Genomic DNA, 42,981 nt, shown 5'->3' with positions numbered 1-42,981 from the left:
TTTCAAGCGCCTAAAGCAAAATTTTCAACTACATAACTTTCTTGGTGATAACCAGAATGCAATTAAGATCCAGATCTGGTGCACACTTATCGCTGACCTGCTCATAAAGTTGGTAAAAGACAAAGCAGATAAAAATAGAAAGTCCAAGTGGTCTTTTTCAAATGTTGCAGGCCTGATTAGACAACACCTAGGCACATATATAGATCTTGTAATATTTCTAACAAATCCTGAAAAAGCTCTGATTGGATACAAAGAATACAGGCCACAATACCAAATGACCTTGTTTAAAACATAGAACAGGGGGGGCTTACTTTTATCTAACAGGAAAAAATATGCCTTGAAAACTCTAGGACGAACTTTCTTAACTAATTCAGAATTTTACCGGACAACACTGAATGTTGAGTTATGAAACTCAACGGTATGTTGTAATCCGTAGAGGCGCTGCGCTTAACTCTACGGACAGGGCAGGTCATTTGGTATTGTGGTCTGTATTCTTTGTATCCAAAAAGAGCTTTTTCAATCCTGTCCGTCGAGTTCCGCAGGAGTTCTACGGATTGTTTAATGGAGGAGAGTCTTGGACTCGGTTTAAGTAATGTTGAGTTATGAAACTCAACGGTATGTTGTAATCCGTAGAGGCGCTGCGCTTAACTCTACGGACAGGGCAGGTCATTGTGTTGAGTTCTGAAACTCAACGGTATGTTGTAATCCGTAGAGGCGCTGCGCTTAACTCTACGGACAGAGCAGGTAGAATGGTATTTCTGAGATAGCAGATCAACTTTGTAACGCGGAATTAAAGAAAGTAACTGTCCAAGGATAGGCTGTCCGGTAAAAAATGTATCTTTGCGCATGGTTTATTTTTAAAGCTTGAGAACTTCAAATCTAGACTATGTAGGGGCTTTGGCCCCTATTTTTTTTCCTTTTTTTCCAGTTTACCGGACAACGCTGATTTCAAACCAATAAGATGGTGTTCCTTTGTAATCAAATTTAGCCAGGCGTTTAAAGCCACTTTTTTCGAGAACGTGAATAGAAGCTTGATTATTCACATCCGCCATTGCATATAATGAAGGCTGGCCGAGTTGACTAAACCCATAATCAATACTGGCCTTCGCAGTTTCTGAAGCATAACCTTTACCCCAAAACTTCTTGATAAAGCGATAGCCCACATCATAATAGTTAACATGATTATAAATGGGTTCGGTAATTAACTTTAAACCTCCCCATCCTATAAATTCGTTTGTTGATTTTTCTATCACCGCCCATCGGCCTATGCCATTTTTCTCATATTGCTTGCGGATGAATTCGATATCATCCTGGCTCTGTTCAATAGATTTTACCGGGTTTCCTCCTAAATATTGATGAACTTCCGGATCTGAATCTAGCGCAAACATACCTGCGGCATCTGTAGGTACCAGCTCTCTTAAAATCAGACGATCGGTTTCGACAAAAATTTTCATAGCATTAAAAAGACAGTCTATGCTGACTTTGCCAAGTTAGTTACTTTCCTCGTATGTAGGCCCATATAATCCTGGAACTTTGTTTCCTGTAGTCCGTAAATAGATAATCATTTCTCCTCTATGATGATACACATGATTCATTAAAAAGCCACGCAGAACCTGGATCCGTGGCATTTCTGGAATATAAGTTTGACCATTACCCACCATAGTCCAGGTTTCAGCTAAACTTTCATCTGTAGCGGATGCTAAACTATTCTTCGCTTTCTCGAAGGCCCTTTCAAATTTTCGCACAATATTTTCCGCCTTGCTCAGATCAACGTTATCGTACTCATATTTACTGATGTCGAAAACATTATCCTGAAAAGTTCCCGTGTACCAATTGTAAATTTCGGCAATGTGCGAAGCAAGTTCAGCGGTGGTCCAGGAGGTAGGAGAGGGCTTAAAGCTTAAGGCACTATCCGGAATGGCTTTTAAAAGTTTGCGGGTATTTTCTGCTTCATGTAGAAATTCGCCCAAAAGAGATTGAACTAGCATGATGTTTCCATTTAAGTTTTAGATCAGTTGCAAGTTTTGCTTCTAATTAAATGCGATTCTGGTACTTATTGTTTTAGAAAACTTTAGTCTGTGTTAAGCCATTTGCGTTTTAAGGGTGTCATTAGATTTTCTCTTTAAAATAACTGCACTGATTAAAGAAACGATTAATCCAATAGGAATAATTTCCATATAAGTAAGCAATACAATCCAAATTGGATTTTTGTACATGTCTTTATACTTATTCATTTCTTCCGCCTTTGAAGCTAGTTCTGTAGCGCTTGCACCACTTTTCCTGGCTTCTAAAAGTGTATGCGCAGTATATTTATCCATAAAATCGGGGATAAATAGGTAGTAATCTATAAGCCAGACGAAAACATACATTGTTGAGGCCACCAGGCAGATTAGAAAGCCAACTTTAAAGGCCTTTCCAAAGGTGATTATCCCCCCATTATATTTATCGCGGTAGTTTTTTACCCCAACAAAGATGAATGAAAAAGCTAAAAGCATGGAGGCATAGCCTAAAACCATACTGCTTTCAAAATTTGGATTACTATAGCATCTGGCCATAGAAATTACCATAATTGCAGTTACAATGATGCCTGCAATTAATCCAAATACGATTACTGTTCTTTTCATGATTTAAATATTTTGATTCAAAATTCTGCTAAATAAATCTTTTCAAGCTCATACTTTCGGGTGATTTTACTTATTGAAAGCATCTTTAGTACTTAAGTATGATCCTATTGCGGGATGAGCTGTAAGCTTTTGGCCAGTTCTACAGCCTGCATCCTCCGTTTAACCGCTAACTTTTCGAAAATATTTGAGGTGTGGGTTTTTATGGTATTTAAAGATACAAATAAACGTTGTGCTATTTCCTGATTGCTCAGGCCTTCCGCTAGTAAGGTTAATACTTCAAGTTCCCTGTTGCTTAAACCTAATCTTTCCACTTCTTTTTTGTTTAGTACGAAAGCATCCTCTTTTTGAATAAAGACAGGCTTTTCAACAACGATTGTGCTGGTTTTGGGTTTAGTCAGTTTAAGGGCGAGCCAGATGCCGAGGGCTGTAAATATAATGGCAATTGCTCCGGCATAGATTTCAAAACTGTGATTGATTACCACATAGCGAAGCTCTAGCCACTTCATTAGAAATAAAAGAAGGGCCAAAATCAGCCCATAAAGTATGCTGTTTTTATTTCTGATGAAGAAGTTTGTTTTATTGGCCATGGTATCCTGAGCAAATCAAAAATATAAAAATTTGAATAGGCGAACAAAATGATTGATAATACAAAAATCCATTTTTGCTTCAATAATATATTTCTAATTTTAGGCCGTTAATTCAAAAGAAAACAATTTACTCAAATAACGCCATACAACCTTATGAAAAATTATCTCTTTGCAGTTTTATTAGCCCTAACCTTTACTTCCTGTAAGCAAGCTGCTTTAGAAAAAATAATAACCCCAAGAAATTTAACTGTTAATGAAGATTTTAATGGTATTCCAAAATCGAAAAGTGAGGTGCTCGCCATTATAGATCCAGATTCGAGTGGAAAAGAGGCTGGAAAACGTGTTGCCATTCAGTTTAGAGATACTACAATCGCCATTGAAAAAGGTAAAAAGCCTAAATTAGATAAGTTTGCTGATGCCAGATTTATCAATAGTCAGAAAACTGCTGTGCTCGTACAAACGACTATCGAACCATTATATTACGTAATTAGTATCGCAAATGGAAAGGTAGAGGTTGTTGATCTTAATCGCGCCTCAGGTAGCAACGGCGAGCGCCAGTTTTTACCAGGTTTGGAAGAGCTAACCAGAACCAGTTTTGTTATCAACAACGATTATTTCATTACAGCTGTGAATGGAAAAGTTTATCCCATTAAAAGACAAAATCCGGACGATCGAATTCCAGGACAATTTGTGGCTTATTCGAGGGATAAGAACACGCTCGTTTTCTTAACGGATAAGGCCCTGTATCAGGTAAGCTATAAAACAGATGAAACCTTTACGCAGCCAATTGCCCGTAAACTGGATAATGTATACAATGAGATTCAACAAAATTACACCTGGTTTACCAACGACCGCGGAACTTCATTTTTGAAGAAAAATGCGGATGATAATCGTATTGTGGATATATCGGAATTTAAGCACTAAATGAGTGGTGTGTTTGAGACTTGGGTAAAAAAAGGTATTTGCCACGGAACCACGGAATACACGGAGAATAGTAAATCAATAGTTAACCGCAACACTTTTACTCATCTTTTGAGCCTTTGTGGTAAAACATATATTTTCTACAGAGATATGGAATAAGCAGCTTGGAAAATCCTAATTATTACTGAGTTACCTAAGCATTCTAAGGTGGTTAATGAATTAGTGCACTCAGGGCTAGTTCTCACACCTCCATTGTTCTGAAAGTTAGATTAATACGTGGCCTTGTTATTTTTTTTGTGGGGGGTAAACGGTGGAGCCAATTGGTTTGCGTTTCATCTTTCATAATCAATAAACTGCCATGTTCTAAAAAGGTAGTAATGGTTTCTTTAGTTTCTTTGTGTTTAAAAAGAAATTTTCTTTCGGCACCAAAGCTCAACGAAGCTATGGCCCCATTTTTTTGAAGTGCTTTTTCATCATCACTGTGGTAGGCCATGCCTTCATCGCCATTATGGTACAGATTTAAAAGGCAGGAATTGAATTTTACGCCTGTTTTATCTTCTGTAAGTTCTTTCAGTTCTAAAAGTGTATCCGTCCAGGGGAGAGCCAGTTTAGAAGCCTTAGAGTAAGTATAAGAATAAGCTTCGTCTCCATACCAGGCTACTTTACGTTTGGTAATGATGTGCTTGCCCATGATGTACGCTTCATCGTTTTTCCATTCAATGGTATCCTTCAGGATTTGATAGTACTGATCTGCTTTATCACCTGTAAAAAGTTTACCATAATAATTTACCGTTCCTCCGTAAGGCAGGAGGTTATGTTGTGTATCTATTTCGAAATTGAATAAATCCATTTTTTGTATTTTTTATTTTGACAATGACCGCATGGTCGGAAACCACTTTGTAAAGCCTCTTCTTCTGTATTAAAGAAAACCCTGTTCTCTCTTTTCATTCGCTTTCCCGATCGGCAATTTAATTGGCCATATATTTTTAACCTGATATTTCCGGCATAACAAATTTCGTTGTTTTTAATTTTTCTTTTTACATCAAAATTTGATAATAAAAGATGTTTAATCATCCTGAGGGTTTGTTTTAGCTGCTTCCCAGGCAATCATGGCTGATTTTCGATTTAAGCCCCAATGATATCCCCCTAAAGCACCAGTGGCCTGTATTACCCGATGGCAAGGAATAAGAAATGCCACTGGATTAGTGCCAATTGCGGTTCCTACGGCACGGGATGCATTATGATTTTGCAGTTGTTGCGCAATAATTCCATATGAGGATAACTGACCCATCGGGATTTTTAAGAGCATTTCCCATACTTTAAGTTGAAAATCAGTGCCCTTTAAGTGGAGCTTGATTTGGTTTAATTTGCTCCAGTCATGATTAAAAATAAACAGTGCATTTTGTTGAGCCAAATCAGTTACTTGACTAAACTTTGCCTTCGGAAACTGAATTTGGAGCTTTTGTAAAGCAATGTTTTCCTCCTCGTAAAAGGCCAGATGGCAAATACCTACAGGGGTAGAAGCTACCAGTATGTTTCCAAAAGGGCTTGCTGCGAAACTATAGTTGATATGAAGGTTTTCTCCACCATTTTTATACTCGCCCGGAGTCATTCCTTCAATATTGACAAAAAGATCGTGCAATCTGCTCGTTCCAGATAAACCGGTTTCGAGTGCAGTAGTAAAGAGTGTAGACTGATCTTGTTTTAACAGTTTTTTAGCATAGCCGATACTTACGTATTGGAGAAATCTTTTAGGACTTGTACCTGCCCATTCACTAAACAATCGCTGAAAATGGAAAGGGCTTAAATTTACATGGGAAGCAATATCTTCTAAACTCGGTTGGCGTTTAAAGTGCTCCTGAATAAATTGTATAGCCTTTGCAATTCTATCAAAGTTGATCTGGTCTTGAGTTTTCATATCCTATTGATTATATCAACAAAGTTAATGGGGAATGGGAAAGGGAGAAACCCGAAACTTGCGCTATTGGTTAACGACGGATGGCTATTTCAAGTAAGACAAAGTCCCATAAAAAATGGCTGAATATCAATATTTTTAAATTTTTGAATTTCCAATAGTGGACAGCAAATATTAAACTGATAAATATAGGGCCAAGTATATTGATTACTGTGCCATAAGTACAATGTAGTAGCCCGAAAAGAATGGAAGATACTACGATAGCTATGTAAGGATTTTTAAAGTACATTTCTAAGCGCGGTTGGATATATCCCCTGAAAAGAACTTCTTCTGTAATGCCTGCAGTAACAGCTGTGAATAATAATAGAGCGTAGTTGTTTTTGAAGATTTTAATCATTCTTTTAATAGCCACACTTTCAGTTTCCAGATGAAATATTTTAACGATGAGCCCTAAAATAGCCGCACTGAAAGCAATTAAAAAGAACATTCCAATAATAGAGAGCGGATAAAACCAAAAATTATAGTCTTTTTCTTTCCAAAGAATAAGCTTTTGCCCCTCTAGTTTTGTTGCATACGCCCAGGTTGCCAATAGTAATAACCAAAATATTAAGCGAGAAATAAAAATTGTTTGGCCACCAACAGGTAGATGCAATAGTTGGAATAATTTTGACATGAAAATAATTGCGCCAAATAATAAGGCAATTACTATGGTAACTCCTATTATTGGAGATTTTGTAGAAATAAATTCTTGCTTGTTCATTGAAGTAGAAAGCCCTTAATTAAAAGTTTTTAGGAGAATAGAAAAGATACAAATAATCCCTGTAATGAAAATAATCAGGTATAAAAATCTGTCAATATCTTTTACTGATCGGTGGTCCTTTAGAATGAGCCTGGCAAATCTCTTTGAAAATAAGGTTAGAATACTGGTGAAGCATACTAAAGCCATAGCCATAAATACACCAAAGCCAAATGTATGAGGGGAGTTGCTCTTCTGATTCCATACCAAATCGGATAGGAAAAGTAAGTTCCATAAAACAACAATTCCAATAACTACAGGTATTTTGATTGGAAAGCCTCCAGATTGTTGCCTGGCCGAAACTTCAGTGCTCTTATCTAAAGATTGATTAGCCGGATCTAAAAAACCAGTCGCTTTAATCTGTGAAATGAGGGTTGATGGATTTTCAAAAGTTAAAAAAATAACCTGTGCATTATAATCCTGAACCCGATGGTTGATTTTTATTGCATTTCCAATCAAGGCCATTGAATTGTTAATCTCTATAGAAATAATGTCTGCAGGAGAAAAGACCAGGTTTCCTATAATAAAGGCATTGATTTCTAATCGGTTCTGACTAACTTTGAGTATGGCAAAGGGCCAGGAAGCCCGTGCAAAACCTATTCTGGCTCCTCCAGTAACCCTTAGTTGATTAATATACATTTGAACGTTAATTAAAATGATAAAATTAACGTTTTTAGTGTTATCAAAGCATGAAAACTCTTTTTAAGATAACCACATGTCTTCTTCTCGCTTAACCAATAGAAACTCTTCGCTGGTTAATATTAAATAACCATATTCATAACAAAATGTATAGGCACTACCATTTTGGCTACTAAAAGTATAAGTATGATAATCGAAATTAAACCCTGCTGCGGCTAGCTTTTTTCTACTGATTTTTACCTTCCCCACTGGATTGAAATGCGCTAAAATAGAGCGGTTTTTTTTAAGGATGGTGTTGATCTTTTTCAGTACAGCGTTATCGTCACTCTTTACTTTATTGTTGTGGTTATTTCGACACGCGTCATTGCAAAATTTCTTATCCGATCTACCCTTTACAAGGTGACCGCAATCTAAACATATACGTTCCATAATTAATATTTTGTTGATACTTCATTATGGGATGATGTGCCTAAAAATAGTAAATAAATTATCGATTCCTATAATTTAATCCTTCCTTTTTCATTTTGGAGAATTTATCCGTGTATAAACGTTTATTACCGACTATTAATAATGTGGTTGATTAGCTTTGATTCAAAGAATACGATTTTTAAGTCTGTGATTATCAGTTCGAAAAATTGATTCAATATAGAATGTAACCAGGATATACTATTATGAGGCTTATCAATTTGTTTTCAGCTTTTTTGTTTTACATTCCTTCTATTTTCGTAGGAGCTTACTGTAAGCCGGATCAATCATTATCAACTAAAAACCCCAATATAATATTCATTTTATTAGATGATGTAGGTTATGGCGATTGTGCTATAAATGGACATCCAGAGTTGAAGACACCCAATATAGATCAATTCGCTAAAAATGGAGTGCAATTTAGCAACTTTCGGGTTAGCCCCTCTTGTTCACCAACCAGGGCAGCATTAATGTCTGGAAAGCATGAGTTTATGAGTGGCGTAACGCATACGCTTGCCCCGCGCAGACTGATGAGTTTAAAAACGACTACGATTGCTCAGTTTCTGAAATCGCAACATTACACTACAGGTTTATTCGGGAAGTGGCATTTGGGAGAACGGGGTAAATACCGGCCGGAGTATAGAGGTTTCGATGTTTCAGTTACTTCTCGGGGTCACAGTCAGGATGAGCATTTCGACCCGATCCTGGAATTCAATGGAAAGGAAAAGTTATGCAAAGGATTTCGGGAAGATATTCTCTTTGATGAAGCTATGAAATTCATAGATACCAATAAGGACCGCCCTTTTTTTTGCTACATTCCTACCTTTTCGGCTCATGAGCCTTGCCAATGCCCGCCAGAGTACCTCAAGAGATATAATGGAAATGCATTTTATGGAATGATTAGCAATATAGATGATAACGTAGGGAGGCTGATGGCTAAACTAAAATCCTCTGGTCTTGATCGCAATACATTGGTTGTTATCATGAATGATAATGGAGGAACAGTTGGAATTGATGCCCATAATGCAGGGATGAGAGGAACGAAATTAACACCATGGCTTGGAGGCAACCGGGCTTTTTCTTTTTGGAGTTTTCCTGGCAAATTTAAATCAGGAACAATAGATGCACTAACGGCACATATTGATTTCTTTCCTACGATTGCGGCAATTTCAGGAACTCAATTGCCAGATAGCCTTACTGCTCAGTTGGAAGGTGTTAATCTCTTACCGCTGCTGGAAGGGCGTAAAAAAAAAATGCGGGATAGAATGATTTTTAGTCATGTTGGACGATGGCCAAATGGTACAGCGTTGCGACATAAATACGCACTTTGTTCTGTAAGTTGGGGTAACTATACATTAGTTCACAGCCAACCTTGTGCTGAACCAACTTGCGGGGATGCCTGTGCCCGGGCCAGGAAAATGATGCGTACCAATAAAGATATATACAGCAAGAATGCTGCTTTTCATGGATTCATTACTCCCGGAGCGAATTGGGCATTATTTGATGTCAGCAAGGATTTGGCGCAGGAACATGATATTGCAAAAAGCAACTCCAAAATAGTGGCTAAAATGGCCAGGGCTTATGATCAATGGTGGGAGAAATCAGTACTACATCTGGAAAATGAACAGGCTATCGGTACCAAAATGGTACTCGATTAACGATGAACGTGTTTTGAAAAGGATCATATAGACCATTAAAGTAATAAAACAATCAGCTTATATCACTCCAAACTTCAAAATCAAATTTCAATGAAAATCAAATTAACCATGTTGATACCACTATTAGGGATTTTCTGTTCCGTGGCCCTAGCTCAACAACCCACAAGTATTGCATTGTCCAAGGGGAAATATAATATCCTGCATATTCATGCAGATGATTTTAAGAGCAACGCAATACATGCATTGGGAAATAAGGATGTAATCTCCCCTAATCTGGATAAGCTGATCACAAATGGATTTCATTTTTCTAATGCTTACACAATGGGATCTATGATTGGAGCAGTTTGTCTTCCTAGCAGAACCATGATGTTAACCGGGCAATCCTGGCAGAGAATTCCTGGCGCTAAGGCTGCAGTGAATAAAACTGCAAATGCCGATCAATGCCTTCCAAAGGTTATGGAGCATGCCGGGTATCAAACCTGGCATTTTGGTAAGGGTGGCAATGAATTTACAGCTGGAATTGAAGCCTTTCAAACGTCGACAGTAGACGAGGGGAGAGGTGACCAAAGGCCTGGGAGTAGCCGCCGTATGGCAGATCAAACCATTAGTTTTATTAAAAGCCGAAATACATCAAAAGCGGCTAAACCATTTTATATTTACCTTGCTCCGCCAGTACCTCATGATCCAAGGATAGCTGAAGCGCAATTCCATAAGCAATATAAGGCCGAGGAAATTAAACTCCCCCCATCCTTTATGCCATTACATCCTTTTGATAATGGCGATATGACGGTTAGAGATGAAACCACAGCACCCTGGCCGAGAACCGAAAGTGATACTAAAAACCAACTCGCAGCATATTACGCTTGCATTACCAATCTGGATAACCAGGTGGGGCGTATTTTTGATGCGCTAAAGGAATCGGGAGAATGGGAGAATACCATTATAATTTTTAGTGGAGATAATGGCTTATCGATGGGAGATCATGGTCTTTTTGGTAAACAAAATTTATACGAATTTGGTGGGATGCATGTGCCATTAGTCTTTTTTGGACCTGGAATTCCGAAAGGTAGCTCCGAATCATTTGTCTATTTAATGGATGTATTTCCCACTATTGCAGGTATTGGAGGAGCTAAATTGCCAGAAAATATCGAAGGTAAGCCGCTTATGTCAGTTATAACCGGAAAGTCTGAAAAGCTTAGAGAGGTTTTATATACCGGGTATAAAAATTGTATGCGTTCAATCCGAATGGGAAACTGGAAATTGATCAGATATCCTTTAATTAATTATACCCAGCTGTTTGATCTTGCAAATGATCCAAATGAGCTTAATGATTTATCTGGCCAGTTAAGTGAAAAGGGAATAATAAAAGGGATGATGAAAAGATTGTCGAAAGAAATGAAAACCTATGCAGACGATACTCCGCTAACCGTCAATAAAGATTGGCATCCAACGAATAAATAATTTAAGTAAATAATTTTAATACATTAAACCCAACGGTTCTAAAAATAATATAGATTTATCCGTGTATAAACGTTTAAAAACCGACTAGTAGATTCGATAATTTGCAATTTCATTTTCGTCGGTAGTGTGGTGCTACTGTTCGTTAACCATCAGAAACATTAAATTTTAAGATTATGGAAAGTGCAATTAACAAAGTAGTATTAAGCGGATTTGCAGGAGCAGATGTAGAATTGAAAAACTTATCAGGGAATCAAAAACTAGCTAAAGTAAGTTTAGCAGTACATGAGTATTACAAAACGGCGGCGGGTGAAGAAGCAAACAAAACCCAGTGGTTTAACCTTGTTTTTTGGAATGCAAAGGCCGAATTGGCAGCAGAGCAGATCAAAAAGGGTACTAAATTCAGCATCGAGGGGAAATTATTAACTGGGAGCTATGAAGCTAAAGACGGTACCAAACGCTATACAACAGATATTGTTGTAAGAGAAATTGTACTTCTGGAAACCGAAGTGAAAAATTAATCACTTCAAATTAAGCCATCCTAAAGGAAATAAGATTTTCTTATTCCACTTAGGATGGCTTTTTACATTGTTCCCTTTATAATTTGGCCGTAATTCCAGCATAAAAATTTCTTCCGGCAGCGGGGTTAAAGTAACGCCCATTCGCAGCATTTAAGTCGTTACCCAAACTATATTTTTGATCGAATAGGTTATTCACCCCAATAAATACACCAAGTTTAGCTGTTTTAACCCTTATCTTTCTTGTTCCTGCTTTGAGTTCAACTAAATGATATTGGTTTGCGAAAACAGTGTTTGCATCGTTTAAAGGGATGGTAGAAGTGTAGTTATGTTGAGCAAAAAGGAAAAGTTCATGAGAAAATTGGAACTCCAAACTGTTTAGCCAAACCTTTTCAGGAACTCCTGTTAATTTATTTCCCGAATAATTGCTATTCCCATTAATGAAGTCGTTAAATCTAAAATGACTATATGTAAAATTACTCCTCCATTGTAAACCTTTAAGCCATGAGGTGTTATTTTGTAGTATCCATATTGCAGCTTCTAATTCTATACCAGTTTGTTTAGTGCCTCCGGCATTGATGAAATATTCGGTATCATTTTGATTTAAGCGTCTAACGATTGCATCTTCAAGGTTATAGCTAAATAGATTACCGTTTAGGTAAAGCCTGTTATTCGTTGAATGATAACGAAGTCCCAACTCATAATTCCAGCCATATTCTGCCTGTAGGTTATTATTGATATTATTATCGGAAGATCGGACTTCTGCAATGGTTGGTGCAGAATATCCTTTCCCTACCGATGCTCTAAGGGATAATTCAGAGCTCAACAGGTAGGAGGCGGCCAGTTTAGGCATAAATTGGGCCTTGAAGTTTCTTTTCTGAGCAGCAATGCTAATCGGAAAGAAGCTTTCATATTGATAATTGAAAAAATTTACACTCGAAGACAATTCTATAAGGAGCTTTTGATTAAGATCTAAGTTCAATTTTAGAAAGGCAAAATTTTGATTTGCTTTTAGCTCATCTGAGGCTTGCATGGCCCCAGCTTCTCCGGCATTGTTATCGAAATTTCTGATCTCACTATTGGTAGATGCGCTTTCTAAACCCAATTGAACATCAAGTTTACTATTATTTATGGGCTGTGTGTAAGCTAAAAATGTTCTCAATCCGAAAGTCGTTTCATACCGCTTTTCGTAATTGGTTATAAATGGATTTTTAAAATCAGTATAAGTAGAGAAAAGAGAGATAACGTGTTTAAAATGAGAATTGAGTTGATAGGTGTTAGATAATCCTGCAAAAATAGTTTTATTGTATATAGCTGCCTTTTGGGTAATAGCCCCCGGTAAAGTTGCCGTTTGTGGTCTGGCTAGTTTGGGATCTTGTTCCAATTGACTTGCGGTTAATCCTCCGGGTGTTTGATAGTTGAGATCACTATAAAAAATAAATGCTTTCAATTTTCCTTTCGCGCTATAATCCAATTTATGAAAGGTTTGAAAATAATTCCTTTTTAAAGCACTGTTCTGCCTGTACCCATCGCTTGTGATGGTTCCCTCATTAAAACTAAAACTATAATTTTTGAAACGATGTCTAATTTCTGCAGATTGATGAAATAGGCCATATGATCCGGCAGTGACAGCGGCACTAATGGAGTTTTGATCCAAATTGGGCCGGTTAATGAGTAAGGCTCCGCCAGTACTTGCTCCAAAAATACTAGCCTCTGGCCCTTTATATACCTCCATAGATCCTATGGCTGAAATATCCATGGCATTAAGGTAAGTGTTACCCCCTGCGTCTGTAAGTGGAAAATCATCGATGTAGATTTTAATATTTCTGATGCCAAAAGGTGAACGCAATAAACTTCCCCGAAGTGATAAACGATAACTTCCCGGAGAACGCTCTTCCATTCTAACTCCAGGTATGGTGTTTAGCGTATTCACCAATGAACTATTTTGCTGATTTTGTATTAGATTAGTATCAATTAGATTTACCGCTGATACTGATCTTAAAAGTGGCTGCGGACTGTAATATCCTTTGATTACAATCTCCTTTAATTTCAGCGTAGAATCTTTTTTGATATCCTGGCTTTTTGCAACAGCTATAATTAATATGAGGGGAAGGCAAAATAATATGCGTTTCAATATGATGTGTTGATTAATTTGAGCGTAATTTACTCAAACTATGCTTTATTCAATCATACTAGGCCAATCAAATGGTTAATTGGCCTAGTAATATATTTAGTACCTATTTTGCCGCGACTCTCCAAATTATACCACTTACATCATCGGCCACGAGTAAGGCCCCGTCAGGAGTAAGCGTTACCCCAACAGGCCGGCCATAAACTTCGGCCTTATCTGCATTGGCAATAAAACCGGTAAGGAAATCCTCTGGTTTTCCGGTAGGTTTGCCATCTTTAAACGGAACAAAAGCTACTTTGTAGCCAGAAAGTTCGGAACGGTTCCATGATCCATGTTGGCCAATAAATGCCCCACCCTGGTACTTTTGCGGAAATTTTGTTGCTTTATAAAAAGCAAGGCCTAGCGATGCTGTGTGTGAGCCTACTGGAACATCGGGAACTATTGCTTTTTTTACCAGCTCTGGATTTTGGCCTTTTAACCTCGGATCTTCATTCTGCCCAAAATAAGAGTATGGCCAGCCATAAAAAGCGCCCTCTTTAACGCTGGTAATGTAGTCTGGCACCAGGTTATCGCCTAACCCGTCTCTTTCATTTACAGCAGTCCAAAGCATGTTTGTTACCGGTGCCCAATCTACTCCAACTGGGTTTCTTAAGCCACTGGCGTATATTTTTTCTCCTGTGCCATCAGGGTTGATCTCTAAAATGTTTGCTCTTCTTACTTCATGTTCCATCCCATTTTCGCCAACATTGCTTCCAGAACCTACGGTAATGTAAATTTTGCTCTTATCTGCATTGGTAATCAAATTTCGGGTCCAATGGTTATTGTATCCTCCAGCCGGTAGCCTCAGTATTTTTTTACCTGCCCCGGTTATTTTGGTATCACCATTTTTATAAGGATACTGCCATAAACCATCGGTATTGGCCACATAGAAACTATTTCCAATGATTGTCATTCCGTAAGGTTGATTTAAACCTGTTAAAAAAGTATAGGTTTGATCTGGTTTACCATCCTTATTGATGTCGCGATATAAAAGAATAGTATTGGCACTTTTGCCTGGAACTTCTGATTTAGCCTTCCCCGTTACGGCATTCGCTACTTTTTCTACAGCAGTTCTTTCCGAATTGGTGAGCACAACCAATACATCGCCGTTGGGGGTAATGAACATATTTCTTGGACTTTTAATTCCTGAGGCAAAACGGGTTACGGTAAATCCTTCAGGAGCTTTAGGACTCAAGTCAGCGGGCCAACCAATTACTTTGCTAAATTTATTTTTAGACGCTTTTTCATCTGGAGCTGGTAATTTTACCTCTTGATTAGCGGTTTGCACTGTATCGGTTTGTTCAGTTTGCTGGCTACTGGAGTTGCTGTTGCAAGCCAATAATGACACCGAAAATCCAAAGATCACTGGTAGATAAGTTATTTTCATCATGCTGTTTAAGTGAATGTTTTTCCATAAGATAACATCAAAAAACACGCATGGTTTGGTTATATCTTAAAACCAATTGTTCTAGCCTAATGGTTTTACAGGTTACCTAAGAAATGACAAATTTAATGGGCTTTTTAACAGTGATTCCCGAAAGTTGAAAAAAAACATTTTTTATCAGTAAGCGTTTAAGAAACAAGCGAGGAATCTTTTTGTATGTACATTGCCTTTATCGAATAAGTACAAATAGGAGAGAGATGATTTTGAGCATTTAGATTTTTAGAAATGATACTTAGGGCTTGATTTGATAAACAAGTTTACAGAATCTACCAGTTTTATTTTGCGAGGATATTGTTCGGCAATTAGTTTGGCTTATTTCTTTAGAAGCTCAGGGTTTACCTCACCAGATTTTCAATGAGCTTTTGCTCAATTTGTTTAGCATCTAATAACAACGCGGCAAAGTGGGAATCGGATTTTAGCAATAAAAATTTACCATTGGGTAGGATAATGGCAGAAGTGCCGCATCTGGTCTTTGTTTTAAATAGGAGTTGTTTCAATATTCCGGGATCAGTTTCGATCTCCAGTCCCTTAGATCTAACGGGACTGAAATTATTCCCCACTTCGCGATATTGGTATATAGCTACATGAGGCCGTTTATCTGCTTTTTCCTGAATGCCTTTTTGGTAAGCCCAGCGGGTGTTATTGATAAATTCAGGATTTTGTCCATTTAAATCAGACCAGCAATCATCATTGTTAAAATCATACTTGATTAAAATAGTGTCTTTTAGCTTAACCGTGGAATTAGTTTTCAGAAAGCTGCGTATCGAATCCAATGTACCGGCCCCCAATGTTCCGGCTTCATAAGGATTATCGGTATACAATCTTGGAGAGCAGGCCGCGAGTATTGCCACGCAAAATATAGCGAGAACTGAAAATTTAAATAATGGCTTCATTCGGTTAGTATGCTTTGTACCGATTATTGTACCTGAGCAAGTGTGCAATTAGTACAATAATCTGATATATAAAGCTAAAACTAAATTTTTAAGAGATGAAGAGATTTAGCTAAAAAAGTAATTTATAACAGGAAAATCACAATTAGCCCTAAATAGCTATCCATTTAAAATTTTGGATTTTTCGGCATCAAACTCAATTTGAGAAAGTATTCCAGCATCAAGTAATTCTTTAAGGTCTAATAAAGCTTTTTTCTTGCTACTTAGGTCATTTGGAGAGGCTTCTGTAATGTCTGGGTTTTTAGCTAAACCAGATGCCGTTGTACCTGGTTGGCCAAACTGAAGTAAATAGGTAGTTATCTCATTGAATCCCTTGATATTTGCGTAGTCAATAGCTTTCTGTTCTTTAACATTAGTGATCTCCGTGTCTGATCCATTTTCTAGAAGATACTTAACAATATCTTTTTTACCATTAGCCGTAGCATAATGCAAGGCAGTGTTGCCACTTTCATCCTGAAGATTTACATTAGCCCCCCGTTCTAAAAGTAATTTAACCAGGCTTAAATTTCCATTTTTAGCAGCTACATGAAGTAAGCTTTCTCCTCCGTAGCCATCAGCAGAATTAAATGAAAAATTGCTTGAAACAGCAAGATTGTTAGCCGTTTCCACCCAATCGAGATAGCCATACATGGCCGCTTCGTTCTCTGTGAATGGTTTTGCGAAATTTGGATCTACTCCATTTTCAATAAATAAATCTACTATTTCTTTTTGGTTGTGGCCCGCAGCGTACCATATTGGCGATTTGCCATCCTTCGCTGCTACAAAAATATCTGCACCACGTTCTACCAAAGTTTTAATTAACATTCTATTTCCATCGTAGCAAGCAATCAGCAAGGCCGATTCTCCCTGGTGGTTTACCTGGTTTATATTTGCTCCTGCATCTAACAAAATATTGGTAATAGCAATATCCTTAGCTTTGGCAGCAATGAGTATTGGCGAATCTCCCAGTTTATTGGTTGTATTCACATCAGCACCATTGTCTATTAGTTTTTTAACAACTTCCTTATTTCTGAATCCAGAGGCAAGCAGTAGAGGCGTTTCCGCTTGATTATTCTCTGTATTAACGTCCATACCATGGGCAATGAGCTTTTCCAGAACTTCTATCTGGCCGGTTTTAGCCGTCAGATGTAATAAACTATTCCCCTCAAAATCCTTTATGTTGATGTTTGCTCCCTTTTCTAATAAGTAGATTGCAGTTTGTTTCTGCTTTTGTAAGCAGGCAAAATAAAAGGGAGTTTCTCCAGCATGGTCTTCATAATCTAAATCGGCCCCCTCATCTATCAACAACTGAACAAGGTCTAAATATCCCCTGTGAGCTGCATAATGTAGAGCTGTTCTACCTTTTTCGTCCGTATATTTTACATCTACTTCTTTGTTTTTAAGTAGAATTTCAGCAATTTTTCGTTTTCCACCTTCACAGGCGATAATAAATGACATTGACATATACCTTTGGAATTAAGCAAGTTTCATTAATAATTCTACTGTCTTGGCTTTTAAGTTATCATCAGAAGCAAGCATCAGCGGAGTTTGGTCATTATCATTAGTAATTGACGGGTCTGCACCTTGATCTAGCAATAATTTAACTTTACGATAAGTTTCTTTGGCCTTATCCTGTTCATAATTCACATTGTATGCGCATACCAAATGAAGTAAGGTATTACCCTGATCATCCTGACGATTGATATCGATAGCCCCTGTTTCTAAAACTCCCGCTAATGCGTCGGCAGATTTTTCGGCAATCATACTTAGTGGACTAACTGATTTACTGTAATAGGAAGAGGGCTGATAAGGATCGGCACCATCTTCAATTAGTTTTTTTAAGAAAATAATATCCCGTTCAGAGTTCCCATTCAACATTCTGGTATATTCGAACAAAATGCTAACCCCTGCCTTATTAAGCTGATTAAAGTCTGCTGAGGCAAATTCGGCAAGCTGATCGTAAATACTATTATCTCTCAGGGTCACTATCGCATAATAAAAGGCAGAATTCCCATCTTTATCGATTAGATTTGGATCGGCACCCAGTTCTAATAAATGCTTTAAATAGGCTTTTTTGTTAAACTCAATCGCATAAATCAAAGGTGTTTTATTTACAATATCCTGCTCATTGATGTCTACGCCCTGTTCTACGAGGATATCCACATAGCCCAAAACAAGTTGTGTTAGCTGCTCATCATTAAGATTGAATTTCCTTAAGTACAGTTTTACCACCCGATGAATATAATTCTGCTCTGCATTGTTTTTAAAATGTGGATCACAACCAGCTTCAATCAGTGCATTTATAACATCAAGGCTTGATCCTTGCTCTAAGAAATATCCCAGGAGCGTTTGTCCATTAACCTCATCGTTTAAGTTATCGAACTCAACCATTATTGACTTCAGAAATGAGATCGACTCATCATCTTCAGGTAGATATCTCACGATACTTTGGAAAATACTTTTATCAAAATTATCGAGCTCGTAAATATCTGTCTCAACTGTTTTGTCTTTAATCAGGTATTCGATAATCTCAAATTGTTTCTTTTGGAGTAGTTTATCCAGAAGTTGTGATTTTTGATGGTCTTGAATTTCTTTAGGTAACTTTTCTCCATTATCAAGCAAGAGTTTTGCTTCCTGGAAGTTTTCGGTTTTGAGATGTTGTTCTAAGATAGATGTATTCATGCTAATTTGATTTTGCTAAAAACGAAAAATGTACGGCAATTACTTTGTTTTACAATTATGTTAAAAGCTTAAACGTAAAAGTGGTGTAGAAGTTTTGTCAAGATGTAAATTATGGTTTCGAATGAAGTCCAAAATCGTCAATATATCGGTACATCAGGTTGATAATTAATGCCAGAATGTTGCCTTAATTCATCTGTTTATTTTATCTTTAGGCGATTTTAAAAAATGGCGTTATAAAGTTAATACACCATTACGTTTCACATCAAAAAGAAAAATCAGTATAACATGTCAAACACATCAAAAATTATCTACACCAAAACCGATGAGGCGCCAATGTTGGCTACTTACTCCCTTTTACCTATAGTACAAGCTTTTACTGCTTCAGCAGGAATTGATGTAGAAACCAGAGATATTTCTTTAGCAGGAAGAATTTTAGCTAATTTTCCTGAGTATTTAAAAGACGACCAAAAAATTGGAGATGCTTTAACAGAGCTGGGCAATTTAGCTACAACTCCAGAAGCTAACATCATAAAATTACCAAACATTTCCGCATCTATACCTCAATTAAAGGGTACAATTGCAGAATTACAATCTCAGGGATTTGCTATTCCGAACTATCCTGAAGATGCACAAAGCGACGAGGAAAAATCAATCAAAGCAAAATATGCGAAAGTTTTAGGATCGGCCGTAAATCCGGTTTTACGTGAAGGAAACTCTGATCGTAGAGCACCTAAAGCTGTAAAGAATTATGCAAAACAAAATCCACATGCTATGGGGAAATGGTCTGCTGATTCCAAAACTAAAGTGGTAAGCATGACTGAAGGTGACTTCTACGGTTCTGAAAAATCAGTAACTGTTGCAGAAGCTTCACAGTTCAAAATTGAATTTGTTGCTGCTGATGGCACGGTAACCGAATTAAAAGGATTAGCACCATTAAAAGCAGGTGAAGTAATTGATAGCTCTGCATTAAGCTTGTCCAAACTAAAAACATTTGTTACTCAGGCAATCGCAGAAACTAAAGCCGCTGGCGTATTGTTATCTGCACATTTGAAAGCAACCATGATGAAGGTGTCTGATCCAATCATTTTTGGTGCTATCGTTGAAGTGTACTTTGCTGATCTTTTTGCAAAATATGCAGATCTTTTTAAAGAACTAAATGTTGATACACGCAATGGCTTAGGAGATGTTTATGCTAAAATTGCTGGAAATGCAAAAGAAGCTGAGGTTAAGGCAGCTATTGATGCGGCTATTGCCAACGGACCGGCCTTAGCAATGGTTAACTCTGATAAAGGAATTACTAACCTGCATGTTCCTTCTGATGTGATTGTAGATGCTTCAATGCCAGCTATGATCCGTACTTCAGGTCAAATGTGGGATAAACATGGTAAACCACAAGATACTATTGCTTTAATACCAGATCGCAATTACGCAGGTGTTTACACGGCTACTATTGATGATTGTAAAGCAAACGGTGCTTTTGATCCAACTACAATGGGCTCAGTTCCTAACGTGGGTTTAATGGCTCAAAAAGCAGAAGAATATGGTTCTCACGATAAAACTTTCCAGGCTACAGCTAACGGAATTATCCGTGTTACTGATGCTGCCGGAAATGTTTTCTTTGATCAAAATGTTGAAAAGGGAGATATCTTCCGCATGTGTCAAACTAAGGATGCTCCAATTCAGGATTGGGTTAAGTTAGCAGTAAACAGAGCCCGTTTATCTGATACCCCTGCTGTTTTCTGGTTAGATGAAAACAGAGCACACGATAGAGAAATCATTGCTAAAGTAAATCAGTATCTTAAAGATTATGATACTGCTGGATTGGATATTCGCATTCTTGCGCCAATTGAGGCTACTAAGTTTACTTTAGAGCGTATACGTAAAGGTTTAGACACTATTTCTGTAACTGGAAACGTATTGCGTGATTATTTAACAGATTTGTTCCCAATCTTAGAATTAGGTACCTCTGCTAAAATGCTTTCTATTGTTCCATTGATGAATGGTGGTGGCTTATTTGAAACTGGAGCTGGTGGTTCTGCACCAAAACACATTGAACAATTTATTGAAGAAGGATATTTACGTTGGGATTCATTAGGTGAGTTCCTGGCTCTTCAAGCTTCTTTAGAACATTTGGCTCAAACACAAAACAATCAGAAAGCTCAGGTTTTAGCTGATGCGTTGGATGAAGCAAATGCTAAATTCCTGGCAACAGATAAATCTCCTGGTAGAAAATTAGGAACTATTGATAACCGTGGTTCTCATTTCTATTTGGCTTTATATTGGGCTGAGGCATTAGCTGCACAAACAAAAGATGCTGATTTGCAAGCTAGATTTGCACCTTTAGCAAAAACATTGGCAGAAAATGAAAGTAAGATCACAGGCGAATTGATCGCTGCGCAAGGTAAACCACAAGAAATTGGCGGTTATTACAACCCTAATGATGAGTTAGCGAGTAAAGCTATGCGTCCAAGTGAAACATTGAATACTTCTTTGGCTAGTTTATAGGTATAGAAGCATATTAAAAAAAGCGTTTTAGAAATTTCTAAAACGCTTTTTTTATACCGTTTTTTTCCGGTATCGTCCTGCTGAACTTGTTTCAGCATCTTTGTAGTAAGACCCTGACCCGGAGCGGAGAGCTACGAAATAAAATGAATTCAGGGTGACGAGTGCGCTAGAGGATCTTTTAAGAGATTCTTTCGTAAATCCCGTCCTGCTGAACTTGTTTCAGCATCTTTGTGGTAAGACCCTGACCCGGAGCGCAGCGGAGAGCTACGAAGTAAAATAAATTCAGGGTGACGAGTGTGTTAGGGGATCTTTTAAGAGATCCTTTCGTAAATCCCGTCCTGCTGAACTTGTTTCAGCATCTTCCGAAGTAATTCCATAATTTACAATAATCTTCAAAAACCAAACATTGATCCAATTGTTATTCCATTATAATTATTAAGGAGATCATTATAATGGCTACTAACCCAAAAGACAGATTAAACAGCACCACAGAAAGTGCCAACATAAATAACGAAAACTTATCGTATGATGAGGTAAAACAGAGTTATGAACTTGATGTGAAAGGTAAGGATAAAGATTATGACCATCCTATGGGCTATGAAACAGTAGCCGCAGGTGCCAAAGATGATGATTCTACCTACGATGAGGCAAACCCCTATGTAGGGGATGAGTACGCAAAAAATGACGACATCGCTAACGATGAACTAGAAGAATTAGGCATGCATGTAGATCACGGTGAAAGCGTAAAACTTAATCCAGAGGATGAATTTTTAGCGCGTACACCAGAAGATAGTAGAGATGATTTGGATGAAGAAGGTTATCCTATAAATGATACACCCATAAAATAGTCAGGAAGATCACCGTCGGGAGGACGGCTATTTGACGAATAACAATCATAATGGAAAAAGCAGGGCTAGACTTACAAAAGTTTGATCCTGCTTTTTTATTTTCATTCAGTTCTACGGATTAATATCCAGATTAAATCTTCTTCGTAGCTCTTCGAGTTTAGGGTTTTTGTTTAGCAGGTAATCATATTTCTCCCTATTACCATAAAGCCTGTTTTCTAATTTTCTTTCCACTTGTTTAAAAGTGATGTCGATGGCAAAGTTTTGAAGTCCATTTCTTAGAAAGTTCATCAATTCAACTAATTCCTGTTGAACAAGATGTTCCTGCGTTTTACTTTCTACAGATACTTCAATTAAAACCGGGCTTAATAGTTTTGGAGGAAAGTTATTTAATATGGTAAAGAGGTTAATTTTATCTGCAGCCTTTAATATTTGTATATACTGGCTCCACATTTCGAGCAAACGATCATAACTAAAAGGCTCTCTGGCCTCACCTGTAGCTTTTTTAGGCCCCTTGTCATCATCATTATTAGCCGTTCTTCCAAGGTCATTCAGGTTTGGAATAAGCGTACTTGTAGCATTAGGCTTTGGAATATTAATGCTTATTGATGTAGCCGTAGGCATACTGCTTACTCGAGGTGTATCTTTCGGCTTTTCTTCAGCGGGAACTACAGCTGATGGTAGGGTTTGTGGAACAGCTGGCGTATTTGAAACCTGGTTTTCACTTTCAGCTTTCGGCTTATTGTTTACCGGTTGTTCATTTACGACATTAGTTTTTTTTTTATCCTGATCTGAGTCAGTTGCTGTATTATTCGTGTTTAAAGGTTGTTGGGCAAGATTAACTACCGACCGTATGTGGCACATTTTGATTAAGGCCAACTCTACCTGTAAACGTTGATTTTTAGAGTTTTTGTAATTGAGATCGCAGCTATTGGCTAAATTTAAGGCAGTTAGCAAGAACGAAAGTTCTGTTTGCCTGCATTGCTCCAGGTATTTTTGCTTAATGTTATCGCTAACTTCAAGGAGTTTTATCGTTGCCGAATCTTTACCAACCAACAAGTTTCTAAAGTGACTTGCTAAACCGTTGATAAAGTTATTTCCGTCAAAGCCATTGTTTAAGATTTCATCAAACAGGAGTAAGGTCTGACTTACTTGCGCTGCGGTTAAGTAGGAGGTAAGCTTAAAGAAATAATCGTAATCTAATATATTCAGATTGTCGATTACCGCTTTGTAAGTGATATTTTTATTGGCGTAACTGGCAATCTGATCAAACATAGAAAGCGCATCACGCAAACCACCATCAGCTTTTTGAGCAATGATATGAAGTCCATCGGGTTCATAAGCAATACTTTCACGCTCGGCAATTTTAGAAAGGTGACTGGCAATGTCCTCCACCTGAATACGGTTGAAGTCGAAAATCTGACAACGAGATAAAATCGTTGGCAAAATTTTATGCTTCTCTGTAGTTGCCAAAATAAAAATGGCATAGGAAGGTGGTTCTTCCAATGTCTTTAAAAATGCATTAAATGCACTTTGAGAGAGCATGTGAACCTCATCAATAATATAGATCTTGAATTTTCCAGCTTGTGGTGGTATTCTTACCTGTTCAATCAAACTGCGGATATCGTCTACAGAGTTATTAGATGCAGCATCTAATTCATGAACATTAAAAGAATGACCGTTTTGAAAGGATTGACAGTTGTCGCATTGACCGCAAGCCTCCATATCGGCTGTAGGATTAGTACAGTTAATGGTTTTGGCTAAAATACGGGCACAGGTTGTTTTACCCACACCACGCGGCCCACAAAATAAAAATGCCTGGGCCAGTTGGTTATTCTTGATGGCGTTTTTTAAAGTTCCCGTAATATGCTGTTGCCCAACAACGGTTTCAAACGTTGCCGGACGATATTTACGGGCAGAAACAATAAAATTTTCCATCGCCACGAAAATAGGAATTTTTTAGATGTTGTTGGTTTGAAAAATGGGAATGTTGAAAAGTTGGTGTTTTGTACAGAACTTCAATCTCATTTTTCCTTTCCAAATTATTTAATAATCGACTTGAGTTCATTTCGGTACTCAGAAGCACTTTTTCCAGTAAACTCATGAAATATTTTATTAAAATGGCTGAAGTTATTAAAGCCACTTTCATAAGAAATAGCCGTTATCCCAATGTGCTTCTCTGCTAAAAGTTTAGATGCATGCACTACCCGATATTCGTTAACAAATCGTGTGAATGTTTTTTTTGTAATTTTTTTAAAGTAGCGGCAAAATGAAGGAACAGTCATGCTAGACATTTCTGCAATATCTTCTAAACTTATTTGCTCCTGAAAATGATCTTTTACATAATTAAAAATCATATTGATTCGGTCGTTGTCCTGCACTTGCATTTCCATCGAAAATCCTGCCGCATTTAATATAGTATAATCTGTAGAGGCTTCTAACTGCTTTAATACATTTAGCAAAGTTAAGAGTCTCTCAAAAGGTGGTTGATCTGCCATCTGTTCAATGAGGTGTCCTACAGCATTTTTGGTGTCTTCACCAAAAGCAATTCCACCCTTGGCTTTATCAAAAAGCTCTCCGATCCATTTATTCTCTGGTAAATTCAGGAAATCATTTCCCAGGAAGTCGGCTTTCATTTGAATAACCGTTTCATTTTTGTTTCCGGTTTGGGTATCCGTAAATCCGCAATGTGGGAGATTACTGCCAATGAATATTAAATCGCCATCAGTGTAATAGGAAACGTGACTACCAATCTGTCTTTTACCAGTCCCTCCATTCACAAATACCATTTCTATTTCTGGATGATAATGCCATAAATGCGCCATGTTATTCGCATTTCTGTCATATTTTGAATAATAAAACGAACTTCCGAACGAAGGTTCGACAATTTCGAAGCTTGGTTTAAGTGTTTTCATGACTTTGTGATGTAAAAATAGGTAAAATAAATATGCTTTTTTGATGTAACTAATGGTTTTGCCTGCTTATGAGGTTAATATTGCATAGATATTGGAAAATATGGAGGCGTTGGAGCATGTTTTTTCGCTGTAATTTTACATTGTTAAATAAATGTTAACCCAAAAGCTAATTTGAGTATGAAAAATTTTGTAAAAATCGGGCTAATTGCAGCAGCGTTGTTTGCCGCTCCCGGCGCATTTGCTAATGATGTTGATTTTTCGTTAAAAGTTAAGAACGAAAAAGAAAAAACGATTAGAATTTTCATCAATCAGCCAAAGGAAGTAGAGCTTTTTATTTATTCGACAGATGATGAGGTTCTTTTAGAGGATAAAATACATGCTTCTAAAGAATTGACGAAAACTTACGACTTAAATGCTTTGCCCGATGGTAAATATATGGTTAAAGTGGAGATGGGAGCTCAGGTAGCCATCTATGAGGTAACGATTGCCAACGATATGGCTTCATTGTCTGCGCCAACAATCAAAGAGGTGTTGAGACCTGAAATTAAAGTTCAGGAAGATTTTATCACTTTAAATTTAGAAAATGCTGCCAAAGGTCCAATTGAAGTGCAGGTATTGGATGAAAATAATGACCAAGTATTTTTAGAAACTTTTAAAGATAAATCAAGCCTGTTCAGGAAATTTAACATTAGCCAAAGTAACTGTTCAGCATTTACATTTGTAATTAAACAAGATAAGCAAGTGTTTACCAAAACGATTCAAACACTTTAAAATATTTACTACTATTTATATATGAAGGGAGGCTAAGCAATTAGTCTCCCTTTTTTTTGCATACTCTCCCGGCGCAGGGATATTTTGCGATTATTTTTACTGATATATCTTAGTTATGGTGTTCGGGATTTTTATACTTTTGTCGCAAAATCAAAATTTATTAAATGAAACGCTTTTTACTCTACTTTTTACTCTCTCTACCGGCCTTGGTAAACGCTCAGATCAATTTAAAAAAAGGATATATTGTAAAGCATCCCGGGGATACCCTGCGGGGATATATTGACTATCGGGAACGCAGTGAAAATCCTGAACAGGTAAGATTTACAAAATCTCCCCATGATAAAATTTCATTGTTCAGTTTTCAGGATTGTGTGGCTTTTGGCATTGATGGGGTTGTGAGTTACGAATGCCATGTGGTATCAATAAGCCAAAGTCAGGAAACATTATCCTATTTATCTAAAGGGGTAGATACAACTACAAAAAGTGGTGCTGTATTTTTGGAAGTGCTGAATTCAGGCGACAAAATATCCTTATATAAGTACCAGGATAGGATTAAAACCAGGTTTTACATCAAGGAGCGTGGTCACGCAGTTCCGCAAGAATTGATCAGGCATATTTTTTTGAATCCCGAAACGGAGCATAGTATGGTTACCCTTGATCGGTTCAGGCTACAATTAATTAATGTTAACAGGATTTTTAATGGTATTAACCCTAATGATGAAGCCAGTATAAACAGGTTGAGATACACAGAATCGGATTTGATTCGTTTTGCGGAGAAAATCAATCAACAAAAACGGGTGAGGCAACAGGTATCTAAAACCAGGTTTTTTATTGGAGCGGCTTTAAACAGGAGTCATGCCAGTTATTCTGGGCAAAACCGGCTGGCCGATGCTGACGCAGTTTCAAAGACCAGTTTGCTGCCAATGCTCTCTGTTGGTGTAGATTATTTATCTAATCCTTTGATAGGGAAGATGGTTTACAGGCTGGAATTAAATTATGGCATCACAAATGGTGATATCTCCAGAGCGGGTGATAATGGTTATTCTTATTCATTAAGACATCAATTTAAGCAATATAATTTAGCAGTGGTGCCTCAAATTTTATATCATTTTTATACCAAAGAAAAAATTAAGGCTTTCGTTTCCGTGGGTGCAGGTTTAAATTTTCCAACCTACAAAAATAATCAATTATCTGCTACTCATATGATTAGAAACGAAAGTGATGTATATCTGGATCAGGTAGTTTTTGAGGATTTTTACTATTCTTTTCAAGGAAAGCTGGGACTGGTATTTCTTAAAAGATTTGAGTTCTCTGCCGGACATACTTTTAACGCGGCAGTAACAAATTACAGTTACTATAATGTTAACATCAATAGAACAACAATAGGATTAAACTATCTCTTGGGGCCAAAGAACAGATAAAGTGGGTGTTGAGGCTGTGCCTGACTTGAATTATGGTTAAAATTTATATTCTTCTTTCATAATCGTTTGATTTAAAGAAAAATATTACTACATTTGCAGCCCGAATTATATCGGAAATAAAAAATTAAAACAATTAAATAACAATGAATCAGTACGAAACTGTGATCGTTCTAACCCCGTTGTTATCAGAAGATGCTGCTAAAGAAACATTAGCAAAATTTAGAGGCATCATTGCTGATAGCGGAGCCGAAATTATCCAAGAAGATAATTGGGGTTTGAGAAAATTAGCGTATCCGATTGACAAAAAATCAAACGGATTTTTCAGCTTAACTGAATACAAATCTTCAGGAGAGTTGATTAGCAAATTAGAGCTTGAATTAAAACGCGATGAGCGTGTGTTACGTTTTTTAACCATCCGGTTAGACAAACACGCTGTTGCTTACAATGAAAAAAAGCGTAGTGGTGCTTTTAACAAAAAGAATAAGGAGGTTGTAGCGTAATGGCAAGAGAGCAAATTCAATACGTAACTGCCCCTAAAGTAGAGGACAACCGTAAAAAATATTGCCGTTTCAAGAAAAACGGTATTAAATATATCGATTACAAAGACGCGAACTTTTTGTTGAAATTCGTTAACGAGCAAGGTAAATTATTACCACGTCGTTTAACTGGTACTTCATTAAAATTCCAACGTAAAGTGGCTCAGGCAGTTAAACGTGCCCGTCACATCGGTTTGTTACCTTTCGTTGCAGATCAATTAAAATAGGAGGCTAGCTGATATGGAAATTATTTTAAAACAAGATATTAAAGGCCTTGGCGAGAAAGACGATGTAGTAACGGTAAAACCAGGATATGGTCGTAACTATTTAATCCCTCAAGGATTTGCTGCTTTGGCTACTTCTTCTGCTAAAAAAGTTTTAGCTGAAAATTTAAAGCAAGCTGCATTTAAACAAGATAAAATTAAGAAAGATGCTGAAGGCATTGCTGAGCGTTTAACTTCGGTTAAATTGACTATCGGTGCTAAAGCTGGCGAAAGCGGTAAGATATTTGGTGCTGTTAACACAATCCAGGTAGCTGAAGCATTAAAAGCTCAAGGCTTTGATGTTGACCGTCGTCGTATTACTTTCGAAACTGAACCTAAATTTGTTGGCGAATACGTAGCTAACTTAAACTTACACAAAGAAGTGAAAGTTCAGGTTCCTTTTGAAGTAGTAGCTGAATAAGCATCTCTTTAAAATCATAAAAAAGGCGTTGTGCATAAGCATAACGCCTTTTTTTGTGATATGAGATAGGAGAGGTGGGATTTGAGAACAGGTTTAGGATGTAAAATGGAAGCACATCAGATGTTCGGTTCTGCACCTTAACTTTTCACCTTGCTCTTTTTTTCTTGTACCCTATTTCTCTTTGCCATCTTCCATCACACCATCATCCATTATAATCTATCCCTTCGCTATTGTAGGTCTGATCTCAATTTTGCTCGGTAGCGTCCTTTCTGGCATCGCCAATAAATCTACTACAAGTTTACCCATATCATCAGGTTGTATTTTCCAGGCATCATTTTCCGCATCTGGATGGTGATCGTTAAAGTGACTGGCCACAGAGCCTGGCATAATGGTTGTGCATAAGCATAACGCCTTTTTTTGTGATCTGAGATAGGAGAGGTGGGATTTGAGAACAGGTTTAGGATGTAAAATGGAAGCACTTAAGATGTCCGGTTCTGCACCTTAATCGTTTCTCCTTGCTCCTTTTTTCTTGTATCCTATTTCGCTTTGCCATCTTCCATCACACCATTTTCCATTATAATCTATCCCTTCGCTATTGTAGGTCTGATCTCAATTTTGCTCGGTAGCGTCCTTTCTGGCATCGCCAATAAATCTACTACAAGTTTACCCATGTCTTCAGGTTGTATTTTCCAGGCATCATTTTCCGCATCTGGATGGTGATCGTTAAAGTGACTGGCCACAGAGCCTGGCATAATGGTACTCACCCTAATGCCATATTTTCTAAGGTCAAGCATTACTGATTGGGTAAATCCGGTTAAGCCAAATTTACTGGCATTGTAAGCAGACCCACCTGCAAAGAAATTAGTTCCTGCAAGGCTGGAAATGGTAATAATAGCACCTTTGTTCTTTTTAATCTCTTCCAACGCAGTTTTAATGCTATAAAATACTCCGGTAAGGTTGGTGTCGATTATATCATGCCAAAGCGCCGGATCAAGATCTTCGATAGAAGCAAAGTGTCCTACACCTGCATTGGCTATGAGTACATCCAATCTTCCCCATTTATCTACTATTTGCTTAACAGCATTAGCTTGCGAATCATAATCCTTAACATCAGCGCCTATAGCCAAAATATTTTCTCTTTTCGGAAGCGTCTGCGCAGCTTCCTCAGCATGTGCTAAGTTTCTGCTGGTAATGGCTACCCGGTAACCTGCGTTTAATAAGGCCTCGGCTATTCCGTAGCCTATGCCTTTACTTCCACCTGTAATTAATGCAACTTTCATCTTATTTTAACGTATTTAGCAAAGAAATGTTTAATTCGATTTTGGTATGGGTAACTGCATGATTTCGATATCTTTAAAATCAACAGGTTGTCCTTCACTTTGTAAAGCAATAAAACCGCTTTTAAGTGCTTTGCCATCAATTTTTATTTTAGGGTCGTATCGGTTGGCTACTCCACCACCAATTTGAGGTTTACTGTATTGAAGCACAGTATCGCCATTGATAATGTGGGTTACCAGCGAGTCGCCTAACACAATAAGCTCAGCAGATACCCACTGATCTCCATCGTAAGTTTTAGATCTTGAATCAATACAATGCGCAGCTGCAAGTTTGCCCTGATAAACAATTTCTGTCCCCGGCGAACACATATTTCCCGTAGGGCGGGGGCGACCATCGCTTAAGCCTCCTAAAAACTGCATCTCAATAGAAATGGGCCAATCTTGCTCTTTTAGCATCGTTTTAGGGTCCTGGGCATGAAACATCACACCACTATTCCGTAAAGTATAACTGGGCGCTCCCTTTTGTAATTCGCCAACGAAACGGTATTTCATTTTTAAGTGATAGTAGGAGAATGGTGTTTTGTAGTAAAGGTGACCAAACTGATCGTTAAAATCGCCATACTGATCGTAGCGAACTTTAATGATGCCATCTTCCACCCTAAAAGTATTGCCATAATTCACATTATAATCGTGATGGTGAATCTTAATATTCCAATCTTTAATATCCTTTCCATTAAACAATGAAATCCATTTGTCAGAAGCATTATTGGCATTCCTGCTAACACTGCATCCCCATAATAAGGGAGCGAGTAATAAAAAATATAGTTTCTTCATTTCAGCAATTTGAACCCCAAAATACAGAAAAACATATCATTTAGATTTGTTTTCAAATTAATTTCTTTATTTACCTTTGCGCTATGGCTAAAGCGCGTACCACGAAATCAAAAAGTAAGGCAAAACACCCTCTAGTAAAAAAGATTACCAATATTGCGACAAAAGTATTTTTATACTTTCTTTTGGTCTCTGTGCTTTGGGCTATAGCATTACGCTTTATTAATCCGCCTATTACGGTGCTGATGGTTATCAGAAATATTGAGCGTAAGGCTGATGGAAAGCCATTTAAAACAGAGAAAAAGTGGGTTAAATTTGAAGATATATCTGATAACATGAAGCGAGCTGCTGTTTCTGCGGAGGACCAGCTATTTTTAAAACATATTGGTTTTGATTTTAAAGCGATAGAAAAAGCTTTCGCTGCAAATGCAAAGAACAAGAAGAAAGTGAAAGGAGGAAGTACCATCTCTCAGCAAACGGCAAAAAACGTTTTCTTATGGCCTGGCAGATCCTGGATTAGAAAAGGTTTCGAGGCCTACTTTACTTTGCTAATTGAAATCTTCTGGAGTAAAGAAAGAATTTTAGAAGTATACCTGAACGTGATTGAAATGGGTGACGGTATTTATGGTGCTGAAGCTGCAGCCCAGGAATATTATGGAAAATCCTGCACTAAATTAAGTAAAAGGCAGGCTGCGTTAATTGCTTCGTGTTTCCCGAATCCGCTTCGCTGGACACCCAAAAATGCTACGCCCTACATCAGGCATCGGCAATACCTCATTTTAAAGAATATGCGTAGATTAGGGCCTTTGGATTTTTAAAATATTCCATGGTCTTTATTCCATCTGATTTTTACCCCACCATTGCCATCATCAACGGCTCGAAGGTGTAAAACTATGCCCTTCATTCTATTGGTGCTTTTTTCACTTGCGCTCTTACCTTTGTCTTTTTCAGGGTTTCTGAGGGGAATATCCATAGAAATATCTGTGCCGCTGGTCATTCCGTAAGTGCCCTGTACATCAAAGTTAATGGCACTGGAATTCACTTTTAGTGGAAGAATATCGACTTTGTCGCCCTTAACAATTAGGGTACCATTCAGGTTTCCAAGCTGTATGTTGGAAAGATTCCGGTTGGCAAAAGCGTATTTTTGTACAGCTTCCATAGGCTTGAAATTTTTTAGTGAGGCTGCTTTTAAGCTGAAATTAACCTTGCCTTTCATAGATCTTGGCAAAAGCTTTCCGTTCTCGGTAAGCGTTCCGGTAATATCGGTATTGGCTGATAGAAAACCGTTTAAATTTTTACTGGTGATGGTGTTTTGACCGAAATTATCGAAGGCATAGAAAAAATCTTTCACACTGGCGTTATTAACCAAACCGTGGATGTTGAAGTTGTTGTATTTGCTTGTTTGTTTAAGTAAGCCACTGATATTTAGACTTCCACCGGCATGGTTTACTGAGATTTTCTGAAAATGAATGCCATCTTTTTCCAGGGAAACATTGGCCATAAGGTTCCTGGCCTGAAACTTATTGTAAATGGCCTTATCCACTTTTAACAACATTTGAACTCTGGCTGCATCTATAACTGTTTCCAGCTGTTCAGAGATTTCTTTAACGGAATTACCTGCAGCTTTGCGCTGTCTTTTTATTTGTTTTCGCTCACTCAATAAGGGTAACAATTCTCCCAGATGTAGGTATGGGCTGTAAAGCTCCAGCTTGGCATTCATCATTTCTGGGTCAGTGTAATAAAAATTGAGGAAGTTTTTTACGTAGAGGTCCATATCCAAGGAGCTTTTCCCTAACTGAAAATGTCCCCTTGTAATTTTTAAATCTTTATCATTGAAGTTGAGGTCCAGGGCACTGTTTTCTAAATGTATCCTTCTCGGTACATATGTAATATCGGCATTAGTGATTTTGATGTTTCCTGAAAGTCTGGGTTTTGTGAATTTAAGGTTGTCAATATCTGCTTTACAGTAGAGTTTAAGGTTGGCATTACCCGACTTAAAATTAAACGTTTCTCCTCCAATTGAGGAATTGAGATTGGTTAAAGGAAAAACAGAGGTGACAAGTCCGGCAGCAATAGGCCGACTCAAATTGGTAACCATAAAACTATCACATACAATTGGAGCATTGTAATAATTGGCTTTAAGGTTTTTGAATTTGATTATAGAATTTTCATCACCAATAGGTCTTGTTACAGTGTCTTTATTGGTGAATGAGCCATCAAAATTACAATTGGTTAATTGTCCGGAAGGAATAGTAACTGTATTATTTCTCACGGTCATGGCTACCTGGATAAATGGATCAGAATGCGCTCCTCCTTTACCATCGTCTACAATTTTGCCTTTGATATTTACGGGTGCTGCTATTTGAAACTTCAAGAGCTTGCTGGAAATGTTTGGCGATAGTATCTGGGCTACATGGCTAAACTGAACGTTGTTTACATCGATATCTATACTGAAAGAAGCAGGTTTCACTCCAGTGTTAATTTCTGCACCGATAGCATAGATATCGCCACCGATATTGAGTTTTTCCTGGCTAATGCTTACGATTTTCGTGTTGTTATTATAGTTGAATTTGATGGTGCCTTTTAAGCTTTTATCCTTCAAGAAGCTACCTTTTCTGGTGTTAAAGGCGAAACTCTTGATCAGGGTATTGATTTTTATTTCACCTTCCCATCCGCCTATTGGGTAATCTATTTTACCTTGAAGATCTTTTATTTGAAAATCAAACCTTTTAAAGCGTTGCTGATTGTCTACTATTAATTGAACATTATTCATGTTTATTCGCTTAATTTCCGGGGCTTCAGCAGGTTCACTTTCTGTTGTTGGTTTAGGCTTTTTAGTTTTGAATATGCTGGTGTTGCTGTATCCTGTAGAATCAGTGTATAGGTATAGGCTGGCATCGTTTACAGTGATTTTATTGATTCGGGTATTTCCAAACAATAAGGAGAATACATTGAGCGCCACATCTATATCATTAGCTTTTAACAAATCGTGTTTGTGCTGGTGGTATAGACTATCCTTCAGGGAAACGTTTTTTAGGGAAACCGATATTCCTGGAAAAGCTTTCAAAAGGGAAGGCTCCATACTTCCGATTTCTGCTTTGCCATTGAGGTTATTGTTGAGTGTGAGTAACACTTTATCCAAAACTTCTTTTTTATTTCTGCTGATATAAAGGGAACCTCCAATCCAGATAATAATCAATAAGCCTAGTAGAGTAGCTAAAATGCCAAGGGTTATCTTAATCCAACGCGCCATAAATTTGAAGGTTAATTTATAGCAATATAATGGTTTTTAAAGTGATTTTGTTTGCTGAGAACTCAAAAATACCTCAGAAAAGAGATGGAGGTTTTAAAAATCAAGATTTAAGCCAAGAGATTTTCAAGGTCGGGATGGTATTGTGATGTTAAAAACTGAGTAATCTTATAGTCTGCCAATCGATGTTGATAGAATGGATCCTCCATTAGAATTTTTTTCAATTCTTCTTCCGTGTCGCTCAAGGCAAGAATAATTCCCCCAGTTCGTGGAACCTTTCTTCCGGAGGCAACAAATATATTTTTTTTGTAATACTTCTTTAAGTAAGCCACATGAGCAGCCATATGTTCATCTAGCTGCTCGAGGGGTACGATATATTGAAGATCTACAATAAACATGGCTTTTACAGCAGGTGGGCAAACACAGTTGAATGCCAGCTGTTCTGAAACGGAACTTCCCATTTAGTCTCTAACTCTGCAAGCGTTTGTACCATATTATTGAAAACAATAGTATTTGGTGTAATCTGTTTAATATTAACCAATGTTTCAAAATCTTCTTTATTGTTTACGATAACCTCGTTATTTAGTTTGTAGGCAATGTTAAATCTGTTAAAAAGATCTACGTTGTATTCCTGTTCTATCTCCTTAATTAACCTTACAGAGCTATCAATAGAACAACCGGTAACGTTCGCCTGGCTTTCATCAACAGTTAAAATAATAAAAAAGCCATACCTGATTTCGGCTTTTGCCAGCAATTCGTTGCCATGGGCTTTCCATTGATTGGTAAAAGCTTCTAATTTTTTAAGGATAGTACTTTCCTCTGCGGCAGAAAATTTCCTGTTGCTTTGGTATATCCAGATTCTAGATTGTGGAGAAAAACTCATACTACAAATTTACCATTTTAATTAAATTGGTTTGTCTAAAAACATCAGCCTTATGAAAAAGTTTACATTGCACTTGAAAACTATCTCAATTGTTGCTTTTTCCACGTTTTTATTGGCATTCTCAGATCCCGAATCTATCGAGCAATATGTAGGTAATCTACAGAAATCATTTACTGATCATTACGATTTTAGTCAGGAAAGCACTCAAATCAAGCGCTACGAACTTAATGTTACTAACAATGGCTTTTGCAGGTATAAGCGTTATTTTAACAATGGAAAAACCGAATATTTCTCTTTCAAGCTTTCTAAGTTTAAGGATATGGATTATTATGGTAATAATATTTCGGGAAAGCTGTACCTGTATACCAAAGGCGAAGATGTGATTGTTCAAACCTATAAGGATAGAGGAGGGGATGTAGATTCTATGGCTACCCAAGTTATTATTCCATTAAAAAATATCGAGGCCGAAGACCTTAATTTAATTAAAGAGAATTTTGCGAAGATATGTGGTAACCAGCATCCCTGAGAAAGCAGTTCAGTTAACAGTTTGCAGTTAACAGTTTGCAGTTAACAGTTGGCAATTTTCAGTTCAACAATTAAACAGTTCAACAATTAAACAATTCACCGCAATTCTTTAAAGCCCATTTGCTCTTGCGGTGATTTCCGCAATATCTAAAACCTTAACTTCTTGTTCTTTGTCTTTCAGTTTTACGCCATCACTTAACATGGTCATGCAGAAGGGGCAGCCAGCGGCAATAACTTGTGGGTTAGTTTGTAGCGCTTCGTCAATGCGTTCAACGTTAATATCCTTATTTCCTTTTTCTGGCTCTTTAAACATTTGGGCACCTCCGGCACCACAGCAAAGGCCATTACTTTTGCAGCGTTTCATCTCCACTAATTGTGCATCTAAAACTTCGAGAGCCTTTCTTGGGGCTTCATATACACCATTTGCTCTTCCGAGGTAACATGGATCATGAAAAGTAATCTTTTTACCTTTGAAACTTTCTCCGCCCTCAGCTTTTAGCTTCCCTTCGTTAATTAAATCCTGAATCAGTTGTGTATGATGAATCACTTCATAAGTGCCGCCAAGGCCAGGATATTCATTTTTAATGGTATTGAAACAATGCGGGCAGCCTGTAACGATTTTCTTAATGTTATAAGCATTTAGAATCTCAATATTGGTCATGGCCTGCATTTGGAAAAGAAACTCATTTCCTGCACGCTTTGCAGGATCCCCTGTGCAACTTTCTTCGGTTCCCAATACAGCGTATTTTATCCCCACGTGGTGAAGAATCTTGCAAATGTCGCGGGTAATCTTCTGTGCTCTCTCATCGTAGCTGCCTGCACATCCTACCCAAAATAAGATTTCTGGTTCTTCTCCTGCCGCCATTAATTCGGCCATTGTAGGGACTTTAAATTCCATTTCTGTATTGTAAAAGGTTAACGCTGTTTTAGCGCGTTAACGGATTAAATGATTAACTGTTAAATTGTTTGAGCGTCGATCTGTTTAATTGAAATCTTCCAATTAGAACCGTCAACGAACTAACTAATCTCCTTCCGCCCAATTAAAGCGATCGGCAGGAGAGTATTTCCATGGTGCCTGATTGTTTTCAATGTTGCCCATCATGGCATTAATACTCGAAGGTGCCTGCGATTCCTCCATCACGGCGTATCTGCGCAAATCGATAATAATCTGTAATGGGTCAATGTTAACCGGACAAGCCTGAACGCATGCGTTACAACTCGTACATGCCCAAATCTCTTCTCTGCTGATGTAGTCGTCTAATAATGACTTTCCATCCTGATGGTCTGCACCGTGCTTATCAATATTTTGTCCAACTTCTGTGATGCGATCGCGGGTATCCATCATAATCTTTCTCGGTGATAGCAGTTTCCCTGTAATATTTGCCGGACAAACTGATGTACAGCGCCCGCATTCGGTACAGGTGTACGCATTCATGAGGTTTACCCAGGTTAAATCGGTTACATCTTTAGCGCCGAATTTACCCGGTTCTGTTTCTGCAGGTACAAATGAGGGATCGAGCATGGCTTTAACCTCATTGGTTACTGATGCCATATTGGTAAATTCTCCCTTGGGTTCGAGATTTGAAAAATAAGTATTGGGGAAGGCAAAAAGGATATGGAAATGCTTAGAGTAGGGCAAATAATTTAAGAAAGCGAGAATTCCAATAATGTGAAACCACCAACAGCCTCTTTCTACCGCTATTAATGCGGATTCTGAATCAGGCAATAAATCCATCAGGAACTGACTAACCGGAAATGCTCCCGCCTGCACGTAATGGCTAGCACCTAGGGCCTGTAACTTAGCATCTGCTGCATTCATGAGTAAAAATGCACTCATTAACAAGATTTCGGTTATGAGGATATAGTTGGCGTCTGATTTAGGCCAGGTAGTCATCTCCACACCTGTAAAGCGCTTCATTTTTAAAATGTTTCTACGAATTAGAAAAATTGCGCAGGAAACCCAAACCGTTAGGGCTAAAATTTCGAAAGAACCAATAAGGAAGTTATATAACCCCCCGAGGCCATTAAAAATACGATGGGTACCAAAGATACCATCAATCATAATCTCCAATACCTCAATATTGATGATCACAAAGCCTATGTAAACAAAGAAGTGTAGTAGGGCAGGGATAGGGCGTACCACCATCTTCGATTGACCGAATGCTACCCTCAGCATAGTCATCAATCTTTTTTGCGGTTGATCATTGCGATCGGCCGGTTTGCCTAAACGGATGTTGCGAATTATTTTTCGCAGGTTAATTGTGAACAGCGCGATTGCTGCAAGTGTTAGTACTAGAAAAATAATCTGTGCTACCATGCATTTTAATATTGTTAGCGCTAAATTAGGATAATTAATCCGAATAATTTACTATGCATGCATAAAAAAATGCTTAAAATTTTTAGTTTATACTGATTCTAAGTCCGTTTCATTTTATGGGTTTGAAAAGAAATGAAAAATAATTGACTGATAATCAATAGACGAGGTGTTTTTTGAAAAAAAAGTTTTGCTTTTGAAAAAAGAACACTACATTTGCAATCCCAAACGGGAGGTGCCATAGCTCAGTCGGTAGAGCAAAGGACTGAAAATCCTTGTGTCCCTGGTTCGAATCCAGGTGGCACCACTTCCTAAAGCCTTTCTATTAAACGAGGGGCTTTTTTATTAAGTAGAGGGCAATGCGTTTTTTGGAATAAAAATATAATTGCCTGCTTGGAATTGACAAAAAGAACACTACATTTGCAATCCCAAAACAAAGGTGCCATAGCTCAGTCGGTAGAGCAAAGGACTGAAAATCCTTGTGTCCCTGGTTCGAATCCAGGTGGCACCACCAGTAAAGCCTCTAGATTTTCTAGAGGCTTTTTGTTTAAATTCATTATTTTTCTAGGGGTACTCAAAACTTATTTCTTAAGTTTCTACATGGTATTTTCGTGTACCTTGCGCAATTTCTTTAATTTTTTCTATGGCTTTTGGCCAAACGTTTTCGAAATATTCTTTCCATTCTTTATTCGTATCCATAGATACCGTTAATTCTGTCTTACCTGCTTTCTCTTTGAGTTCATAATTCTCGAAGGAAGCTTCCCATCCTTCGGGAAAGGTTTCTTTTCCATCTTTGAGCTCTCCAAGGTGTTTGATAGACATGAATTCATTTGGGATACTTTCTGCAATTTCAGAAACCATTCCATTGCCCTTGCCATCTGTAAACAGGGCTTTGCTTCCTTTTTTCCAATCGGTTTCTACAGCAGATCCTTCGGTAAAAACTACTGTCCATTGTGGGTAGGTTTCTGTGCCGAAGAGTGTATCCCATACTTTCTCTACACTGGCATCAATTTCGTTGGTGAATGTTATCTTTTCCATGGTATTAAAAATTTAAGTAATCATTATTGTTCCATTATCTCAATCCAATTTTGTACTGCAAGCTTTATTCCCTGTTCGTTTCTGAGCACATCATCCATGCTGTAAAACTTTCCATAGGATTTGCCCTTGCCCGCATCTTCCAGAAAGCCAAAATCACTTTTGAGCAGAGCCGCTTTATGGAAAACAACTACTACATAGTTTTTGATTTTAGGATTAATGGTGGCCATGTCTTCTTTAAATCTGAAGCTTGGTCCGCCCCATTTAATGTCGCTGGTTATCTGAGGGTTACTGGAAATAATTTGGATCAGCTTTTCCATTTCTTCTTTTAAAGGATGCGCTACTGTAGTCATAAAATCTGCTACTTTGGGGTTAATGCTCATGGTCGATTGTTTTTTATAGATCAAATATCTAACCTTATGATTTAAATTAAACGGTGTAAAGGCGACATTTTATGGGGGCAGATTGGCAAAAAAATACAACTAAGCTTAAGATTATAGTAATCGAAGACATTTTATTTAACAATATTTCTTCTTATATTTATATAACACTAAATCATAGCTGTTTCTCATTCCTAAGTAATTTAATCAACAGATAAACGCTTTTCTAAGATACATGATGGATACTGCGCAATAAAAGAGATTAAATTTAGTTAGTTGATACGTAAAAAGTTACGCCCTCACACAACTTGAAATGCGGTGCGTACGTATATAGATAAACAGGTGATAAAATTCTACATGAAAAATAACAAATTGGGATACCGTATCGTTCTGGTGCTTTTAAGTTTAAGCATCTTCATCTCTTGTAAGAAAAATACGGCAACACCGGAAGAGACTTCTACAACCACTACAACCATCCCAACAACCGGTACCCGTACCGAATTAACAAGGGATTCTATGTTTCTTTATGCTAAAGAACTCTACTATTGGAATACTTCGCTGCCTACTTATGATGTGTTTAAGCCCAGAGCCTTCAGTTCCAATGAGGCAGAGCTTTATGCATTAACGCAGTATTCTACTGATCCGACAACTGGAAAACCTTATGAGTATGTAAGTAATAGCACTGATCCGAAATATTCTTTTTTAGATTATGTATCCACTACAGGAAAAACAGCTGCATTAAAAGCGGATGTAAATGGCACGGCCAATGATTATGGCTTCTCTGCCGATTACCAGACGGTGAATGATTTCCGGGTAAAGTATGTATATGCAAACTCACCAGCTAGCACGCAAGGCTTAACCAGAGGATGCAGGATAACCAGTGTAAATGGACGCACAAATCTGAATATCACTTCCGATGGGATCATTAGTTTTTTGAATAATGCTATTTTCGGTGGTAACCCAAGTGTTAGCCTAACCTTTGAGGATTTAAATGGTAATGTAAAAAGTGTGGTGGTAAATAGTGCTCCTTATACTGTTAATCCTATTTTATATACCCACGTATATACCGTTGGTTCTAAGAAAGTAGGATATATTGTTTTTAATAGCTTTACAAATAATGTTACAACCGCCTTAAACAATGCCTTTAATAATTTTTCGGCAGAAGGTATAACGGAATTGATTGTTGATTTACGTTATAACGGTGGAGGTTATGTATCTACAGCTACCCAAATTGTCAATTTGGCCGCTCCAGCAGCGCAAACTGGCAATACGATGTATACGACTTATTATAACAGTTATCTTCAGAACTTAACTACGGCACAAAGAAAGGCATCGGTTTTAGCTCATCAACCCTTACTTGATAATTCAGGTAAATTGCAGCCCTTTACTACAGGTGTAAATGGAAAGTATGCTACCTATGCTGATTTGAATTATTCGCCTACCGCTGCTGATAATGTGGAAAAATTTGCTAAGTCTGGTTCTTTAGCATTAAGCAGGGTTTATTTTCTGGTCTCTCACTCAACAGCATCCGCCAGCGAGTTAACCATCAATAGTTTGAAGCCTGTAATGGATGTGAAGATCATTGGGGAAAGAACTTATGGTAAGCCTGTAGGATTCTTCCCAATCAGAATTGACGATTTCGAGATGTATATCCCGGAATTTGAAACCAAAAATCAAAGTGGGGTAGGAGGTTACTATTCTGGGATGGCCGTAGATAAGGAAGCTTACGGTGATTTCAACAGTGCCTGGGGAGATACAGCTGAAACTTTACTCTATTATGCACTAACTTATGCTGAAAAGGGAAGTTTTATTGATCCTGTTAAAAAAACGGCAAGCTTAAAAACAACTTCAGCTACTGTTGATGCTAAATTGTCGACCACACAGATAAACACTGTTCAAGCTACTTTAGATCAGCATCGCTTTAAAGGAATGGTTATGACTCCAAAAGGAAGCTTTTAGGATTAGTCAATATGAGATAAAAAAAAGGGGGACATTTATAAGATGGCCCCTTTTTCATTTTAAGGTCGTTTAAAGCAATATTTTACTGCTGATATCTTTGTTAATCGTTATGTAACCTGGATATTTTACCGGAGTGTTACCCAACATAAAAGTAGGTTTAATTTTGATGGTTAGTAATCCAAGTTTTTCATCTTTAGAAGAAGAACCCTTTTGAGCGGCTTTTATAATATCATTAAGAACATTTCCACTAGAAATTAAACCGTAAATATTACTGGTTAGTTGAACCGGTACATTTACTGTTTGTCCTTGCGCGATACTAACATTCTGATTCACCAGGCCTTCTGCCAAATCAGTATTGTTAACCAAAATTTTGTATTCAAATTGGTTAATGGCTGCTAAACTATTGGATGGATTAGAAATTTCGAGATTAAGATTCGCTCTAAGAGGAATGTCTTTCCGCAATAGTCCTAACGCTACACCCGGTAAACTCCCAATGTTAAAATTTTGCTGATCGATGAGTTTTTTTACATCTGTTCCGGCAACAGTGATCTGCTGAACGCCTGTTATTTTATACGTACAATCTTCCAGCGCTTTTATTTGTTGCGCCTGCTTGTTTATCCCACAGCTAAAAAAGCTTATCGTGAAGAGACAAAGCAATAGTTTTTGTTTCATTTGTGTTTTCTTTTATAAATGTGCTATTGATAACGCCAAATTAACAAAACTATTTCAGCTGTAGTGATAGTTTAGCATTCTTTAACATCAGGTACTACGGACTGATGGTTTCTATCTGGTCTCGCGCATCATCATCGTCATCATTTTGAGGTGTTGCAGCCTCTTTTTGCTTTTCTTCATTCTGAGGTTTGTTATCTTCTGATTCTTCTTGAGTTTCAGTTTTAACGAGGGGTTCCTTGCTGTGATTTGGCAGACCAGGTTTTTTCTCTGTTTCCGTTTCTACTGAAGGGATAACTGTTTCGATTTCAAGCTGGACATCATCTGATGGATTTGGATGTTGCTCTGTTTTGGGGTCGTTTTTCATGCTGAGATAATTAGGTTAACATTTTCTTACTTATTAATAATGTTTTTTTCAGCCTTTTGTTTGGTGGTTTTTGTTTAAGCCTTAGTCATTGCTAACTTTATGAAAAATTGGAAAAGATGGGCATTACATTAAGAAAAATAGAAGAAAAGGATAATCAGGCTGTTGCTGAAATGATTAGGGCTGTAATGCGGGAGTTTAAAATTGATAAGCCCGGAACGGTTTATACTGACCCGACTACTGATCACTTGTGGCAGGTTTTTGAAGTTGAAAAGGCCGACTATTGGCTTGCCGAAGAAGATGGAAAGCTTTTGGGTGCCTGTGGTATTTATCCCACAAAAGGATTGCCAGAAGGCTGTGTGGAGTTGGTTAAATATTATGTATCAGCAGAAGCAAGAGGAAAAGGTATTGGTAAGATGCTGATGGAAAGGAGTATTCAGTCTGCGCAGCACTATGGATACAATGAGGTTTACCTGGAGTCGTTACCAGAGTTATCAAAAGCGATTGGTTTATATGAGAAAGTGGGATTTAAGGCGCTTTCAGGGCCACTGTGGCATTCGGGGCACTTTGCTTGTAATGTTTGGATGTTGCTGGTGCTTTGAGGGAAGCCGGTAGTTGACTGGTGAGTTGTTTGATTGTTTAACTGTCTAATCGCTTAACTGTTGAATTGTTTGGGTGGGAACTGGGAACTGGTTTAATTGCTTAACTGGTGAGTTGGTGAGCTGGTTACTTTTGAGTTTGTTTGATTGTTTAACTGTCTAATCGCTTAACTGTTGAATGTTTGGGTGGGAACTGAGAACTGGTTTAATTGTTTAACTGGTGAGTTGGTGAGCTGGTTACTTTGGAGAGTTGTTTGATTGTTTAACTGTCTAATCGCTTAACTGTTGAATTGTTTGGGTGGCAACTGGGAACTGGTTTAATTGTTGAATTGCTTAATTGTTTGCATGGTAACTGAGAACTGATGATTGAGAATTGGTTTAATTGTTTAACTGGTGAGTTGGTGAGCTGGTT

45 protein-coding genes, 2 tRNA genes and 1 pseudogene are annotated in these 42,981 nt (G+C 37.7%); 18 read left to right on the top strand and 30 right to left on the bottom strand.

Annotated features, from left to right (window positions below; all coding sequences use genetic code 11):
* A pseudogene (locus BMX11_RS24515) lies at positions 1 to 295 on the top strand (IS4 family transposase); the annotation flags it as partial.
* 355 nt (positions 296 to 650) lie between these two features.
* Here BMX11_RS24515 and BMX11_RS24125 read toward each other — a convergent pair.
* The 5 genes from BMX11_RS24125 to BMX11_RS24755 form a co-directional block, all read right to left on the bottom strand.
* Entirely contained in the window at positions 651 to 848 is a 198-nt protein-coding gene (locus BMX11_RS24125) for a hypothetical protein (protein WP_139180171.1), read from the bottom strand.
* An 81-nt stretch (positions 849 to 929) separates the two neighbouring features.
* A complete protein-coding gene (locus BMX11_RS11375) occupies positions 930 to 1,454 on the bottom strand; it encodes a GNAT family N-acetyltransferase (protein ID WP_090884283.1) in 525 nt (174 codons plus the stop codon).
* Between the two features lie 36 nt (positions 1,455 to 1,490).
* On the bottom strand, positions 1,491 to 1,988 hold the full coding sequence (locus BMX11_RS11370) for a DinB family protein (protein ID WP_090884281.1): 498 nt from the start codon (positions 1,986 to 1,988) through the stop codon (positions 1,491 to 1,493).
* A 93-nt stretch (positions 1,989 to 2,081) separates the two neighbouring features.
* On the bottom strand, positions 2,082 to 2,624 hold the full coding sequence (locus BMX11_RS11365) for a DUF4199 domain-containing protein (protein WP_090884279.1): 543 nt from the start codon (positions 2,622 to 2,624) through the stop codon (positions 2,082 to 2,084).
* A 104-nt stretch (positions 2,625 to 2,728) separates the two neighbouring features.
* Positions 2,729 to 3,211 carry a response regulator transcription factor gene (locus BMX11_RS24755; protein WP_090884277.1) on the bottom strand — a complete coding sequence of 161 codons (483 nt, stop codon included), beginning with the start codon at positions 3,209 to 3,211 and terminating at the stop codon, positions 2,729 to 2,731.
* A 153-nt stretch (positions 3,212 to 3,364) separates the two neighbouring features.
* Here BMX11_RS24755 and BMX11_RS11355 point away from each other — a divergent pair, with 153 nt between their 5' ends.
* Positions 3,365 to 4,135 (top strand): hypothetical protein, encoded by a 771-nt coding sequence (locus tag BMX11_RS11355; protein ID WP_090884274.1) that lies wholly within the window; start codon positions 3,365 to 3,367, stop codon positions 4,133 to 4,135.
* Between the two features lie 238 nt (positions 4,136 to 4,373).
* Here BMX11_RS11355 and BMX11_RS11350 read toward each other — a convergent pair whose 3' ends face one another.
* The 6 genes from BMX11_RS11350 to BMX11_RS11325 form a co-directional block, all read right to left on the bottom strand.
* Positions 4,374 to 4,982 (bottom strand): alpha-ketoglutarate-dependent dioxygenase AlkB family protein, encoded by a 609-nt coding sequence (locus BMX11_RS11350; RefSeq protein ID WP_090884272.1) that lies wholly within the window; start codon positions 4,980 to 4,982, stop codon positions 4,374 to 4,376.
* On the bottom strand, positions 4,958 to 5,206 hold the full coding sequence (locus BMX11_RS11345) for an Ada metal-binding domain-containing protein (RefSeq protein ID WP_090884269.1): 249 nt from the start codon (positions 5,204 to 5,206) through the stop codon (positions 4,958 to 4,960). The genes BMX11_RS11350 and BMX11_RS11345 overlap by 25 nt, the downstream gene beginning before the upstream one ends.
* Positions 5,199 to 6,050: a methylated-DNA--[protein]-cysteine S-methyltransferase gene (locus BMX11_RS11340; RefSeq protein ID WP_090884267.1), complete on the bottom strand. Its 852-nt coding sequence runs from the start codon at positions 6,048 to 6,050 to the stop codon at positions 5,199 to 5,201. The genes BMX11_RS11345 and BMX11_RS11340 overlap by 8 nt, the downstream gene beginning before the upstream one ends.
* A 70-nt stretch (positions 6,051 to 6,120) precedes the next feature.
* Complete coding sequence (locus BMX11_RS11335; RefSeq protein ID WP_090884265.1) at positions 6,121 to 6,807, bottom strand: CPBP family intramembrane glutamic endopeptidase; 687 nt, start codon at positions 6,805 to 6,807, stop codon at positions 6,121 to 6,123.
* Between the two features lie 15 nt (positions 6,808 to 6,822).
* The gene (locus BMX11_RS11330) at positions 6,823 to 7,482 is read right to left on the bottom strand and encodes a hypothetical protein (RefSeq protein ID WP_245738639.1); all 660 of its coding nucleotides are present in this window, start codon (positions 7,480 to 7,482) and stop codon (positions 6,823 to 6,825) included.
* 63 nt (positions 7,483 to 7,545) lie between these two features.
* A complete protein-coding gene (locus BMX11_RS11325) occupies positions 7,546 to 7,911 on the bottom strand; it encodes a hypothetical protein (RefSeq protein ID WP_090884264.1) in 366 nt (121 codons plus the stop codon).
* A gap of 242 nt (positions 7,912 to 8,153) precedes the next feature.
* Here BMX11_RS11325 and BMX11_RS11320 point away from each other — a divergent pair, with 242 nt between their 5' ends.
* From BMX11_RS11320 to BMX11_RS11310, 3 genes are all read left to right on the top strand, one after another.
* A complete protein-coding gene (locus tag BMX11_RS11320) occupies positions 8,154 to 9,605 on the top strand; it encodes an arylsulfatase (RefSeq protein ID WP_090884262.1) in 1,452 nt (483 codons plus the stop codon).
* 90 nt (positions 9,606 to 9,695) lie between these two features.
* Positions 9,696 to 11,066: a sulfatase family protein gene (locus BMX11_RS11315; RefSeq protein ID WP_090884260.1), complete on the top strand. Its 1,371-nt coding sequence runs from the start codon at positions 9,696 to 9,698 to the stop codon at positions 11,064 to 11,066.
* A gap of 173 nt (positions 11,067 to 11,239) precedes the next feature.
* Positions 11,240 to 11,584: a single-stranded DNA-binding protein gene (locus BMX11_RS11310; protein ID WP_090884258.1), complete on the top strand. Its 345-nt coding sequence runs from the start codon at positions 11,240 to 11,242 to the stop codon at positions 11,582 to 11,584.
* Between the two features lie 76 nt (positions 11,585 to 11,660).
* Here BMX11_RS11310 and BMX11_RS11305 read toward each other — a convergent pair whose 3' ends face one another.
* The 5 genes from BMX11_RS11305 to BMX11_RS11285 form a co-directional block, all read right to left on the bottom strand.
* Positions 11,661 to 13,715 (bottom strand): TonB-dependent receptor, encoded by a 2,055-nt coding sequence (locus BMX11_RS11305; RefSeq protein WP_245738638.1) that lies wholly within the window; start codon positions 13,713 to 13,715, stop codon positions 11,661 to 11,663.
* A gap of 103 nt (positions 13,716 to 13,818) precedes the next feature.
* Positions 13,819 to 15,141 (bottom strand): PQQ-dependent sugar dehydrogenase, encoded by a 1,323-nt coding sequence (locus BMX11_RS11300; protein ID WP_245738637.1) that lies wholly within the window; start codon positions 15,139 to 15,141, stop codon positions 13,819 to 13,821.
* Between the two features lie 389 nt (positions 15,142 to 15,530).
* Complete coding sequence (locus tag BMX11_RS11295) at positions 15,531 to 16,088, bottom strand: hypothetical protein (RefSeq protein ID WP_139180170.1); 558 nt, start codon at positions 16,086 to 16,088, stop codon at positions 15,531 to 15,533.
* Between the two features lie 156 nt (positions 16,089 to 16,244).
* Positions 16,245 to 17,582: an ankyrin repeat domain-containing protein gene (locus tag BMX11_RS11290; protein ID WP_245738636.1), complete on the bottom strand. Its 1,338-nt coding sequence runs from the start codon at positions 17,580 to 17,582 to the stop codon at positions 16,245 to 16,247.
* A gap of 18 nt (positions 17,583 to 17,600) precedes the next feature.
* Positions 17,601 to 18,806, bottom strand: a complete 1,206-nt coding sequence (locus BMX11_RS11285; RefSeq protein WP_090884252.1) for an ankyrin repeat domain-containing protein — start codon at positions 18,804 to 18,806, stop codon at positions 17,601 to 17,603.
* Positions 18,807 to 19,091: 285 nt separating this feature from the next.
* Between BMX11_RS11285 and BMX11_RS11280 the strand changes: the two genes are divergently transcribed.
* Both BMX11_RS11280 and BMX11_RS11275 read left to right on the top strand, forming a co-directional pair.
* The gene (locus tag BMX11_RS11280; RefSeq protein WP_090884250.1) at positions 19,092 to 21,311 is read left to right on the top strand and encodes an NADP-dependent isocitrate dehydrogenase; all 2,220 of its coding nucleotides are present in this window, start codon (positions 19,092 to 19,094) and stop codon (positions 21,309 to 21,311) included.
* Between the two features lie 452 nt (positions 21,312 to 21,763).
* A complete protein-coding gene (locus BMX11_RS11275; protein WP_090884248.1) occupies positions 21,764 to 22,159 on the top strand; it encodes a hypothetical protein in 396 nt (131 codons plus the stop codon).
* A gap of 111 nt (positions 22,160 to 22,270) precedes the next feature.
* Here BMX11_RS11275 and BMX11_RS11270 read toward each other — a convergent pair whose 3' ends face one another.
* Together BMX11_RS11270 and BMX11_RS11265 are read right to left on the bottom strand one after the other, a co-directional pair.
* The gene (locus BMX11_RS11270) at positions 22,271 to 24,094 is read right to left on the bottom strand and encodes a DNA polymerase III subunit gamma/tau (protein WP_090884246.1); all 1,824 of its coding nucleotides are present in this window, start codon (positions 24,092 to 24,094) and stop codon (positions 22,271 to 22,273) included.
* Between the two features lie 104 nt (positions 24,095 to 24,198).
* Positions 24,199 to 25,071 (bottom strand): AraC family transcriptional regulator, encoded by an 873-nt coding sequence (locus BMX11_RS11265; RefSeq protein WP_090884244.1) that lies wholly within the window; start codon positions 25,069 to 25,071, stop codon positions 24,199 to 24,201.
* Positions 25,072 to 25,248: 177 nt separating this feature from the next.
* On the opposite strand from BMX11_RS11265, the gene BMX11_RS11260 reads away from it, so the two are divergent.
* The 5 genes from BMX11_RS11260 to rplI all read left to right on the top strand — a co-directional run bounded on the left by BMX11_RS11260 (position 25,249) and on the right by rplI (position 28,483).
* Positions 25,249 to 25,842, top strand: coding sequence for a hypothetical protein (locus BMX11_RS11260; RefSeq protein ID WP_090884242.1), 594 nt, complete (start codon positions 25,249 to 25,251; stop codon positions 25,840 to 25,842).
* A gap of 164 nt (positions 25,843 to 26,006) precedes the next feature.
* On the top strand, positions 26,007 to 27,263 hold the full coding sequence (locus BMX11_RS11255) for a hypothetical protein (RefSeq protein ID WP_090884240.1): 1,257 nt from the start codon (positions 26,007 to 26,009) through the stop codon (positions 27,261 to 27,263).
* A 143-nt stretch (positions 27,264 to 27,406) separates the two neighbouring features.
* Entirely contained in the window at positions 27,407 to 27,763 is a 357-nt protein-coding gene (gene rpsF, locus BMX11_RS11250; protein ID WP_090884238.1) for a 30S ribosomal protein S6, read from the top strand.
* On the top strand, positions 27,763 to 28,026 hold the full coding sequence (gene rpsR / locus BMX11_RS11245; protein ID WP_090884236.1) for a 30S ribosomal protein S18: 264 nt from the start codon (positions 27,763 to 27,765) through the stop codon (positions 28,024 to 28,026). The genes rpsF and rpsR overlap by 1 nt, the downstream gene beginning before the upstream one ends.
* A gap of 13 nt (positions 28,027 to 28,039) precedes the next feature.
* On the top strand, positions 28,040 to 28,483 hold the full coding sequence (gene rplI, locus BMX11_RS11240; RefSeq protein ID WP_090884234.1) for a 50S ribosomal protein L9: 444 nt from the start codon (positions 28,040 to 28,042) through the stop codon (positions 28,481 to 28,483).
* A gap of 216 nt (positions 28,484 to 28,699) precedes the next feature.
* On the opposite strand, the gene BMX11_RS11235 is transcribed toward rplI, so the two are convergent.
* From BMX11_RS11235 to BMX11_RS11225, 3 genes are all read right to left on the bottom strand, one after another.
* Entirely contained in the window at positions 28,700 to 28,870 is a 171-nt protein-coding gene (locus tag BMX11_RS11235; RefSeq protein WP_245738635.1) for a hypothetical protein, read from the bottom strand.
* A gap of 194 nt (positions 28,871 to 29,064) precedes the next feature.
* Positions 29,065 to 29,763, bottom strand: a complete 699-nt coding sequence (locus tag BMX11_RS11230; RefSeq protein ID WP_090884232.1) for an SDR family oxidoreductase — start codon at positions 29,761 to 29,763, stop codon at positions 29,065 to 29,067.
* 30 nt (positions 29,764 to 29,793) lie between these two features.
* Positions 29,794 to 30,594 carry a 3-keto-disaccharide hydrolase gene (locus tag BMX11_RS11225; protein WP_090884230.1) on the bottom strand — a complete coding sequence of 267 codons (801 nt, stop codon included), beginning with the start codon at positions 30,592 to 30,594 and terminating at the stop codon, positions 29,794 to 29,796.
* An 83-nt stretch (positions 30,595 to 30,677) separates the two neighbouring features.
* Between BMX11_RS11225 and mtgA the strand changes: the two genes are divergently transcribed.
* Entirely contained in the window at positions 30,678 to 31,409 is a 732-nt protein-coding gene (mtgA, locus tag BMX11_RS11220; RefSeq protein ID WP_090884228.1) for a monofunctional biosynthetic peptidoglycan transglycosylase, read from the top strand.
* Here the strand turns inward: mtgA and BMX11_RS11215 are convergent.
* From BMX11_RS11215 to BMX11_RS11205, 3 genes are all read right to left on the bottom strand, one after another.
* The gene (locus BMX11_RS11215) at positions 31,406 to 33,844 is read right to left on the bottom strand and encodes an AsmA family protein (protein ID WP_090884226.1); all 2,439 of its coding nucleotides are present in this window, start codon (positions 33,842 to 33,844) and stop codon (positions 31,406 to 31,408) included. The two genes, mtgA and BMX11_RS11215, sit on opposite strands and share 4 nt — an antisense overlap.
* Positions 33,845 to 33,951: 107 nt before the next feature.
* A complete protein-coding gene (locus tag BMX11_RS11210; RefSeq protein WP_090884224.1) occupies positions 33,952 to 34,239 on the bottom strand; it encodes a YciI family protein in 288 nt (95 codons plus the stop codon).
* Positions 34,240 to 34,244: 5 nt separating this feature from the next.
* Positions 34,245 to 34,724 (bottom strand): ABC transporter ATPase, encoded by a 480-nt coding sequence (locus BMX11_RS11205; protein WP_090884222.1) that lies wholly within the window; start codon positions 34,722 to 34,724, stop codon positions 34,245 to 34,247.
* A gap of 52 nt (positions 34,725 to 34,776) precedes the next feature.
* Between BMX11_RS11205 and BMX11_RS11200 the strand changes: the two genes are divergently transcribed.
* Complete coding sequence (locus tag BMX11_RS11200) at positions 34,777 to 35,250, top strand: hypothetical protein (protein WP_090884220.1); 474 nt, start codon at positions 34,777 to 34,779, stop codon at positions 35,248 to 35,250.
* Positions 35,251 to 35,358: 108 nt separating this feature from the next.
* Here the strand turns inward: BMX11_RS11200 and BMX11_RS11195 are convergent, their stop codons facing one another.
* The gene (locus BMX11_RS11195) at positions 35,359 to 36,147 is read right to left on the bottom strand and encodes a (Fe-S)-binding protein (RefSeq protein WP_090884218.1); all 789 of its coding nucleotides are present in this window, start codon (positions 36,145 to 36,147) and stop codon (positions 35,359 to 35,361) included.
* A gap of 123 nt (positions 36,148 to 36,270) precedes the next feature.
* Complete coding sequence (locus BMX11_RS11190; RefSeq protein ID WP_090884216.1) at positions 36,271 to 37,566, bottom strand: 4Fe-4S dicluster domain-containing protein; 1,296 nt, start codon at positions 37,564 to 37,566, stop codon at positions 36,271 to 36,273.
* Between the two features lie 231 nt (positions 37,567 to 37,797).
* On the opposite strand from BMX11_RS11190, the gene BMX11_RS11185 reads away from it, so the two are divergent.
* Positions 37,798 to 37,870 (top strand) — tRNA-Phe (locus BMX11_RS11185).
* 131 nt (positions 37,871 to 38,001) lie between these two features.
* A tRNA-Phe gene (locus BMX11_RS11180) sits at positions 38,002 to 38,077 on the top strand.
* Positions 38,078 to 38,151: 74 nt separating this feature from the next.
* Here BMX11_RS11180 and BMX11_RS11175 read toward each other — a convergent pair.
* Positions 38,152 to 38,601, bottom strand: coding sequence for an SRPBCC domain-containing protein (locus tag BMX11_RS11175; RefSeq protein WP_090884214.1), 450 nt, complete (start codon positions 38,599 to 38,601; stop codon positions 38,152 to 38,154).
* 23 nt (positions 38,602 to 38,624) lie between these two features.
* On the bottom strand, positions 38,625 to 38,981 hold the full coding sequence (locus tag BMX11_RS11170; RefSeq protein WP_090884212.1) for a DUF1801 domain-containing protein: 357 nt from the start codon (positions 38,979 to 38,981) through the stop codon (positions 38,625 to 38,627).
* A gap of 354 nt (positions 38,982 to 39,335) precedes the next feature.
* Here BMX11_RS11170 and BMX11_RS11165 point away from each other — a divergent pair, with 354 nt between their 5' ends.
* Positions 39,336 to 40,937, top strand: coding sequence for a S41 family peptidase (locus BMX11_RS11165; RefSeq protein ID WP_139180169.1), 1,602 nt, complete (start codon positions 39,336 to 39,338; stop codon positions 40,935 to 40,937).
* Between the two features lie 69 nt (positions 40,938 to 41,006).
* Here the strand turns inward: BMX11_RS11165 and BMX11_RS11160 are convergent, their stop codons facing one another.
* Positions 41,007 to 41,609, bottom strand: a complete 603-nt coding sequence (locus BMX11_RS11160; RefSeq protein ID WP_090884209.1) for a hypothetical protein — start codon at positions 41,607 to 41,609, stop codon at positions 41,007 to 41,009.
* A 94-nt stretch (positions 41,610 to 41,703) separates the two neighbouring features.
* Positions 41,704 to 41,973 (bottom strand): hypothetical protein, encoded by a 270-nt coding sequence (locus tag BMX11_RS11155; protein WP_090884207.1) that lies wholly within the window; start codon positions 41,971 to 41,973, stop codon positions 41,704 to 41,706.
* A 116-nt stretch (positions 41,974 to 42,089) separates the two neighbouring features.
* Here BMX11_RS11155 and BMX11_RS11150 point away from each other — a divergent pair, with 116 nt between their 5' ends.
* Positions 42,090 to 42,572, top strand: coding sequence for a GNAT family N-acetyltransferase (locus tag BMX11_RS11150; RefSeq protein WP_090884205.1), 483 nt, complete (start codon positions 42,090 to 42,092; stop codon positions 42,570 to 42,572).
* The last annotated feature ends 409 nt before the right edge of the window (positions 42,573 to 42,981 follow it).

The organism is Pedobacter rhizosphaerae (assembly GCF_900111155.1).
Taxonomy (GTDB): domain Bacteria; phylum Bacteroidota; class Bacteroidia; order Sphingobacteriales; family Sphingobacteriaceae; genus Pedobacter; species Pedobacter rhizosphaerae.
This window is presented reverse-complemented; position numbering and strand designations above follow the sequence as displayed.

Bases quoted from the DNA above. Each gene is read 5' to 3' on its own strand.
- BMX11_RS24125 (WP_139180171.1), bottom strand. From the start codon at position 848: ATGCGCAAAGATACATTTTTTACCGGACAGCCTATCCTTGGACAGTTA.
- BMX11_RS11375 (WP_090884283.1), bottom strand. From the start codon at position 1,454: ATGAAAATTTTTGTCGAAACCGATCGTCTGATTTTAAGAGAGCTGGTA.
- BMX11_RS11370 (WP_090884281.1), bottom strand. From the start codon at position 1,988: ATGCTAGTTCAATCTCTTTTGGGCGAATTTCTACATGAAGCAGAAAAT.
- BMX11_RS11365 (WP_090884279.1), bottom strand. From the start codon at position 2,624: ATGAAAAGAACAGTAATCGTATTTGGATTAATTGCAGGCATCATTGTA.
- BMX11_RS24755 (WP_090884277.1), bottom strand. From the start codon at position 3,211: ATGGCCAATAAAACAAACTTCTTCATCAGAAATAAAAACAGCATACTT.
- BMX11_RS11355 (WP_090884274.1), top strand. From the start codon at position 3,365: ATGAAAAATTATCTCTTTGCAGTTTTATTAGCCCTAACCTTTACTTCC.
- BMX11_RS11350 (WP_090884272.1), bottom strand. From the start codon at position 4,982: ATGGATTTATTCAATTTCGAAATAGATACACAACATAACCTCCTGCCT.
- BMX11_RS11345 (WP_090884269.1), bottom strand. From the start codon at position 5,206: ATGATTAAACATCTTTTATTATCAAATTTTGATGTAAAAAGAAAAATT.
- BMX11_RS11340 (WP_090884267.1), bottom strand. From the start codon at position 6,050: ATGAAAACTCAAGACCAGATCAACTTTGATAGAATTGCAAAGGCTATA.
- BMX11_RS11335 (WP_090884265.1), bottom strand. From the start codon at position 6,807: ATGAACAAGCAAGAATTTATTTCTACAAAATCTCCAATAATAGGAGTT.
- BMX11_RS11330 (WP_245738639.1), bottom strand. From the start codon at position 7,482: ATGTATATTAATCAACTAAGGGTTACTGGAGGAGCCAGAATAGGTTTT.
- BMX11_RS11325 (WP_090884264.1), bottom strand. From the start codon at position 7,911: ATGGAACGTATATGTTTAGATTGCGGTCACCTTGTAAAGGGTAGATCG.
- BMX11_RS11320 (WP_090884262.1), top strand. From the start codon at position 8,154: ATGAGGCTTATCAATTTGTTTTCAGCTTTTTTGTTTTACATTCCTTCT.
- BMX11_RS11315 (WP_090884260.1), top strand. From the start codon at position 9,696: ATGAAAATCAAATTAACCATGTTGATACCACTATTAGGGATTTTCTGT.
- BMX11_RS11310 (WP_090884258.1), top strand. From the start codon at position 11,240: ATGGAAAGTGCAATTAACAAAGTAGTATTAAGCGGATTTGCAGGAGCA.
- BMX11_RS11300 (WP_245738637.1), bottom strand. From the start codon at position 15,141: ATGATGAAAATAACTTATCTACCAGTGATCTTTGGATTTTCGGTGTCA.
- BMX11_RS11295 (WP_139180170.1), bottom strand. From the start codon at position 16,088: ATGAAGCCATTATTTAAATTTTCAGTTCTCGCTATATTTTGCGTGGCA.
- BMX11_RS11290 (WP_245738636.1), bottom strand. From the start codon at position 17,582: ATGTCATTTATTATCGCCTGTGAAGGTGGAAAACGAAAAATTGCTGAA.
- BMX11_RS11285 (WP_090884252.1), bottom strand. From the start codon at position 18,806: ATGAATACATCTATCTTAGAACAACATCTCAAAACCGAAAACTTCCAG.
- BMX11_RS11280 (WP_090884250.1), top strand. From the start codon at position 19,092: ATGTCAAACACATCAAAAATTATCTACACCAAAACCGATGAGGCGCCA.
- BMX11_RS11275 (WP_090884248.1), top strand. From the start codon at position 21,764: ATGGCTACTAACCCAAAAGACAGATTAAACAGCACCACAGAAAGTGCC.
- BMX11_RS11270 (WP_090884246.1), bottom strand. From the start codon at position 24,094: ATGGAAAATTTTATTGTTTCTGCCCGTAAATATCGTCCGGCAACGTTT.
- BMX11_RS11265 (WP_090884244.1), bottom strand. From the start codon at position 25,071: ATGAAAACACTTAAACCAAGCTTCGAAATTGTCGAACCTTCGTTCGGA.
- BMX11_RS11260 (WP_090884242.1), top strand. From the start codon at position 25,249: ATGAAAAATTTTGTAAAAATCGGGCTAATTGCAGCAGCGTTGTTTGCC.
- BMX11_RS11255 (WP_090884240.1), top strand. From the start codon at position 26,007: ATGAAACGCTTTTTACTCTACTTTTTACTCTCTCTACCGGCCTTGGTA.
- rpsF (WP_090884238.1), top strand. From the start codon at position 27,407: ATGAATCAGTACGAAACTGTGATCGTTCTAACCCCGTTGTTATCAGAA.
- rpsR (WP_090884236.1), top strand. From the start codon at position 27,763: ATGGCAAGAGAGCAAATTCAATACGTAACTGCCCCTAAAGTAGAGGAC.
- rplI (WP_090884234.1), top strand. From the start codon at position 28,040: ATGGAAATTATTTTAAAACAAGATATTAAAGGCCTTGGCGAGAAAGAC.
- BMX11_RS11235 (WP_245738635.1), bottom strand. From the start codon at position 28,870: ATGCCAGGCTCTGTGGCCAGTCACTTTAACGATCACCATCCAGATGCG.
- BMX11_RS11230 (WP_090884232.1), bottom strand. From the start codon at position 29,763: ATGAAAGTTGCATTAATTACAGGTGGAAGTAAAGGCATAGGCTACGGA.
- BMX11_RS11225 (WP_090884230.1), bottom strand. From the start codon at position 30,594: ATGAAGAAACTATATTTTTTATTACTCGCTCCCTTATTATGGGGATGC.
- mtgA (WP_090884228.1), top strand. From the start codon at position 30,678: ATGGCTAAAGCGCGTACCACGAAATCAAAAAGTAAGGCAAAACACCCT.
- BMX11_RS11215 (WP_090884226.1), bottom strand. From the start codon at position 33,844: ATGGCGCGTTGGATTAAGATAACCCTTGGCATTTTAGCTACTCTACTA.
- BMX11_RS11210 (WP_090884224.1), bottom strand. From the start codon at position 34,239: ATGTTTATTGTAGATCTTCAATATATCGTACCCCTCGAGCAGCTAGAT.
- BMX11_RS11205 (WP_090884222.1), bottom strand. From the start codon at position 34,724: ATGAGTTTTTCTCCACAATCTAGAATCTGGATATACCAAAGCAACAGG.
- BMX11_RS11200 (WP_090884220.1), top strand. From the start codon at position 34,777: ATGAAAAAGTTTACATTGCACTTGAAAACTATCTCAATTGTTGCTTTT.
- BMX11_RS11195 (WP_090884218.1), bottom strand. From the start codon at position 36,147: ATGGAATTTAAAGTCCCTACAATGGCCGAATTAATGGCGGCAGGAGAA.
- BMX11_RS11190 (WP_090884216.1), bottom strand. From the start codon at position 37,566: ATGGTAGCACAGATTATTTTTCTAGTACTAACACTTGCAGCAATCGCG.
- BMX11_RS11175 (WP_090884214.1), bottom strand. From the start codon at position 38,601: ATGGAAAAGATAACATTCACCAACGAAATTGATGCCAGTGTAGAGAAA.
- BMX11_RS11170 (WP_090884212.1), bottom strand. From the start codon at position 38,981: ATGAGCATTAACCCCAAAGTAGCAGATTTTATGACTACAGTAGCGCAT.
- BMX11_RS11165 (WP_139180169.1), top strand. From the start codon at position 39,336: ATGAAAAATAACAAATTGGGATACCGTATCGTTCTGGTGCTTTTAAGT.
- BMX11_RS11160 (WP_090884209.1), bottom strand. From the start codon at position 41,609: ATGAAACAAAAACTATTGCTTTGTCTCTTCACGATAAGCTTTTTTAGC.
- BMX11_RS11155 (WP_090884207.1), bottom strand. From the start codon at position 41,973: ATGAAAAACGACCCCAAAACAGAGCAACATCCAAATCCATCAGATGAT.
- BMX11_RS11150 (WP_090884205.1), top strand. From the start codon at position 42,090: ATGGGCATTACATTAAGAAAAATAGAAGAAAAGGATAATCAGGCTGTT.